Below are 57,144 nucleotides of genomic sequence, written 5' to 3'. Positions count from 1 at the left end.
GACGACGGCGTCGGTGAAGGCCAGTGAATGCGGATCGGTGTAGAACGTGTTCGAGTCCCACAGGTGCAAGGGATCGTGCAGCAGCGCGTGCCCGCCCCAGGCGACCTGCCAGGCGAACATTGTCGGATCGCCGATGTCCCCCGGCACAGTGTGCCGCGGGTCGCGCAGCGTCGGCCAGGTCAGGACCACGGCGAGCGCCAGCCCGCCGAGGATCAGCAGGATCCACTCGCGACGAGACCACAGCCGTTTCAGCGCGCCAGGTGCCGCCGCCGACCCTTGAGCGCCCCCGCCCGCAGCCTGCTCGCCGCGGCCGGACACGGTGGCGACGCCCTGGGACGCACCTTCGATCTCGATCACCTAAGCCCCCGGATTCCCTGGTTGGATCGCAGCTGCCCGCGACGCGGCGCACAGCGCAACACATTGTCACATGTCGATGCCCCTCTGTCGCCGTCGTCGCCCGGTGTCGTCTGCCGCTCCGCGGACGGCCATCAGGCAGCCTCGGCCCTTCCGCCGCTTCGGCCTCGAGCTGGCGCACACGATTCAAGAAGCCTGGAGGCGGCCCAGCCTTCAGGAGGACGAGATTTCGGCGGCGCCTCGGGGAGCCGGCCCGGACAGCGCGTCGAGAATCAGGGTGAGGCCGTAGTCGAACTCGGCGCCGAAGTCGTACCCGGGCTTGAGGATGTGCTCGGTGGTGAACTCGATCAGGTGCGGGTATAGGTCGGGAAAGCCTGCCGGGATCATCGACGTGGCGACCTCGGTGACCGTTTCCGGGCCGTTGATAGGCAGCGCCGACTCGGACAGCGCGAACCCGAACACATAGCTGTCGATCAGGGCGAATGCGTGCGCGGTCATCGCCACTGAGAAACCGGCCGACCGCAGCGAGCCGATGACCGCGTCGTGATGGCGCAGCGTCGCCGGGCCGGGGTTCCTGCGCGACTGCAGCAGCGGGATCGCCCACGGATGCCGGCGCAGTACATTGCGGGCCGAGGCCGCCCGGTGACGCATCCCGGTACGCCAGTCGCCGTCGGGTGCGGGCAACTCGATCTCGCTGAAGACCAGGTCGACGATGCCGTCGATGATCTCGCTCTTGTTGGCGACGTGGTAGTACACCGACATCGGCTTGACGCCGAGCTCGTGGGCGAGCGAGCGGATCGTCAACGACTCGAGCCCGCCCGCGTCGGCGACCGTGAGGGCGCCGTGCAGCACCCGGTCGCGGCTGAGCGGCGTCCGTGCCGGGCGACCGCCGCTGTCTGTTTTCACGATTGACCCCAACCCATAGCCCGTTCGTACTTAGTACCGTAGCGTTCGTACTTAGTACGGTGGGAGTGCCCCGCCGGACCGGAGGGAAGTCATCATGAGATCCGCTCACCAATCCGCCGCCCGTACCGGCCCGGCCACCACCGACCACACGATGCGGGCGATCGTGCAGGACCGGTACGGCTCGGCCGACATGCTGCGCCTCACCCGCATCGACCGGCCCGAACCGGCCGCCGGCCAGGTGCTGCTACGCGTCCACGCCGCCGGCCTCGACCGAGGAACCTGGCACCTGATGACCGGCCGTCCGTATCTGATGCGCCTCGTCTGCGGCCTGCGCGGCCCGAAGCGCCGGGTCCCCGGCCGCGACGTCGCCGGAACCGTCATCGCGCTCGGCCCCGACACGACCGGGTTCGCGCTCGGCGACCAGGTGTACGGGATCAGCCAAGGCTCGTTCGCGGAGTACGCCGTGGCCCGGGCCGACAAGCTGGCCCGCAAGCCGGTCAACGTCACCTTCGCGCAGGCCGCCGCCGTACCGGTGTCGGCACTCATCGCCCTGCGGGCGTTGCGTGACGTCGGCCGGGTCCAGGCGGGGCAGCGGGTTCTGATCACCGGCGCGTCCGGCGGCGTCGGCAGCTACGCGGTGCAACTCGCGGCGGCGTTCGGCGCAGAGGTCACCGCCGTAGCCAGCACCACGAAGTTGGAGCTGGTGCGCTCCCTCGGCGCCGTGCACGCCCTGGACTACACCCGGCAGGACTTCGCCGACGGTGCACCCGGCTACGACCTGATCATCGACATCGCAGGAAATCCCACGCTGTCGCGGCTACGGCGTGCGCTCGCATCCACCGGCACCGCGGTGATCGTCGGCGGCGAGCAGGGCGGCGACTTCAGCGGCGGCATGAACCGCCAGTTCCGGGCGCTGGCCCTGTCGCCGTTCATCAAGCAGCGACTGGCCATGGCCATCGCCGACGAACGTGGCAGCGATCTCATCACACTGGCGGAACTCATCGAGGCCGGCTCCGTGACCCCGAGCATCGATCGGACCTATCCGCTGGAAGACGCACCGACCGCCATGCGCCACCTGGAAGCCGGCGCCGTCCGCGGCAAGGTCGTCATCACCCTGTGAACCGCCGCACTCCACTTCAAGGAGAGTCATGTCAAGAAGGATGATCGCGGCCACCGTCGGCGTTCTCTTTTTCGTCCAGATGGCCACCGCCATGGTCGGCACCTCATTGATCCAAGCATTCACCGACGGTGACACCGGACGAAGTCCGCTGACTGCCGGCGTTCTGCTCATGATGTCGTCCGGCGTCGCCGTCGTCGGGATCGGCCTGCTCATGTATCGGGTCCTGAAGGACGTCGACAAAAGACTGGCGTTCTGGTACCCCGTGCTCAGAATCGTCGAGTTCACCGTATCCGCCGCATGCGGCCTCTACCTGCTCAAACAACTGCAGGAATTTCCGAACCAACTGCTGTGGGTCTACGTACCGACAGGGGTTGGCGGCCTGATCCTCACGTACCTGCTTTTCATCTCACGGCTGGTCCCTCGGCCTATCGCGATCCTCGGCATCGTGGGATACGCCTGCCTCTCGCTGGGCGTGCCCCTGGACCTATTGGGCGTTCTCGGCATGAACGACGGGCCCGGGCTGATGCTGCTCGTCCCCGGTGGACTGTTCGAGGCCGTGTTCCTGCCGATGTGGTTGATCGCGAAGGGCTTCACCTCACCGTCGTCCACCCGCGCATTCAAGTCACCAGCCTTCGCGACCAGCTGAGCAACCGCGCCGACGAGCGCGCTGACTCACCCACGGTCAGCGGCGGCGGCCGAATTCCTTGGCGAGGACCTCACGCGTGACCGTTTCGCCGAGACGGTCACCGTTCACGGTCGCGCCGCGGTAATGCACCCCGGCCCAGATCCGTGCCTCGATCAGTTCGGCCCGGGCCGCGGAGAGGCTGTCGAAGTGCCGGGTGGTGCCGGAGTCAGCGCTGTAGGCGCTGAACGACAAGTCGTCGCGGCCGAAGAACTTCCGCAGAGCGGTCATTATCGCGGAGGTGTAGCAGGCATGTCCTGATGGCCACTCCGGCGACGGCGCGGTGACGCGCAGCGGCGTCCAGGCCGGGTCGGCGACGGTGGCGGGGTTGCCGTCGGTGTCTGCCAGCGGGATCGCAGTCACCGGCCGCCAGAAACTCCAGTATCGCTTCTGCCCGTAGCAGGAGATCAACGCGTCGGCGGTGGACACGTCAACCATCGCCAGCATGCGCGCCGTCTCCAGCGGGCTCAACCGGTGGTCGGTGGCGACGCCGCGCTTGATGTACCACTCCACCTGCCGGTAGTCGTCCCACCAGGTCGCCGCTTCGGTCTGGTCCCTTGTGCGGGTGGTGCTGGTGGCCGAGCCGAGCGACTTGACCTCGTTCAGCTGGCGTGCGTAGGCGGCGCCGGCCAGGGCCGGCGGTCCGGGGACGCGGTAGGCGGCGGGGTTGTCGACGGCGAACGGCTTCAGGAAGGGGTACCAGGCGCCGGCCTGGACGAATCCGGGCGGAGTCAGTCGGTACGCGCCGGGGGCGGTGCCGACCGGCCAGGTTGCGTCGGAGAACGCGCCGTCGTTGCGGCGGTCCGCGATCATGGCTGCGGCCGCGGCCTCGCCGACCCTGATCCCGCTGCGCTTCGGGAGGCCTTCGGAGGTCACGGCGAGCGCTTCGTCGTACTGCGCGCGCAGCGCGGCCGCCTGAGCCGGGAAGAGCGAGAGGAGTACGCGGTAGGCCGCGGTGGCCACGGCCGCGGGAGTCGAGTCGCCGCGGTGGGCGCGGGGAGCGACCAGATACGGCTCGTACGGGGCCCCGGCGATCGCGTTGACCGCGTCGTAAACGGCGCCCTGCACCATGGCGAAGCTGCGGCTCCCCGCGGTGGGCGACTGCCGGGCGACCTCGTAGATGGCGGTCTGGGCGTGGATATTCCAGGCGAGGACAGCGTTGGGTGGGGCTGCCGACTGCGCCGACGCCGCGGTTGGCGTCAGGACGGTCAGGCCGAGCACGGCAACGACCGCTGCACCGAGCAGTTTGCTGAAACGAACACGATGTGCCATGGGATCCCCCCGTGGGCTGATCGGGTGTCGGTTCACAACAGGGCCCAGCATTGAACTTCACCGATTGCCGAACAACCTTCTGACGGAAATGCGGCTGTTTCCGAGGGGAAGATGGCAGTTTCAGAGGGAAGTGGCCGGCGCCGCGCTCGCCGTGGCGGCGGCGGTGCACGGGAGGCAGCACACGTACACGCTGCTGGGGGCGCGCGTGCCGCCCACGCCCGAACGCGACCCGGACGAGGCGCTCGTCGGGGACAAGTCGCCGCTGTGAAGCCATCGGCAGTCGACCCCACGCTGGTCTCGTTCGCATCGCTGAGATCAGCTCGATGAAGGCGAAATGAAAGGGGCGTTTTGTAGCATTCACGCGCATGGCCTGTCGAATATCCGTTTGAGGTGACGAGCCCAGATGACTTTGTACGTCGAGACCGACGGTTTGACCGCCGCGGAAAGGATGGTCCGGAGCGCCGCGGACGATGTCATCGCGGCCAGGAACCATTTCGAGGACAACGGGAAGATCGTCTGGATACTGGACGGGATCATCAACATCGTCCAAGATGAGAGCAACCGGATCAGGTGGAGTGTTCTCGCTTTCCTCAACAACGCCGGGCAAAACGCATTGCCGGCAGCGGCGGACGCGATAACGGATGCCCGCAACTATTACGCGCGCACCGATCAGGCCGGCGCCGAGAAGATTGACGCCACGATGCCCGGCGTGAACGTGGCGGCGGAGAGCAAGGACGCGCCTGCGCCTCAGCCCGGCCCCAACAACCGGGACCTGATCCCGCTGCACGATGTTCGGGAACCCCGGGGCCGGCTCGGCCACGTTTCGTTCGACGACTCGGCATACGGCCTGGACTACCAGCCGAAATGGCATGACATGATCTCTCCCGCGGCCTCGCTCCGCACCGCGATCTACGAAGTGACCGAGCTCGCCTCGAAAATCGGAATGTGCGACCGGGCATACGATCCGTACGAGGTCGTTCTCAAGCCGATCTGCGGCGACTGGGCGGGGATGGCCCGCCTCGGGCACGTGCTGAATCAGCTGGAGTGGTGCCTTCGAGACGTGGCAACCAATCTGGCGTGGACGGCCCAGGGCATCCGATCGGTCTGGATGGGCAACGCCGGCGACGCCGCCTCCGCGTACTTCTTCAAGATGGCGAAGACCCTCGACACCTCGGCATCCACCCTGGACGGCCTCGGCAAGATGTACAGCGAGGCCGCGCGGGGGGCATTCGACCTGGCTGAAACGATCGGATCGCTGCTCAGCGGCATCGCCGACGCGGCCATCTTCGCGGCGGCAGCCGGCGCAACGGCAGGAGGATCCGCAGCCACGGGTATCGGGCTCCCGCTGGCCGCGCTCGCCGCCATCGGAGGCGCCGCCGAGGTGGCCCGTGTGGTCCACGACGTCATCCAGATCATCGATTACGTCGCCAAGTTCGACACGCTGACATCGACCCTGAAAAGTTCGCTGCAACATTTCGGCGAGGTGGACGGTGAGTTTCCCGTTCCCGAGCTTCCCCCGGTCCCGCCGGTGCCGCGTTGATCGCCGCCTTGAATACACCCGAGGAGGGCCCGATGGATCACAGAGAGCACGACCCGGTCACGATCGAGGCGCTCCTCGCGAAGGTCGAGAATTCGCGCTATCGCGCGCTGCTCCACGACGACCAAATGCGCCGGCGCCTCGTGGTCAAGATGTTGGCGGAAAGCGATGATCCGATGCTCCGCGAAATGGGCGAGCAACTCCGCGACGGTCTCGCCACCCCGTCCCAGCTGATGTCGATTCCGGAATACTGGGAGGCGCTGAGGCCCGGGTACGAGGCTTTGGGCAGCATCGACCTCGACCAGGTGGCCGAACAGGTCGACGCGGCGGACGACGCACCGTCGGACGACCCGAACGCCACGCCCGGGCCGCTCCGCGACGAGCACCTCCGCAATGAACCGCCCGCTTTCGGTGAGGCACCGGACCGCGGCCGGTAGGCAGAGGCATCGGCCGGGTGCCTTGGTCTGGTCGGTTCGCGCGAACTTGGACCTGGAAGCCAGTCCATTCGAACCGTAGCGTCGCTCAGGTGTGCTTCAAGAGCCGCGATGATGAGCGTGACGGGGGGTGTACGTGGGGCAATGACGGGCAGCATTACCGACGGAGTAGTCGCCGAACGTACGGCGTTCAGAATCAGCCTGCTCGGTCCCATGCACGTGAGTGTCCGCGGAGCAGCGGCCGAGCCGAAAGCCGGTCGCTTGCGCGTGCTGCTCGCCGCGTTGGCGTTGCAGGCGGGCCGGCCGGTGTCGAACAGCCGGCTCGCGATGGCGATGTGGGGCGATGATCTGCCTGACCACCCCCGGCGGAGCCTGCACACCTACGTCACTCGTCTGCGTGGAGTGCTGGGTGAGCACCTGATCGGCACCCGCCCCGACGGCTATGCGCTCGAAACTCCGCCGGAGAGGGTGGACGTGCTGCAGTTCGGGCATCTGCTCGACGGGCTCGATGCCGTCGATGACGTGCACGAACGTCGCCGCCGCTTGGAGGCGGCGCTGGCCTTGTGGCAAGGAGATCCGTTTCAGGATCTGCGCTCCATGTGGCTGGAGTCGGTGGTGGCTCCCCGCTTGACGGAGCGTCGGCTGGCCGCCATCGAGGCGCGAGTCGACCTCGACCTGGTCCAGGGCCGTGGCGAGGGATTGGCCGAGCTGTGGGAACTCACGGCTCTGCACCCGCTGAGGGAATCGCTGTGGTCGCGGCTGCTCGTTCTGCTTTCTCGCGCCGGCCGGCCGGGCGAGGCGCTTGCCCAGTACGAGATCATCCGCGCGCGTCTGGCGGAGGAGTTGGGGACGGATCCCACGTCCGACCTGCGGGCCGTGCACGCCGGCCTCCTCGCGGGAACGGTGCGGTGGCCAGTCGAGCCGGATGGTCCGTGATCTACCACAAGAGGTTGTGATGGAAAGATTCGACTATGTCGTCGTCGGTGCGGGGCCGGCCGGCTGTGTGCTGGCTCGGCGCCTGTCCGCCGAGCCGGCGACCACCGTGCTGCTGATCGAAGCCGGCGACCACGACACCAATCCGCTGATCGCGATGCCCAGAGGCTATGCCGAGCTGCTCGGCGACCCGGAAATTGCCTGGCACTATCCGATCCGTCCGTTCGATCCGGCGGGGCAGCGCGAGGTCTGGGTCCGGGGTCGCACGCTCGGCGGGTCCAGCTCGGTGAACGGTTTGGTGTACAACCGTGGCGGCCGCGCCGATTACGACGAGCTCGAAGCGCTCGGGAACGCCGGTTGGGGTTGGGATGACCTGTTGCCGGCCTTCATCGCGATCGAGGACCACGACCTCGGCGCCACCGCCACCCGCGGTGCCGGCGGGCCGTTGCACGTGTCCGCCGCGGTCGGCGATCCGCTGCTCGAGGACGTGATCGCGGCGGGGGAATCGCTGGGTTGGCGCCGGAGCGAGGACTACAACGAGACGGACGACGAGCGCATCGGGTACGCGATGGCGACGATCCGCGACGGCCGGCGGCACAGCGCGGCGGATGCTTTCCTGCACCCGGTCGAGGACCGGTCGAACCTCACGGTCTCGGTACGGACGACGGTCGACCGGGTCGTCCTCGACGGCGGCGCGGCCGTCGGCGTCCAGGGCCGGCGTGACGGGCGCCCGTTCGAGGCAGCGGGCCGCGAGGTGATCCTGGCCGCAGGTGCGATCTCGACTCCGGCGATCCTCCAGCGGTCCGGGATCGGGCCGGTCGAAACGCTGCGCTCGGCCGGCGTCGAGGTCGTGGTGGACAGCCCCAACGTCGGCGGCCGCCTGCGTGAGCACCGCGTCGCCATGCTCCAGTTCCGGCTGGTCGAGGATGTTGGATACAACAGACTGCTGGAGCCCGAGGAGGGCCGGGCGGCAGCGATGCGGGAATGGCTGACGAGCGGCGGCGGCCCGCTCGGCGCGCCGTCCTTCAATGTCGTCGGCTTCTTCCGTACGCGTCATGGTCTTGATCGTCCCGATGCGCAGATTCAGATTGCGCCGTTCTCGCTGCGTCCGTACCGGCCAGGCGAGGCGTTGCAGGTGGAACGCGAACCGGGAATGGCCTGTGTGGCTTTCGCGCTGCGCCCGGAAAGCGAGGGCTCGGTCTCGATCACCTCCGCCGACCCGGACGCGGTGCTGGACATCGACCCCGGCTATCTGACCACCGAGCACGACCGCCGGACGACCGTGGACCTGGTCCGTGGTGTGCGCCGGCTGTTCGCCCAGGCGCCACTCGCGGCGCGCATCAAGGGCGAGACGATGCCCGGCCCGGAGTCCCGGTCGGACCGCGAAATTCTCGACGCGGCTCTGACGTACGGTTCCGCCGGTTATCACGCGATCGCGACCTGCGCGATGGGCCCGGCCGACGACGACGTGGTCGATTCCCGGCTGCGCGTCCGAGGCGTGCGCGGCCTACGCGTGGTCGACGCTTCGGTCCTGCCGGTCATGGTGTCCGGCAACCTCAACGGCCCGGTCTCGGCGCTCGCCTGGCGGGCCGCCGACCTCATCCTGGAAGGGAACTGACAGTGGCAGCTGCCCGTAGCAAAGTCGTCGTGGACATCTCCATGTCGCTCGACGGATTCATGACCGCTGCCGGCCGGACGCCCGAGGAGCCGATGGGACCCGGCGGGCTTCGTCTGATGGACTGGGCGTTCGCCGACGCCGAGGGCGCGAAGGTGCTGCGAGACGCGGTGGCCGGACTCGGCGCGTCGATCGCCGGCCGGGAGACGTACGAAACCTCCCTGCCCTGGTGGGGTGCGGACGGGCCGTCGGGCGACGCACGCCGTCCGCTGTTCGTGCTCACCCACGAGGCACCGAAATCGAGCCCCGAGAACGGTGTCTACACCTTCGTCACCGACGGCCTGGGGAGCGCACTCGATCAGGCGGTGGCCGCGGCCGACGGACGGGACGTCTGCATCATGGGCGGCGCCCGGACCAGCCAGCAGTATCTCGCCGCCGGCCTGGTCGACGAGTTGTCCATCCATCTGGTGCCGGTGCTGTTCCACGACGGCACCCGGATGTTCGACCACCTCGGCGTCGACCAGACCCAACTCGAGGTGCTCGGCGTCATCTCCACACCGCAGGCAACCCATCTGCGGTACGCCGTACGGAAGTGAGGTTTTCATGACCACGGACATCGATCGAGCCTTGTCGCCCGTCCCGTTGATGCAATTGGCGACCGGCTTCTGGGCCTTCAAGACGCTCGCCGCAGCCCATGAGCTCGACCTGTTCTCCCGCCTGTCCGGCACGGCCGGCACGACGGCCGAAGGGCTTGCCGAGAAGCTGACGATCGAAGAGCGACCGGCGGGGATGCTGCTCACCGGGTGCGCCGCTCTCGGGCTGCTCGAGAAGAACGACGGCCGCTATGTCAACAGTCCGCTGGCCGAGGAGTTCCTGGTCCGCGGCAAGCCCTACTATTTCGGCGGCTTTGTGCAGATGCTCGACCAGCGGCTGTATCCCGGGTGGGGCAGGCTGGCCGAGGCGATCCGCACGAACCGCCCGACCACGTGGGATCCGGACCGGCAGAGCTCGATGTTCGACGATGAGGATCCCCGGCTGCTGGCGGTGTTCTGGGAGGCGATGCACTCGCTCTCGACGTTCACCGCCCGCGCGCTGGGCCAGGCCGTCGATCTGAGCGGTGAGCGCAGGTTGCTCGACGTCGGAGGTGGCTCGGCAGCGTTCGACATCGAACTGTGCCGGCTCTACCCCGACCTGACCGCGACGGTCTACGAGCTGCCGAAGGTCGCCGACATCGCGGACGGAAAGGTCAAGGAAGCGGGCCTGGCGGAGCGGATCGAGACGGTGGCCGGTGACTTCTTCGCCGACCCCTCGCTGCCCGGCGGGTATGACACGATCCTGCTGTCCATGATCCTGCACGACTGGGCGGAGGACCGTTGCCGCGCGATCCTGCAGAAGTGCTGGGCGGCTCTGCCGAGCGGAGGTCGGGTGATCATCGCCGAGCTGCTGGTCAACGACGCGCGGACCGGTCCCCCGGCGGCGGCGCTGATGAGCCTCAACATGCTGGTCGAGACCGAGGGCCGCAACTACACACCCGCCGAGTACGGCGCGTGGCTGAGCGACCTGGGCTTCCACGACGTGCGCACGGTCTGGTTCGAGGCGGCGGGGGCGAACGGCGCCGTGATCGGCCGCAAACCATAGTCTCAGCCCCCGCGCCCCACCAACTCCGCCGGCCTGGGTTCAGCGCACCTGCTTGGCGTTGAACTGCATGCGGGGCTTGGCGTAGAACTCCTGGGCCTGCACCAACTGGAGCTCGCGCTCGCCGGACCGGTAGGTGATCTCGACCAGATCGAAGACGCTGGAGGCCGTACGCTCCAGCGAAACCGCCGCATCCCTGGTCGCAACGTAGTGGGCGGTGAACAGCGCGGCCGTGACGTCACCGGACCCGTTCGCCTTGAACGGCAGGTGCGGGGTGCTCACGAGCCAGGCGCCGGCATTGTCCACGACAAGCATCTCGATCGTGCCTTCCTCCCGGTCGGGGCGTTCCACGCTCGTGACCAGCACGGTCGAGGGGCCCATGGCACGGGCAAGGTCGGCCGAGGCGAGGGTCGAATCGATGCTCGCCGGCTCGGTGTCTGTCAAGAACCCCAACTCGAACTGGTTCGGAGTGATGATGTCGGCCACCGGCACGACCCGATCCCGCAGCAGAACGGGAATCTCGGGCGCGACGAAGCATCCGGACTTGGCGTTGCCCATGACCGGATCGCACGCATAGACCGCCGAAGGGTTCGCGGCCTTCACCCGCCGCACGGCGTCAACAATGACATCGCCGATGCCCACCCCACCCTGGTAGCCGGACAGCACGGCGTCGATCTGCGGAAATACTCCGCGCTCCTGCACACCGAGCAGAATCTCGGCCACATCCGGCGGCGGTATGAGCGGCCCCCGCCACGCGCCGTAGCCGGTGTGGTTGGAGAAGTTCACCGTAGGAACCGGAACAACCTCGGCACCGATTCGCTGCAGCGGGAACACAGCCGCGGAATTCCCGACATGACCGTAGGCGACCGCCGATTGGATGGACAGAACCTTCATTCTCCCAGCGTAGAGACCACTCTGTGGCCAGCGCGATGGGGAGTGTCAAAGACTTGCAGCCGCCTGACCGCAGAGCCCCCCGGCGGGCCCAGTCGGCCTGCACCCGGTGACGACGTCAGCGTTGTGGCGTACCCGATCCGGCCTCGATGCCGGTACGCCGGGACTTCGCCCGGTACATGGCCGTGTCCGCCTCGCGGACCAGGGCATCCGCATCGGCGAAGGGCGTGCGGTGCGCCCGGGCGACGCCGATGCTCGCCGAGACCACCAGCTGCCGTCCGTCCGGCCGGTGTGGGCGGTTGAGCGCGGACAGCAGCCGCCGGGCCGTCGTCTCCGGGGTGTGGTCGTCGTCGAGCGCGTCCAGCAGGACCAGGAACTCGTCGCCCCCGAAGCGGCCCGCGGTGCCGTGGCCGCCGAGCTCGGCACGCAACCGGCCGGCGACCTCCACCAGGATCTGGTCGCCGACGGCGTGCCCGTACGAGTCATTGATCTGCTTGAAGCCGTTCAGGTCCACGAAGAGCACGGCCACGTCCGGGCCGCGCTCGATCGCTGCGGCCAGCAGTTGCAGGAAGTGGGTCCGGTTCGGCAGGCCGGTGAGGTGGTCGTGGAGCGCGCTCGCCCGCAACTGCTCCTCCTGCTCGCGGAGGGTTTGCAGCACCGCCTGATAGTCCAGCGCCACCGTCAGCAGCGCCGCCCACTGGTTGATCGGCTCGCGCCCGGTGGCCGCTTGCAGGTCGACCCGGTCGACCGTGGCGAGCAGTCCCCAGTCGCGGTTGCCGACCCGGACGGGCACGACGAAGGTCAGCGAGCCGGGCTCGGCGCGGGCCGCGTCCAGGATCCCCGCCGGCGGGAACCCACTGGCCGTGACCGGCGGAAGCGATGCAGCGGGCGGGAAATGGCCCGCTATCTCGAGACTCGCGTCGCCGCCGGCAGTCCACAGCCCGAGACAGCCGGCCCGAGCCGAGGTACGGCGCAGCCAGCCCAGCTGCCGGGGATCCTCCTCGTGACTGCGCAACAGGTCGAGGCTGATGTCGTACTGGCTGCTGAGAGAGCGCTGCAACCGGGTGCGCTCCCGGTACTGCGACTGCCCCTCGGCCCGCAATGACGCCTCACCGACCGAGCCGGGGCAGCCGCAGGACTCACGCACCACCAGCTCCGTCGCGACCTCGTGGCGCGCCGGTGGCCCGCCGGTGCCGTCGATCGCCGCCAGCAGCACCTCCGCCGCGGTGGCGCCGACCTGGAACAACGGCTGCCGCACGGTGGTCAGGCGTGGCTCGGTGAACGACGCGTCCGAGAGGTCGTCGAAGCCGACGACGGCCTGGTCCTCGGGAAGCCGGCAGCCGGCGCCGGCCAGCACCCGGAGGATGCCCATCGCGTTCAGGTCGGTGCCGGCCACCACCGCTGTGGACGGCAGCCCGGCTGCGAGCATCCCGCGGGCCGCCCCGGCTCCCCCGGCCTCCTGGTTGTCGGCGGCCTCGTAGACCAGCTCCGGATCGGGTTCGATGCCGTGTTCCCGCAGCGTCCGGCGGTAGGTCTCGTACCGCTCCAGCTGGTCGAGCGCGCCCATGAAGCCGGCGAAGGCGATCCGCCGGTGCCCGTGCCGGATCAGATGCTCGACCGCGGCCCGCACGCCGACCCGGTTGTCGGGAAAGACGGTCGGGCAGTCCAGCTCGGGGAACTCATGGCTGACCACGACGACCGGCCGGCCGGTGGCCTGGATCTCGTGCAGGTACTTGGCGCTCGCCGCGTTCACGATCACGACGAAGCCGGCGACGTGATCCCAGGCCAGGGGGTACGGCGGGTGCGGCGGCTCGGTCAGCTCCAGTTGGTCGGTGCCCGCGTCCAGCGTCTGCACGGCGACCACCGCGGCGCCGGCGTCGGCCGCGGCCCGCGCGATCCCTTCGAGCACGGCGCCGAAGTACCACCCGCCCAGGAACGGGGAAAGAACACCCAGGACGGCCATCGTGCCCCCTCCGCGCGCCACTGCGCCGATAGGGGACGATACCCGCCCGTGGTGACTCGATTACCGCACCGGGTCGGTCTGTGCCGCGGCGTGCCTAGGTCGACGGCCGGTCCGTACCGCCATCCCGACGAGCCGGGAGGCGTCCGACCGTCTCGTCGAAGCGACCTCCGGCGCCGCGTCGTCGGTCGGGACGGCCAACGACGCAGGGAGGGTCATCACCGCGCGGATGCCGCCCCCGCCGACGGGACCGAGCGTCACTCCGATCCCGTGCTGGGCGGCCAGGGTCGCCACCACGAGCAGGCCGAGCCGGGCGCTTTCGGCAGGGTCGAACTCCCGCGGCTGCGCCAGTCTCCGGTTCGTCTCCTCGACCGCGGCGGGCGACATCCCGATCCCGCGGTCCTCGATCTCCACCACGATCCCGTCCGGTCCCCGCCGGGCCGACAAGCGCACCGACGTATCCGGCGCAGAGAAAGTGGTGGCGTTCTCCAGCAGCTCGCCGGTCAGATGGCCGAGGTCGGTAACGGCGTGCTCGGGCACCTCCGCGTCCGCGATCGGTCCGATGGCGATCCGTTCGGCGTGCTCCATCTCGCCGGCCACCCGAGCGAGGATCTTGGCAAGCGACTCGGCGCCGAGCCCGCGCCGGCTCCGCGCGGAGCCCGCCAGGATCACCAGATGCTCTGCGTGCCGGCGCATCCGGACGGCCAATTGGTACGCGCGGGTGTCAACACCGTCCACCGGACCGAGTGCCTCGATCTGGCGGTCCAGCAGCGCCTGGTTGCGCCGAGCGACGTTGACCAGGACCTTGTTCATGTCGTACCGCACAGCCGCTTCCGCGGCCGCCGACTCGACCGCACTGAGGTGCACGTCGGTCAGTGCGGCGCCGACCTCCGCGATCTCGTCGTCACCCAGGCGCAGGCGCAGCGCTCCGCCGTCCACGTCGATGCGCTCACCGGCCCGCAGCCGCCGGACCAGCTCCGGCAGCCGCTGGCGGGCAAGCTCGGTGGCCGCCGTCCGGAGCAGGAACAGCCGCCGTACGACCGAGCCGCCGATGTGCACGGCGATCATCAGCGACACCACGATGGCGAGCAGGCCGAGCAGCCCGGAGACGCCGAAACGGGTCAGGATCCGGTCACGAGCGTCTTTCGCGAACTCGACGGCGTGGTCGTAGCCGTCCGCCATGAAGGCGAACAACTGACCTATGGCCGGGGTCGAAGTCGCCCTCCAGACCTCCCTGGTGATCTCCACCGACCCACCGGAACGTCCCTTCCCGATGATCTGGTCCTCGGCCGATCGCAGCGCCGCGAAGGCGGGACCGCTGAGCATGCTCTTGAACAGCGCCTGATCGGGCGCCGGCAGAGTCGAGCCGGCGGTAGGAATCTGGAAACGCAACGCCCCGACGATCTGGATCAGCTGCAAATACTCCCCGGTGCCGAAGCGACCCGCTACGGTGGCGCCGGTCAGCAGGGCGTCCTCCTGGTAGAGCAGTTCCCCGGCCCGGCGCATGGCGACCATGGTGCGCATGACCCGTTCCACCAGTGGGTCGCTGGAGGCCGCGGCCGCGTTCGAAACACTGAACGCGTACCCGATGATGCTGGTGTAACCGCTGAGGGCGGAGGTCAGGGTGGCATCCCTGGCGTCGACCCGGGCCCGCATCAGGGTCAAGGAGTCGAGACTGGTGGCCATGTCCGCGAACCGCGCCCGGGTGATCTCGGCGGAGACTCCGCTCCCGCGATAACGGCGGGACAGGTTCTGGAATTGCGCTATTGCCGCGTCGGTCGCCGCCCTTTGGGTACGCAGCGCGCCGACGTCGCCGTCGGACGTGGCCAGGAACTCCGCCGACTGGGTGCGCTCGCGCTGCAGGGCGGCCACCATCCGATCGCACGGCAGGGTCACGTTGTCCCGCGTGTTGTACGTGTCTCGCAACGCCGTCGCGTCGGCGAACGAAGCCTTCACGTCGATCACCCACAGCCCGGTCAGCGCGACCACCGGCACCAGCAGAGCAAGCACGATCTTCGAACGAATGGACCTCGGTTTTCTTCGCATGTGACCTCAATCGGGCAGATGACGGGCGGGCCCTCTGGGTGAGAGGTAGGACCTGTCGACATCCAATGTGGAGTACGGGTCCCGACCCGTTCCGGTTCAGCCAAGCGGCCTGTTCCCAGTCCTCGAGAACTGAGACACGCCGGCCGCGACACCTTCCAGGGCTTGCTGCTGGGCTCGGTCAGGCAGTAGAAGTGCTGCACGGCCCCGCTCAGCGGGCCGTGACCTGTCACGTACTGCCCCTGGTCCCGGTCTTAGTTACCGAAGCGACGAGAGGATGAACGGCGATGAGGATGGCGGTGGCCGGAGGGACCGGCTGGGTCGGCAAGCTGGTGGTCGAGCGGGCGCGCGAGCGGGGCCACGAGGTCGTGGTGATCTCCCGGTCGGACGGCGTGGACCTGATGACGGGAGTCGGCCTCGACAACGCGCTGCGCGGTGTGGACGTCGTGATCGACGTGGCGAACGTGACGACGCTCAGCCGCAAGGCGTCGGTGGCGTTCTTCGAGACCGAGACGCGCAACCTGCTGGCGGCGGAGGAGCGGGCGGGCGTACGCCATCACGTGCTCCTGTCGATCGTGGGGGTCGACCGGGTCGACTCGGGCTACTACATCGGCAAGCGCCGCCAGGAGGAGCTGGCACTGGCCGGCCCGATCCCGGTGACGCTCCTGCGGGCGACGCAGTTCCACGAGTTCGCGGCGCAGATGCTCGACAAGGTGCCCGGCCCGGTGAAGGTGGCACCGCTGATGTTGAGCCGGCCGGTCGCGGCCGTCGAGGTCGCCGCCGAGCTCGTACGCCTGGCCGAAGGCCCGCCCCAGGGCCGGGCGACCGAGCTGGCCGGCCCCGAGGTGCTGAAGATGGGTTCGATGATGCGCCGCCTGGCCAAGGGCAAACTGGTGCTGACGGTGCCCGTCGGCAAGGCGATGGCGAACGGCGGCGTGCTGCCGACCGGCGACTTCCGCAGCGGGAAGGTCACCTTCGAGCAGTGGGCGGCGTCGCGATGACCGTGGCGCCCGGGCTCCACTGGGTGGCAGCGGATCGAATGAGCCACGAGGAGCCGGCTCGATGCCGCAGGGTGGCCGGCCTGCGGCATCGTCCGGTTGCTGTCAGCTGACGGTGAGCGCGGTGTCGTCGATGACGAAGGACGTCTTCAGCGAGGAGTCTTCAGCCCCGGTGAATTTGAGGGTGACGGTCTGCCCGGCGAAGGCGGCCAGATTGTAGGAGCGCAGGGTGTACCCACTGGCGTTGAGGTTGGAGAACACCTGCAACGTGGTGGTGCCGACCTGCACGGTCAGTTTGTCGTACTGGCTGGTGGTGGTCGTCTCCGCGGTGCTGATCTTCAGGTAGAACGACAGCGTGTAGGCGCTGCAACCGGTGGGAAGGGTCACCGACTGGGACAGGGTGTCGGTGTGGGTCGAGCCGTAGCCGGCGAGCCACGCGTCGCGGGTGCCGGTTCGCGGCGAGCCGTCGCCGGTGTTCGCGCCGATGACTCCGGCCGAAGCGGTCCACGGTGTCGTTGCGGTTTCGAAGCCCGGATTTCCGAGCTTCTGGCCGGCACCCGTACACCCGCCGGTCCCGTTGAGCGTCAGCGTGTACGAAGCACTGTGGCTCGCGGAACCCGTTCCCGTGACCGTGATGGTGTACGAACCGGGCGCGGCGGCCGTGGTGGTCGCGACGGTCATGGTCGACGATCCACCGGACGTGACCGACGCCGGGCTGAAGCTCACCGAGACACCGGCGGGAGCACCGGAACTCGTCAGCGTGACGGTCTGCGCGCTGCCGGAGGTGGTGGCGGTGTTCACGGTGGTCGTGGCCGAGGAGCCCGGGTTCACCGCGCCCGCGTTCGAGCTGAGCGACACCGAGAAGTCGTTGGCCGTCGAAGTGCCCGTGGTGAGGGTCCAGAGGGCGTACTCCTCGGCATTGGCCCAGCGGCCCAGGGAGGTGCTGTTGATGTTCGACGGGTAGGAGTCGCAGGCCTTGTGGTAGCAGGAGTCGTACGCCTGCCCGGCGGTGCCGCCCCACTTGGTCACCTGGGCGCTGGTCTTCGTGAAGCTGGCCCCGGTGGAGTTGATCGACGACGGGATGCCCGCGTTGCGGAACGAGCCGTCGTCGCTGCAGCACTCGGTCGACGTCTCGGTGGGTACGTTGATCGAGGTGAAGTACTCGCGCAGCTTCACGGCGATCGCGTCGGTGCCGGTGACGAAGTAGCCGCCATTGGTGGAAGCGACCATGTCGAAGGTGCCGTACGCCTTGATCGCGGTCTTCTGGGCCGTGGTCAGCGAGTTGACGTAGAACTTGGAGCCGATCAGCCCCTGCTCCTCACCGCCCCACCAGCCGAAGCGGAGGTGGTTGGTCATGGTCGGGTTGTTCGCGGCCATCTGGAGCGCGGCTTCGAGGAGCGTGGCGGAGCCCGAGCCGTCGTCGTTGATGCCCGGCCCGGCCGACACGCTGTCGGAGTGGGCGCCGAACATGTAGGTGTTGCTGGTGTTGCCGCCCGGCCAGTCGGCGATGATGTTCTTCGCGGAGCCGTTGCAGGTGGTGCAGGTCTGCACGGTGACGGTGAAGCCGGCCGCCTGCAGCTTCTGCTGCAGATACGTCGTCGTTGCGGTGTGACCGGCCGTGCCGGTGGCTCGGTTGCCGCCGTTGTTGCTGGCGAAGGTCTGCAGTTGTTGCAGGTGGGCGTTGACATTGTTGACATTGACAGGTGGCGGGGCGGCCAACAGGGAAGCGCTGAAAGCCGGCATGGATGAGCCGGACGGTCGCACGCCGGTCGAGGCCGCCGCCGGCTGGGCGCTGAGCGCCAGGGTCGCCGCGGCTAAAACAGCTAGGGCAGGTCCTGCCGTCACCGTTCTGAGTCTCATGGGGGCTCCTAGGGTCGAGGCCGATTCACGGCTGGCCGTAGGAGAACAGGAACGTGCCACCAGGCACAAGATATCGAAACACCTATATCTCTTAGCCGCCCATGCACGTCGAGAGAGGTGTACTGACAGCCCACCGCCCGCCGCCGCGATCCGGCCTAGCCTGGAAAGCGTGGACAACCGTGACGAGGTGAAAGCGTTCCTCAGCTCCCGCCGCGCCCGGCTCACCCCCGAGCAGGCCGGCCTGACGAGCTACAACCGCAACCGGCGGGTGCCCGGGCTGCGCCGCAGCGAGGTCGCCGACCTGGCCGGGGTCAGCGTCGAGTACTACGCCCAGCTCGAACGCGGCAACCTCGCCGGCGCCTCGGACAGCGTCCTGGACGCCCTCGCCCGCGCCCTGCACCTCGACGAGGCCGAGCAGGCGCACCTCGCCGACCTGGCCCGCGCCGCCGGACCGGCCGGCCGCACCCGCCGTAAACCGCCGGCGCAGCAGATCCGCCCCAGCGTGGCCCGCGTCCTGGAACTGATGACGGAAGTGCCCGCCTTCGTCGGCAACGGCCGAGGCGATGTCCTCGCGGCCAACCCTCTCGTCCAGGCGCTCTACGCGCCCATGTTCGACGACCCCAGCCGTCCCGCGAACCACGCCCGTTTCGCGTTCCTCAACCCCCGAGCCCGGGACTTCTGGCGCGACTGGGACCGCATCGCCACCGACACTGTCGCGATGATGCGCACCGAGGCCGGCCGCGATCCGTACGACCGGGCCCTGACCGACCTCGTCGGCGAGTTGTGCACCCGCAGTGCGGACTTCCGCACCCGGTGGGCCGCCCACGATGTACGCCTGCACCGCACCGGCATCAAACAGTTCCGCCACCCGGTCGTCGGCGACCTCGACCTGAACTTCGACACCATGCAGCTGACCGCCGACCCCGGCCTGACGATGACCCTGCTCAGCGCCCCCGCCGGATCGGCCGCCGACGACGCCCTGCGACTTCTCGCCAGCTGGGCAGCGACCCGTGGCCAGACCCACGCGACACCCGAACACCAGTAAGTGGTGGGCTGTCAGTACACCCTCCAGCAGCATCTTCTTCGTCGCCGTGGGTGGCGGTTCTCTGGAGTCCGGCACGGATGCGATACCGCCGTCCGGCCTGACACTCAAGGAGTCACCCGATGAAGAAGGCACATCTCGGCAACCTGACGGTCTCCCGCATCGGCCTGGGCGCGATGACCATGGCCGGCACCTACACGAGCGAAGGCGCCCTCGACAACGCCGAGTCGATCCGTACGATTCATCGTGCTCTCGAACTCGGTGTGACCCACATCGACACTGCGGAGATCTACGGCCCGTTCCTCAGCGAGGAGATCGTGGGAGAGGCGATCAAGGGTCGCCGCGACCAGGTGCAGATCGCCACGAAGTTCGGGTTGGTCTCGCACTCCGGTGGTGGCCCGGGCGTCGTCGACAGCAGCGCGGCGAACGTGAAGGCCGCCGTCGAGGGTTCCCTCAAGCGCCTCGGCACCGACCACATCGACCTCTACTACCAGCACCGCGTCGACCGGAACACCCCGATCGAGGAGACCGCGGGCGCGGTCGCCGACCTGATCGCCGAGGGCAAGGTGCTGCACTTCGGCCTGTCCGAGGCGTCCCCGGAGACCATCCGCCGCGCCCATGAGGTGCAGCCGGTGTCGGCGCTGCAGACCGAATACTCGCTGTGGACCCGCGACGTGGAGGCGCAGATCCTGCCGCTGCTGCGCGAGCTCGGCATCGGCTTCGTGCCCTACTCGCCGCTGGGCCACGGGCTGCTGACCGGACAGATCCGTTCTGTCGACGACTTCGCCGACGACGACTGGCGCAAGACCAACCCCCGGTTCACCGGCGAGAACTTCCGACGGAACCTCACCATCGTGGACGAGGTGAAGGCCATCGGCGCCGAAATCGGCGCCACCCCCGCGCAGACCGCTCTCGCGTGGATCCTGACCCGCGGCGATGACATCGCCCCGATCCCCGGCACCCGCCGCGTCGCTCGCGTCGAGGAGAACACCGCCGCCGACAGCATCGAGCTCACCATCGATCAGCTGAAACGCCTGGACTCGCTCGAGCCCGCCGCCGGAGAGCGCCACGACGAGGCCAACATGGCGGCGATCGACCGCTGACCGGTCCACCCGCCTGTACGGGCGACGCCGCGAGCACAGTGGACAGTATGATCCTCCTGGTCACGGTGGTCGGACCCCGGACGGAAGGCGGATCGATGAGCAGCTCCGATTCTGACCTGCAATCGCGGCTCAATGCCGAGCAGCCGCACAGCGCCCGCATCTGGAACTACTGGCTCGGCGGCAAGGACAACTTCGCCGCCGACCGCGCCGTCGGTGATCAGGTCAAGCAGGTCTATCCCGAGGTGGTGCAGGTCGCGCGCGCCTCGCGGGACTTCCTCGGCCGGGTCGTGCGGTTCCTGGCCGGCGAGGCCGGGATCCGGCAGTTCCTCGATCTCGGCACCGGCCTGCCCAGCGCCGGTAACACCCACGAGATCGCCCAAGCCGTCGCACCGGACGCCAAGGTGGTCTACGTCGACAACGACCCTCTGGTTCTGGTCCACGCCCGTGCCCTGCTGACCGGCCCCGGCGTCACCGACTACATCGACGCCGACGTGCACAACCCGGCCGGGATCCTCGATGCCGCGGCGAAGACCCTGGACTTCACCCGCCCGGTGGCCCTGATGATGCTCGGCATCCTCGGCAACGTCGCCGACACCGACGTCCCCGGCCCCGCCGAGATCGTCGCGCAGTTCCTCGCCGCCGTCCCGTCCGGCAGCTACCTGATCGTCAACGACAGCGTCGTGACCGCCGAGACGGCCGAGGCCGTCCGCACCGCCCGCAGCGGCGGGGCCGACTACCACCTGCGCACCGTCGAGCAGATGAACGGCTTCTTCGCCGGCCTCGACCTGCTCGAGCCGGGCGTCGTGCCGACCCCGCTCTGGCGGCCCGACCCGAACACCACCCCTGAGGCGCTCAACGTCTACTGCGGCGTCGCCCGCAAACCATGAGGCTGGCCGGGTCCCGAAAGTGAAACCCGTGGCGCGCGACTATCTCTGGGCGGCGCCCGTGTTGCTTGATGTGCTGAGAAAGTCGGCCAGGATCGCCGCGAGGCTGTCCGGGGCTTGCTCGGCCATGTGGTGGCCGGAATTGATCGGTACGCCGCGCAGGTCGCTCGCCCAGGGGCGCCAGACGCTCAGCGGATCGCCGTACAGGTCTTCCATGTCGTCGTCGGTGGACCAGACGAACAGGGTGGGGCAGGTGACCGTGCGGCCGGCGCGGCGGTCCGCCTCTTCGTGCTCGCGGTCCAGGCCGAGCCCGGCGCGGTAGTCCTCGAGCATCGCCCGTACCGTTGCCGGATCGTGGATCGCGTGGCGGTACTCGTCGTAGTTGTCGGCTCCCATGGCCTCGCGGTTGCCGCCGTACCAGGCGTCGGGGTCGGCGAGGATCGCGCGTTCGGGCTTGTCGGGCTGGGCGAAGAAGAACCAGTGGTACCAGTCGTGGGCGAAGGTGGCGTCGCAGCGGGCCAGGGCCTCGCTGATCGGCACGCCGTCCATGACGACGAGCCGGTCGACCAGGCCGGGGTGGTCCAGGGCCAGGCGCAGGGCCACGTAGCAGCCACGGTCGTGCCCGACGACGGTAAACGTCGCGTGGCCGAGCTTGCGCATGAGTCGCACCAGGTCCAGTGCCACGGTCCGCTTGGACTGCTGTGCATGGTCGGGTCGCACTTCGGCCTTTCCGGATTGGCCGTACCCGCGCATGTCCGGGCACACGACGGTGAAACCCCGCTCGACCAGCCGGGGAGCGACCCGATGCCAAGTCGATCCGGTACGTGGATGGCCGTGGATCAACAGCACGGCCGGCCCGTGACCGGCGTGCCGGACGCGCAGCTCCACCTCGCCCACGTCGACCCGTTCATCCGTGAATTCCTCGAACATGCGGGCGGGGTACCCGCCGGAAACGCGATCCACACAGATGGCATCGCGCATCGATGATTTTGAATGTCAGGCCGCTGCCGGGTCGCCGAGCGCGCGCAGGTAGTCGCCGAGCTTCTCGGGGGCGACCGCGGAGTCCTCCCAGCCCGGCCACGCGTCGGCAAGGGAATGACCGCCATCGCGTCAGCCCTTCAACTGCTGGATCTTGTCCTTGAACAGGGTGGTGGCAATCGATGCCTTGTGCGGCTGGCCCTTGAGCCAGGACGCCGCGAACTTCTTCGCCTGGTCGTAGGAGACCTTGCCGGGCAGCGGCGGCTCGTCCGGGTTCACGGCGACGTCGATCAGGGCCGGGCCGGGATGGGCGAACGCGTCCCGCAACGTGCCGGCCAGGTCGCCCGGCTTGTCGACATGCACGCCGAAGCCGCCGCAGCCGCGCGCCCACGCCGCATAGTCCGGCAGCGGCGTGCCGAAGCGCACCCCGTGCTCGGGATAGCCGAGCACCATCTGCTCCCAGAGGATCTGCCCGAGCGAGTTGTTGTTGTTGATCACGACCTTGACCGACAGCTGGTAGCGCATCGCCGTGTGGAACTCGGCCATCAACATCGCAAAACCACCATCGCCGACGTACGCGATGACCTGCCGGCCCGGGAACGCGTGCTGAATACCGAGCGCGTACGGCAGGCCGGGTGCCATCGTGGCGAGCGTGCCGGACAGGTAGAACTCGCGGCCGCCGCGGATGTGCCAATGCCGGGCCGCCCAGGTCGCGATCGTGCCCGAGTCGCAGGTCAGCACCGCGTCGTCGGCCGCTTCCACGTCGAGCAGGTGGGCCAGGTACTGCGGGGCGATCGGGTCGCGGTCCGCGTTCTCAAGGGCGGACATCGCCTCGTACCAATCTCGGGTCTTTGCCTGGTATTTGTGGAGATGCTCCGGGTCCTTGCGCTCGAGCAGCGGCAGCAGAGCCTCGAGGGTGGCGCCGACGTCGCCGACCAGCGGCACATCGGTCGGGATCCGGGTGCCCGCGCGGGCCGGTTCGATCTCGACCTGGACGACCTTGACCTTGCCGGGCTCGGGCAGGAACTTCGTGTACGGGTAGTTCGTGCCCAGCATCAGCAGCGTGTCGACGTCCTCCATCAGCTCCTCGCTGGGCTTGGTCCCCAGCAGACCCAGACCACCGGTTGTGTACGGCGAGTCGTCCGGCACCACCATCTTGCCCAGCAACGACTTGACGATCGGCGCGCCCAGCACCTCGGCGGCCTGCTCGACCAGCGCACCGGCCTTGCGGGCCCCGACACCGGCCAGGATGGCGACCTTGCGGCCGGCGTTGAGCACGTCGGCGGCCGTCCGCAGGTCGGCGTCGCGCGGGCGTACCGCCGGGTCCAGATAGATCGGCGCGGTCGAGGGCGGCCGCACCGGCGCCACCGTCTGGTACGGATCCTTGCCGGCCGGAGCCACCTGAATGTCGTTGGGGATCGTCAGATGGGCGACCCCACGGCGCGCGTATGCGGTCCGGATCGCCACGTCGACCAGCGTCGGCAACTGGGCCGGGTTCATCACGACCTGGTTGTACTCGGTGACGTCCTCGAACAGCCGGTCCAGCGCCACCTCCTGCTGGTAGCCGGTGCCCAGCACGCTCGACTCCTGCAACCCGGTGATCGCCAGGACGGGCACGTGATCGAGCTTCGCGTCGTACAGCCCGTTGGCCAGGTGGATGCCACCGGGACCCGAGGTCGCCAGGCACACCCCGATCTTCCCGGTGGCCTTCGCATGGGCGCAGGCCATGAAGGCCGCCGCCTCCTCGTGATGCACGAGGACGAACTTCACCTTGTCGGAGCTGCGGCGCAGCCCCTCCATGATCCCGTTGATGCCGTCGCCGGGCAGTCCGAAAATGGTGTCGACTCCCCACTGGGCGAGGCGCTCGATCAAGACCTCAGAAGTAATCTCAGCCACGGTCAGCGGCTACCCAGTTCCCGGCGGTCCAATCGGCATCGTCCCTGTTTCGGCGAAACCCAATCAAGGGCCGGTCAAGGCTGGCACACCTCGACCATCCCGTTGCGCACCCGGGACCCTCCTTCGACGGCCTGACCCGCTACCTCGAGGGCGCCGAACCGTTCGACCGGATCCATCTCGCGCTGTTCTGCCACGGCGTCGACGGTATCCGCGAGTCCGCCTCACGCCGGCCTGACCCGGGCCGGCTCCGGGCCGCCCGTTGAGAACCTACGCACGACGGTGCAGCAAGCAGAACTCGTTGCCCTCGGGGTCGGCGAGAACGGTGAAGCCCTCGTCGCCGTTCTGTCCGACGTCGGCGCGCTTCGCGCCGAGCGCCAGGAGCCGCGCTACCTCTGCGTCGACGTCGCCGTCGGCGACGACCAGATCGGGATGATCACGGTTCTTGCCGGTCTTGGGGGCGTCGGTGCGTTGCAGCCAGACGCTGAGCCCGCCTTCTGGCGGCCAGAGATGGACCGTCCCGTCCTCGCCTCGATCGATGCGGTAGCCGAGGGCCGCCGACCAGAACTCGGCCATCTGCTCCACGTCGTGTACGTCCAGGGTCCACTGCGCGAATCGGCTCACCATGTACCGGAGATTGCCGCACGGCCGCTGATTAAACCTTCGCCCTCAGCCAGCGATCCCGGCGCGTACGAGATGCGGCCGTAGCAACCCTCTCGCACCCGAAAGGCATCTCGGCTGCAACCGGGGCAGCGAATTCTTGCCTCCAGGTCCCCCAACCAAGCTACGGAGGAACAGAATGCGCTCCCGAATTTTCTCCACCCTCGCCGCGCTCGCGGCCGGCGTCGCTCTGACGGCTGGAACGGTCGGCGTCGTCGGCGCGGCACTCGGCGGCGGGTCGGACAACTCCGCCACGACCACGCATGAGGCTGCCAAGATCATGTCCGTGGTCGCGGCCCGCTCCAACCCGAGCAACGGGAACTGATTCCGCTGGCCGTGTGAACGTCGGCAGGTGGTCGGGCCCGGTCACCGGTGCCCGACCGCCGCTCGTGAGGGGTGGATGCAGTGACGACGATCGACGCGCCCGCGGACCGGACGGCCCTGGCCGAGGTTATCGCGGAGCTGGAGAGCCGGTCCGTGTCGCAGTTCCGCACTGTTCACGAACCGGCGATCCTGGCCGAGCTCAGGGCGGTCGAGCTGGGCGACGCGGAGCTGGCGCACCGGGCGATGCTGCTGCAGTGCAGCGTCCTGTTGCGCGAGGGCCGTTCCGCCGAGGGCGGTTACCGGGCACGTCAGGTACTTGACTGGGCGGTGCTGCACGACAGCCCGAACCTCGTCGCCCGCGCCCACCGTGAGATGGCCATCTTCCATCGCCAGATCGGCGACCTGGCGGACGCGCTCCGGCACGCGGTGCAATGCGTGGCGAACCTCGCCGACGACGCTGCCCCCGTGCTCCGGGCCCGGCACCTCGTCTCCCTGGCGGTGGCCCTGGACGACAACGGATCCGGCGACGAGGCACACCGCCGGTTCGGCGAGGCGCTCGACCTGGCCACGGCGATCGACGAGTTCGAGCTCGCGCTCTCCATCCTCAACAATCTCGCCTACATCGCCTACGAGAACGGCGATGATGCGGGCGCCCGCGCGCTGGTGGCCCGCATGCGCGAGACCCTGTCGCACTGCGGCCGCGCCTTCACCGCGAACGAACTGGACACCGTGGCCCGGGTCGAGATGATGTCGCGACGGTACGCCGTGGCCGAGGAGCTCCTGGGCCCTATCCTGCACGAGCAGTCGGCGGTGCGGGGCGACGAGGGCGACGCGCTGGCCGAATGCCTGCTGACCCTGGCCGAGGCCCGCCGGCTGGACGGCCGCCACGCCGCGTCCCGGGTCGCTCTGGACGAGGCTTTCCGGATGAGCGAGGAACGCGGGCTGGAAGCGCTGCGCATGCGGGCACACGAGGAGAGGGCAGCATTGTTCGCGGACACCGGAAGGTTCCGCGAGGCGTACGAGGAATATCGCACCTTCCATGCCGCCTTCGCCTCGCTGCGCTCGATTCAGCGCGAAGCTCGCGCCCATGCGCTGAACACGGTGTTCGAGGCGACCGAGGCCCGCAAGGACAACGAGCGCTTCCGCGAGATGGCCTACCGGGACGCGCTGACAGGTCTCCACAACCGCCGGTATCTCAACGAGAAACTGCCGGCGATACTCGGCTCGGCCCGCATGGACCGGCGGCCCGTGTCGCTCGCGATCGTCGACCTCGACCATTTCAAGCGCATCAACGACACCCTGTCGCACAGCACCGGCGACGCGGTGCTCAAGCAGGTGAGCGAGCTGATCGCCGAGGCCGCCACCGAGGACGGGTCGATAGCTGCCCGCCTGGGCGGCGAGGAGTTCGTGCTGATCCTGCCGGGCGTCGACGCGGACGAGGCACACCGGCGCTGCGAGCGCCTGCGGCGACGGCTCCAGTCGTACGCCTGGAGGCCGCTCACCGGCGATCTGAGCGTGACCGCCAGCGTCGGCGTGACCACGTCGCCGCGAGGCGACGACACCATGCCCGGCCTGCTGGCCCGCGCCGACGAGAATCTGTACGCCGCCAAGCGCGGCGGCCGTAACCGGGTCGTGGCGAGCGACTAGCACGAGGCTACCGGGACTTGTGCGGCCGCCGACTCTGGGCTAGCGGTGCGCGGGGCGAGCCAGCGCTGGTGCAGCCGGCGCAGCGGCGCCGGCGCCCACCAGTTCCATTCGCCGAGCAGGTTCATCACCGCCGGCAGAAGCAGGCCGCGGACGACCGTGACGTCGAGCAGCAACGCGACCGCCATCGCGAAACCGATCTCTTTGACCGCGATCAGATCGCCGAGCAGGAAGCCGAGGAACACCACGCCGATGCACAACGCGGCGGCGGTGACCACCGGCCCGGACTTCTCGATGCCGGCGCGGACGGCGTGGTCGCCGGCCGGCGTGCGGCTTTGCGTGCGGCGGCGGGTGGTGTCGCGCCCGTCCCACTCCTCCTTGATCCGGGCGAGCAGGAACACCTCGTAGTCCATCGAGAGCCCGAACACGAATACGAACAGCAGGACGGGCGTGGTGACGTCGATCGCGCCCCACGAGTCGAAGCCCAGCCAGGCGTCGCCGATGCCCCACTGGAACACGACAACCAGCACACCGAGCGTGGCGAGCAGGGTGAGCGCGTTCATCAGCAGCGCCTTGACCGGCACTACGAGCGAGCCGGTCAGCACGAACAGCAGCACCGCCGTGGACAGCAGGACAACCAGCAGCGCGATGGGGAACCGGCCGGCCACCGATGTGCGGTAGTCGGCCAGTTCCGCGGCGGCGCCGCCGACGAGAACCGGGAACGGTGGATCCATCGCCCGGATCGCGCGCACGACGTCGCGGGAGGCCGGGCCGGCGGTCTCGCCTTCCGGCGTGACATCGAGGATGGCCGCCGGTGCGACGATGTCGGGGCGCGGTTCTACTCGCAGCACGCCGTTCAGCGTGTTGAGCGCGTTCATGAAGTCGCGGACCGGGGTGCCGGCCGGGTCGGCGTCGACCACCACGACGATCGGGTCGGCCTGGCCGCCGCTGAAGTCGCGCTGCACCGCCTCCTGCAGCCGGCGGGCCTCGGCCGAGGCGGGCAGCGCCCGGGCGTCGGAGTTCTCGAGATTGACCGCGAACAGGAACGGCAGCGACAGCGCGAGCAGGCCGGCCGTGACGGCGAGCGCGACCGGCGCCGGCCGGCTCTGCGCGAATGCGGCGAGCCGCGCGAGCAGGCCCGGACCGGGCTCGGCGCGGCGACGCAGCACGGCCGCAACCGCGCGGCGGAAGGGGAGCACCCGGGTGGAATCCCGGGCACCGGGGATGCGGCGGTGGGCCGTGGCGATGAGCGCGGGTACCGCTGTCAGGCCGGCCAGGGTGGCCAGCAGCACCGCGACCGCGCCGCCCAGCGCCATCGCGCCGAGCAGCGGTTCGGCGAACGCGAACAGGCCGGCCATCGCGGTGCCGACGGCGAGCCCGGAGATCAGCACGGTGCGGCCGGCGGTCGCGGTGGTACGGGCGATCAGGTCCGCGACCGGTGCGCCGGGGTCGGCTTCGCGCTCCTGGCGGAAACGGGCGATCACCAGCAGCGCGTAGTCGACAGCGAGCCCGATGCCGAGCAGCGTGACCACGTTGACGGTGAACTCGCTGACCCCGGTGAGCGCGGTCAGTCCCAACAGGCCGAGCAGTGTCACCGACACGGTGGCCAGCGCGGCGGCGAGCGGGATCGTGCCGACGGTGAAGCCGCCGAGAACCAGCACCAGGACGACCAGCAGGACGAGGATCGCGACCGACTCGCCGAGTGCCGCGTCGCCGAGGGCCTGGTCGGCGAACGCGCGCTCGGCGAGTTTCTCGCCGCCGACCAGCACCTGGGGCGCGTCGATGCGGTGCAGGGCGCCGGCGACCGCGTCCTCCACCTGCTCCCGCCGGTCGTCCGGCAGACCTCGCTCCAGCTCGACCCGGATCAGCGAGCTCCGGTTGTCGGCGCCGATCCGCCCGCCCGGAGCGCTGTACAGATCGTCGACCCCCGTCACCCCGTCCATGGCACGGATCTCGCCGGTGACCGCAATGATGTCGTCGACCAGCGCCCGGTCGTACACCTCGCGCCCACCGACGACGGCGACGACCACCGGGCCTTCGGGCCGCAACTGGTCGACCCGCCGGTCCGCGAGCTGCGACTCGGCGTCCGGCCGCACGCTGCCGGTGGTGGCGAGCCGGTCGAACACCTGGCCTCCCAGGACCAGCCCGGCGGCGGTCAGGACGAGCCAGGCACCGAGCACCGGCCATCGCCAGCGGGCACACGAACGGCCGAGCGCATCGAACATCACCGAGGCATGCAAACACCTTCGCGTACGGGGCACCAGCCGCCGATCGACGTGCATCCCCCGCACGGACGGCCAGTTCTGACCGGTCAGCGGACGGTCGAGTCCTACGGCCGACACCCGGGAGCGCAACGTCCTCTTAAGATTCGCCAAACCGCAGGGCTCTGGGGTTCCGCGAACGGGGAGGGGAATGCCCGTGCTTCGGCGTGCGCTGAGTGGGTTTGTCGCGTTGGCGGCCGTGGTCGCGATGTCGTCGTTCGTCGGCTCACAGCCCGCGGCCGCGGTTGCGCTGCCGAGCGGTTTCCAGGAGCAGATCGTCTTCAGCGGTCTCAGCTCGCCGACCGATCTGGAGTTCGCACCGGACGGGCGCGTCTTCGTCGCCGAGAAGGGCGGCCGGATCAAGGTCTTCGACGACCTCGCCGACATGACCCCGACGGTGTTCGCCGACCTCTCGGCCAACGTGCACAACCAGTGGGACCGGGGTCTGCTCGGGATGGCGCTTGCGCCCAACTTCCCGGCCAACCCGTACGTCTACGTGCTGTACACCTACGACGCGCCGCCCGGCCAGACCGCTCCGGTCTGGAACGACGTGTGCGCCAACGCGAACGACGGGACCTGCGTGGTCACCGGCCGGCTCTCCCGGCTGCAGGCCGCCGGCAACACGATGACCGGCAGCGAGCAGGTGCTGTTGACCGACTGGTGCCAGCAGTTCCCGAGTCACTCCATCGGTGACATCGCCTTCGGCGCCGACGGGATGCTGTACGTCACCGGCGGTGACGGGGCGAGCTTCAGCGCGGTCGACTACGGCCAGTTCCCCGCCGGGGCGCCGACCAACCCGTGTGCCGACCCGGCCGGCGAGGGCGGGGCGCTGCGAGCGCAGGACATCCGCACCGCCGGCGACGAGACCCAGCTCGACGGCGCGCTGCTGCGGCTCGACCCGGCCACCGGCGCGGCCGCGGCCGGCAACCCGAACATCGGCTCGGCCGACCCGGACACCCGCCGGATCGTCGCCAACGGCCTGCGCAACCCCTACCGGCTCACCATGCGCCCGGGCACCAACGAGGCCTGGATCTCCGACACCGGGTGGAACACCTGGGAAGAGGTCAACCGGGTGGTCAACCCGACCGCGGGCGTCACCAACTTCGGCTGGCCGTGCTGGGAGGGCAACGCCCGGCAGGCCGGATACGACAGCGCCAATCTGCCCATCTGCGAGACCCTCTACACCGCGCCGGCGAACACGCCCACCGCGCCGTTCGTCGCCTGGAACCACTCAAGCAAGCTGGTCGCGGGCGAGGCCTGCCCGACCGGCAGCTCGTCGTCGACCGGCGTGGCGTTCTACCCGACGGCCGGCGGTCCCTACCCGGCCGCGTACCACGGCGCGGTCTTCTTCGCCGACTACTCGCGCCGGTGCATCTGGGCGTCGCTGCCGTCCACGCCGGGCGGCCTGCCCGACCCGGCCAACCTGCAGACGTTCGTCTCCGACGCCGCCAGCCCGGTCGACCTCGAGGTCGGCCCCGGCGGCGAGCTCTATTACGCCGACCTGGGCGGCACCATCCGCCGGGTGCGCTACTTCCCGGGCAACCAGCCGCCGAGCGCGGTCATCGACGCGTCGCCGACGCAGGGACCGGCGCCGCTGACCGTGACGTTCAACGGCGCTGGTTCCCTTGACCCCGATCCGGCCGACGAGGGTCGCCTGCGGTACGCCTGGGACTTCACCAACGACGGGGTGACCGACTCGACCTCGCCGACGGCGACGTTCACCTACACCACGGCGGGCTCGTACACCGCGCGGCTGACGGTGACCGACACGCTGAACGCGACCGGCACCAGCACGATCGCCGTTTCGCCCGGCAACGAGGCGCCGACGGCGGTGATCGACACGCCGGCCGCGGGCACGACCTGGAAGGTCGGCGACACGATCGCCTTCTCCGGCCACGCCACCGATCCGCAGGAAGGCGCCCTCCCCGCCGCCCGCCTCGGCTGGGACCTGGTCATGCACCACTGCTCCGCGCCGGACAACTGCCACGAACATGACATCCGCACCTGGACCGGCGTGGCGTCCGGGTCGTTCGAGGCGCCCGACCACGAGTATCCGTCCTATCTGGAGCTCAAGCTCGTGGCCACCGACCAGCAGGGCCTGACGCACACCGTGTCGCGCCGGCTCGACCCGAAGACGGTCGACCTGACATTCAACACCTCGCCGGCCGGCCTGCAGCTCACCGTCGGCTCCTCCTCGGGCACCACGCCATTCACCCGTACGGTCATCCAGGGCTCGACAAATTCGGTGTCCGCGCCGTCGCCGCAGGGTTCCTCGACGTTCACGTCGTGGTCCGACGGCGGGGCGCAGACCCACGTCATCGCCGCGCCCACGGCGGCGACGACGTACACCGCCACGTACGCGACCGCCCCGGCGTCGCAGCGGATCGGCTACACCCAGGCCGGTGCCTCGGTGGACACGGGCGAGATGAACTACATGAACGGCTCGCGGTTCGTCACCGGGCCCGACCCGGCGACGGTCACGTCCATGTCGGTTTACCTGACGGCCGTGCAGGCGGCGCCGAACAACCAGTACCAGCTCGCCGTCTACGCCGACTCGAACGGCTCGCCCGGCGCCCGGGTGGCCAGCAGCACGTCGGGCACGCTGACCGCCAACTCGTGGAACACCCGGCCGATCACCGCGGCGCTGGCTGCCAACACCCCGTACTGGCTCATGTACAACACCAACGGCAACAACAACATGAGCTACGACGCCGGTACGGCCAACCAGGGCGCCTGGAGCGCGGCCACGCCGTTCGGCACCTGGCCGGCGACGTTCGGCACGTCCAGCCGGTGGAACGCGAAGTTCTCCATCTACGCAACCACCGGCGCGGACACTGCCGCACCGACGGTGACCTCCACGACCCCGGCCGGCGGCGCTACCGGGGTGGCATTGAACGCGCCGATCACCGTGCGGTTCAGCGAGGGTATGGCGGCGGGCACCATCACGCCGGCGAACCTGGAACTACGCGGTCCGGGCGGCACGCTGGTCAACCGCACCGTCGCCTATGACGCGGCCAACCAGGCGGCGACGATCACGCCGTCCGCGGCGCTGGCCGCCTCGACCCCGTACACGGTGACCGTCCGGACGGGCGTGACCGACGCGGCGGGCAACGCGCTCGCGGCCAACCACCAGTTCTCGTTCACCACTACCGACCCGAGCGCCCCGCGGTTCGGGTACGACCAGGTGGGCGGCTCGCTGGACTCCGGCGACATGAACTACATGAACGGCTCGCGGTTCGTCAACGGCCCGACCGCACTCGCGGTGAGCCAGATCTCCGTCTACCTCAAGACGGTGCGGGCCGCGCCGGGCAATCAGTACCAGGTGGCGATCTACGCCGACTCGAACGGCTCGCCCGGCGCCCGGGTGGCCACCAGCACGTCGGGCACGCTGACCGCCAACTCGTGGAACAGCCGGCCGGTCACCGCGACGCTGGCACCGAACACGGCGTACTGGCTGATGTACAACACCAACGGCGACAACAACATGAGCTACGACGCCGGAACGGCCAACCAGGGCGCCTGGAGCGCATCGACCCCGTTCGGCACCTGGCCGGCCTCGTTCGGCACGTCCTCCCGCTGGACGGCGAAGTTCTCGATCTACGCCTCGTAGCGGAGGAAAGGCAGCGCGAAAGCGAACTCGTCTGGCTACCGTGGCCGGATGGATCATCCCGATCAGGTGGCCGGTCACGTCGCCCGGACCGTGCTGGGCGAAGCGACCACTCCGGAGCCGTTGGCCGCCGGGGCCTGGTCCACGGCGTACGCGCTGACCGTCGCCGGGCGGGCCATGGTGCTGCGGGTCAGCCGGTACGGCGGGGATTTCGCGAAGGACGAGGCCGTCAGCGCGGTCGTGGGCGGCGTGCTGCCGGTACCGGCGATCACCGCCCGCGGCGAGGCCAACGGATGGGCGTACGCCGTGTCGGAGCGGTTGACCGGCACGGCGCTCGACGATCTCGATCCGAGCGCCCTCGCCGCCGTCCTGCCCGACCTGTTCGGTGTCATGGACGTCATCAGCCGGATCGAGGTCAGTGGCCACGGCTACGGCGTCTGGGATTCGTCCCGGACGGCTCCCTACCGCTCCTGGCCGGAATACCTGCTCGCGGTCGAACACGAGACTCCGCGGGTACCGGGCTGGCGGGCCCCCCTGGCCGCGTCCGACATCGGTCTGGAGCCCTTCGAACGCGGCCTGGCCACGCTGCGCCGGCTCGCGCCGGACCTGCCGGACGAGCGCCGCATGGTCCACGACGACCTGCTCGCCCGGAACGTGCTGGTCGAGGGCGACCGGATCTCGGGCGTCCTGGACTGGGGCAGCGCCTGCTTCGGCGATCCGCTCTACGACGCCGCCTGGTTGCTGTACTGCTGGGGGTGGTACCCGCAGTGGTCCTCGGTCGACATCGAGGCGGAGATCGGACGCCGCTGGAACCCGGATCCGGCCGCGTTGCGCGCGTACCGGATCCACATCGGCCTGGGCTCGATCGGCTACTGCGCCACCCGCGGCCGCTGGGATGACGTCGCTCTCAACGCCGAGTGGCTGCTCGCGCTCGCCTGATCTGAAAGCAGCCGAGGCCGCCCGTCTCTCGGCCTGAGATGGACGGCCTCTGCGTGGTCAGGCGGCGGTGATCGTGTAGGTGACGCCGCTCCGGGTGGGCAGGCTGATCACGTCGCCGGTGATGGCCGGCGTGACTGTTGAGCCGTCGGCGCGGACCACCCGGATCGGGCGGCCGGACCGCGATCGACCTGCTGGTGGCCCGGCTCGCCGACCCCGACCGCCCGATCCAGACGGTGACCGTCCCGGTGAGCCTGATTCCCCGTGGCTCCGGCGAGACACCCGGGCGGTAGGTTCGCCGGTATGGCGGACGACACCCGGCGCTCGGTGACCCTGCAGCGCACCAGCCTTGGCCAGTACGAGGTACGCAACCCCCGCGGCGGCACGATAACCGTCGGCGTCGGAGACGGCACCGACTTCACCCCGGTCGAGCTGCTGCTCGCCGCGCTCGGTGGCTGCACGGGCGCCGACGTCGACTACATCACCAGCAAACGCGCCGAGCCGGACAGCTTCGTCGTCCACGTCACCGGCGACAAAGTCCGGGACGAGACCGGCGGCAACCGGCTGGTGAACCTGGCCATCGAGCTGCGCGTCACGTTTCCGGAGGGCGCCGCCGGCGACGCGGCCCGCGAGGCGCTGCCGCGCGCGGCGCGGATGTCGCACGACCGGCTCTGCACCGTCTCGCGCACGGTCGAGCTCGGCACTCCGATCGACACCCGCACCACGCCGCCGCCAGCCGGTTAGCAGGTTGGGACTCCGCCGGTTTCGCACCGCGATGAGAACTCGGTTTTCGGTCAGCGGTGACGGACCGAGCCGGTGAGCTTCTTGTCGTCGGTGTCGACGGCTACGCAGAGGACGCTGCGGTCCTCGGGCCAACTCTCCTGGTCCGGGTACATGTAGTAGAAGTCCAGTTTGTCGGGGTGGTCGGCCCATTTTCCGAGCCTGGTGCCGCAGCCGGCCTCCGCCTTCTTCTCGACCGTGCTCTTGCCCGGCCACGCGCCGTTGGCGAGGTTGAAGACGGCGTAGATCTCGCCGTCGTGCTTGGCCGAGCACGACGCGTGCGTCGGGTATCCGGCGATGCCGTTGAGGCACTCGCCCACGACGAAGGACGGCTCGTCGCTGGGCGTGGTGGCCTCGCTCGCCGGCGCCTTGGTGGGCGTCGTCGCCACGACGGAGGGCACGACGGCGCCGACCGGCGTCTCGGTGGCCGATGTGGACTCCTGGACGAATGAGAAGAAGAGCACCCCGAAGAACACCAGCAGCCCTGCGCCGGAGACCGCGAGGCCGGCGACCGCGAGGCCGCGGCCGCGCTGCCCGCGATTTCTGATCTGGTTCAGCGCGACGATGCCGAAGATCACCGACAACGGGACGATGCAGAACAGGACGACACTGATGATGCCGCAGATCAGCGACGCGATGGCGAAGCCGTTGACGCCGGGGTCAGCCGGCGGATAACCCGGGTAGCCCGGTTGCGGGTGGCCGGGCAGTGGCGGATAGGCCTGCTGCGGGTACGCCTGCGGCGGGTAGGCCGACGGCAGCGGGCTGTACGCCGGGGGCGGCTGGTAGCTCGGCACGCGCGGCGCCGGATTGCCGGTCGGGTCGGGCGGTGGAACCGAGCCGGGGGGCGGGTACTGATCGGTCACGCCGAGACGCTACACAACAGTTGATCATGTGACCGTCCCGGATTGTTTCGACTCTGCAACTTCGGGCGACACGTGACCTTTGATGAAGCCCGGATCGCGGGTCACGAACGCGAGGCGGGCGGACCGCACAAGAGGGCGGAGATCGACTCGAGGCCGAGTGCCGCGTCGCCGGCACGCTGGTGCCGTAGCTCCCAGTAGAGCGCGAGCAGGGCCTGCACGGTGGCGAGCCGCACCGCGTCGGCCGCGTCCGGCGTCTCGCCGCGTACCTCGGTCAGGAGTCTTTCGGCCGCCTCGGCGAGCTCCTGGCCCAGCAGGCGTGCGGGGGTGACGGGATCGGACATGGTCACGCGCCCGGTTCGTTGGCCGGCACCGCCGGGCGGTCCCACCGGGACTGGTCCACCCGGTCGGCCGGGAGGGCGGAAGTGCCCTGGTGCCGCACCTCCCAGTACAGGGCGAGGACGGCGCTGGCCGCCGCCAGCTGTACGGCGTGCGCCACGTCGATGGTGTCCAGCCGGGCCTCGGCCAGCAGCGCCTCGGCCGCGTTTGCCAGTTCGGTGCCCCGGGCCCGGTCCGGCACCCCATCGGTCCTGGTCAGCATGGCCGGCCACCTCCCATCTCAGTGTCACTCACTCTCGCCCTGGGGCGCCGGGCGGACCACCGTGAAACTACCGAGATGCGTACCGAGATGCGGCCGGCTTCCGGGCCGTAGCCCCACGATGGCCGTGCCGAGGGCGACCAGCGCCATGGCGACGAGGTACCCGGCCGGCGCGAGCGGCGTCCGCGCGTGGGCGACCAGCCAGGTCGATACGTACGGCGCGGTGCCGCCCAGCAACACCACGGTGACGTTGTACGCCAGCGCGGTCGCGGTGTACCGGATCGGGGCCGGGAACTGGGTCACGCTCAGCAGCGCGCTCACGGTCGCCCCCACACCGATGCACCACGCCCAGGCCAACTGCCCGGCCAGGGCGGCGGCCACCGTGCCGTGCTGCATGAGCATGAAGCTGGGCCCGATGGTGACGACCACGCCGAAGGCGGACCCGATCGCGACGGCGCGCGGCGGGTACCGGTCGACCAGGTAGCCGCCGGCGATCGCCCCGGCCGCCAGCGCGGCGAGCCCGCCGAGGGTGACGCCGAACGCCGCGACCGGACCGAGGCCGACGACCCGGTTGAGGTACGTGGGCATGTAGCCGAACAGGAGAAACCCGCCGAGCGTGACCATGGTGAGCCAGCCGGCGAACACCAGCATGCCGCGCTTGGCGGTCCGGGCCGCGACGGCCAGCGGCAGGGCCGGCGACACCTGCCGGCCGACCGCCGGGCTCTCCGGCATGCGCAGGCGCAGGTAGAGCACGACTACGCCAAGCGGCACGGCGGCCAGGAACGGCAGCCGCCACCCCCAGGTGGTCATCTGCTCTGAGGTGAGCGCGGCGGTCAGGAGCAGGCTGGTCGCCGCCGCGGCGGCAGCGCCCAGGTAGCTGGCGACCTGGTTGGCCGACACCGCGCGGCCGTGGCGGTCCGGGCCGGCGTGCTCGAGGATCAGGATGTTGGCGCCCACGTACTCGCCACCGATCGAAAGTCCCTGCAGCAGACGGCAGGCGAGCAGCAGAGCCGGGGCCATCCGCCCGATCTGCTCGTACGTCGGGAGCAGCCCGATCGCCAATGTCGCGCCCGCGATCAGCAGAATCGACGACACCAGCGCCGTACGCCGTCCGAAACGGTCGCCGATGTGGCCGAAGAGCAAGCCGCCGACCGGGCGCGCCACGAAGCCGACCGCGAAGATCGCGAAGGTGTTGAGCAGGGCCGCGGCGGGGTCGGCGGCCGGGAAGAACTGCTGGGCCAGGACGCCGGCCAGATAGCCGTACAGGAGAATGTCATAGCCTTCGATGAACGTGCCGATGCCGCTGGTGACCACCGCACGACGGGACCGCGGAACTGCCATCAGCCCAGCTTCGTTGCGCCACCCGTACGCGGGAAGGACGTCACTCGACCGGGTGACCGATCCACGCGGCTATCTGGGAACGGGACGTGAAACCGCGCTTTGTCAGGATGTTCGCGACATGGCTTTCCGCAGTGCGCTGCGAGATCACGAGGCGCCGGGCGATGTCCGCGTTGCTCAGTCCACACGCGACCAGCCCGGCGACCTGGTGCTCACGCGATGTGAGCCGGAGCCGGCCGGCCGGCTCCTCCCCCGCCGCGGGCTGCCGCTCCCCCAACGCGAACGCGAGCGACTCGTCGTACGAGAGGCTTCGCCCGCGACGGTAGGCGTCCTGGAACGCCGGTTCCTCGAGGAGGCGCCGGGTGCGCCGCTCGCAGGCCTTCCGGTGACCTACCAGATGCGGGTACGAGTTGATCGACGTGCCGTGCCGGGACCACTGGGCGTCGACGGCGCCGAGCAGGACGGCGGCGCGCCCCGGTTCACGGCCGGTCTCGATCCAGGCGAGCACCTCCAGGCAGAGCGCGGTGCCGAGCGGATCGTCGAGTCCGCTGGTCCGTTTCAGCCGCAGGCTGGCCTCCTGATTCTCGGTCGCCGTGCGCAGGTCGCCCTGCCGCCAGGCCGCCAGCCCGTACGCCCACATCGCGTTGGATCGGTGGAAGCCCTCCCCGCAGGCCTCGGTGTCGGCCAGCACCTGCCGGTAGAGGGCGTCCGCGCGCTCCTGGTCACCGCTCAGCCCGACCGCCGCCACGAGCGTGAAGAGCAGATGCAGCCGCTGGTCCCGCTGGGCGGGCCCGGTGCCGTCCAGGGTGGTCAGGGCCGTTTCGAGCAGCCGTACGGCGGTGGCGAGGTCGTTGTCGAACAGCGCGACCGTGCCACGGATGAACGTCGCGTAGGACAGCGCCGCCGCATCGCCCAGCCGTCGTCCCAGGTTCTCGCCCTCGCTCAGCAGCCGCTGCCAGCTGTCGAGGTCACTCTGCGCGAACGCCATCCGGCCGGCCAGCAGCAGGGCACGGGCGCGGTACGGGGTCGGCGCGGCGGTCAGGTCGAGGGCCCGCTCGAGCCAGCCGCGGCCCTCGGTGAACATGCCCCGGCCCCACCAGTACAGGGCGGGCAGGCAGCTCAGGATGTGCAGGGCTCGTTCCGCCTCGCCGGCCTCGCGCAGGCAGAAGTCGAGCGCTGTGCGCAGGTTCGCGCGCTCCCGGTTGAGCCGGCGCAGCCAGTACGCCTGCCGCTCGCCGATCCATTCCCGGCCGGCCCGCTCGACGAGGTCCTCGTACCAGTCGCGGTGCCGTACGGCGAGGGCGAGCTCCTCGCCGTGCTCGTGGAGCTTCTCCCGCCCGTACACCCGGAGGCTCTCGAGCAGCCGGTAGCCCACGACGGCGCCGTGGTCGTCCCGGCTGAGGATCGACTTGTCGATGAGGGCCGCGGTCAGGTCCAGCAGGTCCGTGTCGACCAGGTCGACGCCGACGCAGACGCCCTCGATCGCGTCCATCTCGAAGGTGCCCGCGAAGATCGACAGGCGGGCCCACAGGCGTTGCTCCGGCTTCTCGCACAGCTCGAAGCTCCAGTCGATGCAGCCCCACAGCGTCTGCTGCCGCTCGGGCGCCTCCCGGTTGCCGCGGTTGAGCAGGGCGAAACGGCCGGTCAGGCGGGTCGCGATCTGCTCGGGAGTGAGGACCCGCAGGCGGGCGGCGGCAAGCTCGATCGCCAGCGGCAGGCCGTCCAGGCGGTGGCAGATGTCGACCACCGCCTGGTAGTTCTCCATGGTGAGCCGGAAACCGGGAAGCACGGCCTCGGCGCGGGCGGTGAACAGCGCCACCGAGTCGGACCCGATCGCGTCGGCCAGCGCCGGCCGTCCGGCCGGATCGGGGGCCGGCAGCGGCGGCACGGTGAACGCCGCCTCGCCGATGAGCCCGAAGAGCTCCCGGCTGGTCGCGACGATCCGCAGGCCGGGACAGGCGCTCAGCAGCGCGTGGGCCAGCGTCGCGCAGGCCGCCAGCACGTGCTCGCAGTTGTCCAGCACCACCAGCAGCGAACGCGACGCGAGGTGTTCGCGGAGGGCCTCGGCCGGCGCGCGGGCGGAGAGCTCGCGCAGGCCGAGCGCGGCGGCCACCACGTGGGCCAGAACGTCGCGGTTCGACGTCTCGGACACCGGGGTCTGCTCGCGCCGGCCCAGCTCGGCCAGGTCGACGAACCACACGCCGTCCGGGAACGCCCGGGCCACCTCGGCCGCCACCCGCCGGGCCAGCCGGGTCTTGCCCACCCCGCCGATGCCGCAGAGCGTGACCAGCCGGAACTCGGACGTCAGCCGTTTGACCTCGGCCAGTTCCCGGCGACGCCCGACGAAGCTGTTCAGCTCGGTGGGAAGGTTGCCGCGCGCCGAGGGAAAGCCGCGTCTGACCACAGGTCAGTAGTTTGGTCCACGCCGGGCCGCACGCCCATCCCCCGGCGGTGGTACGCCGCCTGGTCGCCACGTCCGACGAGGCGCCGTTCCGCTGGATCCTCACGGCGACCGACGCCCCGCGCCAGAGCAACCGTCGTGAGTACGTCCGCGGCGGTGGCGGCGCCGCGGTCCGCCTCGCCACCGGCGACCACGAGATCGAGGCCGCCCTCCTCGACATCAGCGAGGGCGGCCTGCGCTGCTGGATCGACGAGCCGGTGGCGCTGGCCCCCGGCGGTCAGCTGCAGGCGGCCGTCCGGCTCGGCGCGTCCGGCGAGTTCGATCTGAGCGGCACTGTCCTGACGGTCCGCGAGGCCCCGCACGGCGACCCCGGCCGGCACGTCGTACTCACTTTCAACACGGAGGAGAGCCTGACGCAGATGATCCGCCTCTACGTGATGACCTGGGAGATCAACCAGCGCAACCGCACCTGAACGCCTTCGGCGCGACGCGAGGCTCTCCGGTCCGTGCAGCAGGGCGGCTTTCAGCCGGAGCGGGATGCTCACTCGTGGCTCAAATTCGTGTTCACGGCGCATCACCGCCAGGCTCAACGCGTGAAGCGACGCTACGACTGGACCGTGCGTCTGTGGAACGACCTGGCCCACTTGGCCGACGAGCGCGGCTTGCCCGAGCGCACGGTGTCCGCGCTGTACGCCGCCGCAGTCGGCGAGGTCAGGCGAACGACGTATCAGCAGGACGAGGGCCTGAGCCGCGATCAGGCCATCCGCGACATCCAGGCGTTGACCCGCTCGGGGCTGCTGACGCCGCGCGGCAATGCGACCACGCGGGTCTACGTGCTCGCCGGCGCGGCCACCGAGATCGCGCAGGCTGCTGCCGCAGCCGTGCGCGGCCCGGGACGCGACCCCTACGCGAACTGAACCCCACGCCCGGTCCCGCCCTCACAGCTGCCGATTCTCTGGCCTCGGCGGCCCGTTCCGATGGATCTCGGCCGGCGGGTGGGGCACGATGCCGAGACGGGCCGCGGCGGCCGCGACCTTGCGCCGGTCGTGGGCGCCGAGCTTGGTCATGGCGGCGGCGACGTGGCTGTCCACGGTGCGGGGTGAGACGGTGAGCTCGGCGGCGATCTCGGCGTTGGTCATCCCGCGGGCGAGCAGGCGTACGACCTCGGCCTGGCGCGCGGTGAGCCCGGCGTGATTGGCCCGGCTGACGGCTTGCGGGCCGCGCGGGATGCGGCGGACATCGCGACTCTTCAGGCCGGTCCGGATCAGCCGGGCCAGCGGTACGGCGCCGAGCGCGTCGAGCACCGTGAGGGCGCGGAACTGGTCGCCGGTGTCGGGGCTGTGCGAAAGGGCCAGCGCGTACTCGTAACGACTGCCGGCCCGGCGCCACAGCCGCGCGGCTTCCCGCCATCGGCCGGCGGCCAGCAACGCGTACGGATGCTGAAGGTTCGGCCGGTCCTGGCGGAGCCAGTACGCCAGCTCGGCCCGGACGATCTCGGACCCGCAGCGCTCCGCCAGATCGGCGGCGTAGGTGAGCTCGGGCCGGGCGCCGCCGGAGTCGCCGGGAGGGCTGGAATCACCGAGAAGCATGGCCGCCTCAGCGAGAGCCGCCGCGGCGGGACCGATCCGCTGACACTCGCGCCCGCGGACGGCGAGAGTCCAGGCCTCGCGCAGGGCCTCGACGGCGCCGGGTTCGCCCCGCCGCAACCGGGTGCGGCCGATCAGGGTCAGCGCGGTGCACCGCACCGGCGGCGAACCGGCCAGGGCGGGCGTGGCCGCCGGCTCGACCTCGCCGAAATCAGATGTGGCGAATCGGACGGCGCCGAGGGCCAGGTGCAGGACCCGGGAGAAGGTCACGAACTCCGACCGCTCGGCGAGATCGATGCCCCGCGCCAGCAGCTTCGCGGCGTCGTCGTGGCGCAGGCACTTCAGATAGGACATGGTGAGGTTGTTGTAGGCGCGGCAGGCATGCTCGGTCTCGCCCGCGGCGACCGCGACGTGCAGGCTCTCCTCCAGCGTGGCGACGGCGCCCGCCATGTCCTGGAGCTCCAGGGCCACGCCGAGGTTGTTCAGCGCATGCGACCGGATGGCCGGTGACTGCCGGCCGAACGCGATGGCGCGCCGGGCCAGCGGGATGGCCTCCCCGTCCTGACCGGCCAGCGAGTGCAGCTGCGCCCGGTTGCTGAGCGCCATGGCCAGCATCTCCCCGGCGCCGGCGGCCTCGAGGACGGCGATCGCCTCGTCGGCCGCGGTGCACGCGGCCTCCGGCTGACCCGCCCACCAGCACATCCTCGAGAGCCAGCGCAAGGAGTTCCCGTACGCGGCGGGGTCGCCGCCGCGCCGCAGCTCGACCGCCCGGCGTTGAGCGTCGAGCGCCTCGGCGGCCGGAGCGTCGATGGTGTAGCACTCGATGGCGAGACGCTCGCACAGTTCCGCCTCGGCCGCCGGTTCCAGCGGCGCGTGCTGGCCGAGGACGAGCCGCAGGTGCCCGGCCGCTTCCCGGTGCGCGCCGGCCGACGACGCCTCGCGGGCCGCCACCGGGCCGTACCGGACGATCGCGGCGCTGTCGCCGGCCTCGATCGCATGGTGCATCACCCGCGACACGTCGGCTCCGGGCCGGGCGAGCAACGCCGTGAGCACGCGGTGGTTCGCCGCGATCCGGTCGGCCGCCGGCATCCGGCCGACCACCGCGCGGCGGGCGAGCTCGTGCCGGAATGACACCTGGCTCGCGGTGATCACCAAGAGGCCGCACAGCTCGGCCGGGGCCAGCGTCGCGAGGCCGCCGGGGACCAGGGCCGCCACCAGCCATCCCGGCACCGCCGACGGCACCACGGCCAGCCGTCCCACCCGCTCCCGGTCGGCCGGACCCAGCCGGGCGAACCGGGCGTGCACCGCATCCGCGACCGTCAGCGGCACCACGCGCGGATTTCCGGAGGCGAGCAACTCGGTGACGAAGTACGGGTTGCCCGACGTCACGGCGAAGATCTCGTCCGCGTCGGCGGCCGAGCCGAGCCGCCGCACCGCGTCCGCGGTCAGCCGGGCCGGCCGTACCCGGCGAGCCCGTTCCGCCCGGGCGGCCAGGCCGAGCACCGTACGCACCGGATGGTCGGCGGCGAGCTCGTCGTCCCGGTAGGTCAGCACCAGCGCGACCGGCAGCCGCGCCACCCGCCGCACCAGATACCGCAGCACGTCGAGCGTGGCCTCGTCGGCCCAGTGGACATCCTCGACGACCAGCACGGTCGGTCGTCCGGCGCCGGCCAGCTCGGCGTGCAAGGTCTCCAGCACCCGGCCGCGGTCGCCGCCCTCCAGCGCCCGCGCCAGCGCCGGTCCGACGCTGCCGGCGAGATCGCGCAACGGCCCGAGCACCCTCGGGGTGGACAGGTCGTCGCAGTTGCCGATCAGCAGCCGACCGCCGGCGGGGACGGCGCGGTCGATGGCCGCGACCAGGCTCGACTTGCCGATCCCGGCCTCGCCCGAGATCAGCACCACCGTCCCGAGGCCGTCGGCGGCGTCCCGGGCCGCGGCGGCCAGGACGGTCATTTCGGACTCACGCTCGAGAAGCGCGCCCACTCCGGGGAGTCTGGCACACGCTGTCACGTGCCCGACCTCGGTAGGTGCGGACGCCGAAATCGGTAGCCGGTACCGATGTGAGCGCGACCGGCCCGGCCCTACAACGAACTGATGAGAATACGAAGAAAGATCTTGGCGGCAGCGATGAGCGGCGTGGCCACGCTCGCGTTGATCGTGTCGACCGGCGGCGCGGCGCACGCCGCGCCCATTCAGATCTGGAACCACTGGACCGGGCTGTGCCTGCAGCCCGCCTCCTACGAGGAGTTCGCCGCGGTGGTGCAGAAGCCCTGCGACGACGCTGTGGACCTGCAGGCCTGGACGTTCCAGCGGGTGACCGGGACGCGGTACAAGTTCTGGAACCCGGCCACCGATCTGTGCCTCAACGAGTTCGACCCGCTGGACTTCTCCGCGCGGGTGCTCATGGTCGGGTGTGCCCGGGTCAGCAACGAGGAATGGCAGACCCACGTGACCTTGCCGCATGGGGCTTTCCCGCTGGAATCGCGCTCGGGCAACACCGACACCCAGTACTGCATCGATGCGAACCTCGGTGATGCCGTTCTGATGTGGGGATGTCTCGGTTCGCCGTCGCAGAATTGGGCCGTTCTGTGACGACGGTCGCGGACCCGCCGGATCCGTCGACCGGCGGGCCGCGACCTCGCGCCGGAAGTCGTTGATCGGGGCCGGCGAAGGTCAGCCCGCCCGGGGTATAGCTAGGCCTACCCCGAAGAGTATTGCTGGCGCCCTGGTTGGGCCCGTCCGGGTTCGCCTAGCTTGTGGGCATGACGCTTCTCCGGGCCGTGCGGCACCCTCGCTACCTGGCGACGGCGTGGCCCTGGCGGGCGCTGGCCTATGCGTCGACCAGCGCCTTTGCTGCCGCGCTGATCTGGGTCGCGCTGGCCGCCCCGGTGGCCGCGCTGGCCGCCGCCGGCCGGGCGGCCCAAGAAGGTGGCACTGTGCCGCTGCTGGCCGCGGCGGGGCTGGGTCTTCTCGGTCTGGGCCTGCTCGCGGTGGGCGGCCCGCGGCTGGCGCTCGCGATGGCCGGCCCGGAGCGCCGGCGGCTGCGGCTGGCCGACTCTGTCCCGGTGCCGGTGCCGGCGCCGGCGCCGGCGCCTCGCCGTGCGGGCCTTTACTCCGACGTGGTCACCTGGCGTGCGGTCGCCTATGCGCTGTTGCTGGCGCTGATCGCCCCGGTGTGGCTGAGCGTGCTCGGGGTGGCCGGCCTGCTCGTGGTTTCCACCCCGATCGCGATGCACAACCGGCTGGCGGCGGCCGACTCCACGGGCAACGTGCTCGGGCGGCTCGCGCTCGGCCTGGTGCTGCTCCCGGTGCTGCTGTACCTGAGCGCTGTCCTCGGCGGCGCATGCCGCGCTGGCCCGGTTGCTGCTGGGCGGCGATCCCGACCAGGCCGTTGCCGAGCTGGCCGAGGTGACCCGGTCGCGGGCGCGGCTGGCCGACGCGTTCGAGGCCGAGCGCCGCCGCATCGAGCGCGACCTGCACGACGTCGCCCAGCAACGGCTGGTCAGCCTGACCATGCAGCTTGGCGTGGCCCGGCACGAACTGCCTGGCGACTCGCCCGCGGCCGAGGCGGTGGCCGCCGCCCACCAGCAGGCCAAGACCTTGATGGTCGAGCTGCGCGAGCTGGTCCGGGGCATCAGCCCGCGTACGCTGCGGGAGCTGGGCCTGCGCGCCGCGATCGAGGAACTTGCGGCGGCCAGCCCGATGCGGATACGCGTGGCGGCCGATGCGGGCCGGTTCCCGCCCGGCGTCGAGACGGTCGCCTTCGCCGCGGTGTCCGAGGCCCTCGCCAACGCGTCCAAGCACGCCGACGCCACCGAGTGCCGGGTTGTCGTCCGGCGAGACGGCCCGCTGCTCACTGCCGAGGTGCGCGACGACGGGGTGGGCGGGGCCGATCCAGCAGGCGGGTCGGGGCTGACCGGCCTCGCCGACCGGGCTGCGGCGGCCGGCGGCCGGTTGCTGCTGTCCAGCCGGGCCGGCGGGCCGACGATCGTCCGGGTGGAGCTGCCATGCGGGTCGTGATCGCCGAAGATTCCGTACTGCTGCGCGAGGGTCTGGCCGGCTTGCTGCCCCGGTTCGGCTTCGAGATCGTGGCTGCGGTCGGCGACGCGCCGGCGTTGCTGGCCGCGGTCGACCAAACCGAGCCTGACCTGGTCGTCACCGACGTGCGCATGCCACCGGGCTTCACCGACGAAGGGCTGCGCGCGGCCGTGACCATGCGCACCGCCCGCCCCGGCCTGCCGGTGGTGGCGCTCAGCCAATACGTCCAGCAGAGCTATGCCGGTGAACTGCTCGCCTCGGGCGCCGGCCGGGCGATCGGCTATCTGCTCAAGGACCGCATCGCTGACGTCGCCGAGTTCGCCGATCTGCTCCGCCGAGTGGCCGCCGGCGCCACGGTCGTCGACCCCGAGGTGGTCCGCCAACTGATGCTGCGCGGCCGCGACCCGCTCGGGCAGTTGTCGCCACGGGAGCAGGAGGTCCTCGCGCTGGTCGCCGAGGGCCACTCCAACGCGGCGATCGCGCGGGCGCTCACGCTGACCGAGGCCGGCGTGGGCAAGCACATCGGCAACGTGCTGACCAAGCTCGACCTGCCGGTCAGCGACGACACCAACCGACGAGTCCTGGCCGTCCTGACCTACCTACGCGGTCAGGAGTAAACCCCCCTTCAAGGAGTGCGCTGTGCCCCTCGTACGAAATTTTGCGGCTTTTGTGGCTTTTATTGGCGTTTTGATTGTTGCTTTTGTTCTTCTGCCGGGTCCGCTGGCCGGCAACAGCTTCGCCGACCACGAGCAGCTGGTGGCCGCCGTGCACCAGAACTTCGTGGGCTACTGGCAGGCGGGCGGCCCGAGTCTGCCGCCGCCGATGCAGGACGTCGTGGACTACTGGTTCCGCTATCACGTGTTCAAGGGCCTGATCGCCGCGCTGATACTGGCCACGCTGATCGTGATCGGCGTCCGGCTGCGACGCTCGCTCACCGGCGCCGCCCTGGTCACGGCGGGAACGGCGGTCTTCGCGCTCGGCCTGCTCGCGACGGTGACCGTGATGGCCAACATCCAGGGCATGGTCGCCCCGTTCGGCTCGCTGTTCCCGATGCTGTTGGAACGCCCGGCCACCCCGCAGCTCACCGACGCGCTCACCCAGGCCGGCCGGCAACTGGCCGCCGGCGGCCACCTCTCGCCCGCGGTGCAGGCCATGGTCGACGAGTTCGTCCGCTACCACGCGGCCATGGCCGTGATAGCCGCTGTCCTGACCATCGTTGTGGCCGGCCTGGCCGCGGCGGCCTGGCGCCGCTTCGCGAAACGACAGCAGCGAGCCGTGATCCCCATTCTCTGGTCCCTGCTGACGTTGGCCCCCGTCGTCCTCCTGATCGCCAACGTCAGCTCCGTGGCCGACCCTGCCCCCGGCCTGCTCGGCCTCGTCCAAGGCGGCTGGTGACTCCCCGAGATGCACGCCTTCTATGCCGTGGGCCGGGGCTGGTAACTGAGGATGACCATGCCGGAGTCGAAGGCTCGGTGGTCGACGAGACGGAACCGGGCGTCGCTGCTGGTCTCGGCGAGGAGGGCGGCGCGGGCCGGCCCACCGACCGTGACCGGGTGCAGCCAGATCCGGAGCTCGTCGAGCAGGCCCTCGCGCAGCAACACCGCAGTGACCGGCCCGTATCCGTATTGGACGATGTCCTGGCCGGGCTTCTGCTTGAGCTCGCGCGCCACCGCCGGGAACTCGGCCCGTCTGACGACCGTGGTGTTGTTCCAGGGCGGAGAGCCGGCCCGTCTCCGCGGGGGTGAGGCCCGGCAGGCTGCGGGCCAGATGCGGCGCCCACCTACGGTGCGGGCAGATCGGAACGCGTGTGGATCAGCTCGGCGCCGACGTCGGGCGCCGTGTCGGCATCCGGCCGGACGACCTCGGCGCGCACCTCGTGCATCCTCAGCTCACCACTGAGGATCTCCTCGGCGAAGTGGCAGGCCACCCGCTGGCCCGAGTCGTCGAAGACCCGCAGCTTCGGCCGCTCCTCCGCGCAACGGCTCTGCGACCAGGGACAACGCGTGCGGAACCGGCATCCGCTCGGCGGGTTGGCCGGCGAGGGCAGATCGCCGGCCAGCAGGATCCGCTCGCGCTGGTCCTCCACGTACGGGTCGGGGATGGGCACGGCCGAGAGCAGAGCCCGGGTGTAGGGGTGCAGCGGGCGGTCGTACAGCTGGTCGCCGTCCGCCTCCTCGACCAGCGAGCCCAGGTACATCACGCCGATGGTGTCGGAGATGTGCCGGACGACCGCCAGGTCGTGCGCGATGATCAGATAGGTCAGACCGAGGGAGTCCTGCAGGTCGCCGAGGAGGTTGACCACCTGCGCCTGGATCGACACGTCCAGCGCGGACACCGGCTCGTCGGCCACGATCAGCTCGGGGCCGAGCACCAGGGCCCGGGCGATGCCGATGCGCTGCCGCTGCCCGCCGGAGAACTCGTGCGGGTACTTGTTCAGCGCCGACGCCGGCAGGCCCACCGAGTCCAGGGTGGACCGCAACCTCGTACGCATGCCGGTCTTGTCCTTGTGCAAACCGTGCGCCTTGAGGCCCTCGACGAGCAGGGACTCCACCGACTGCCGCGGGTCCAGGCTCGACATCGGGTCCTGGAACACCATCTGCATGCGCCGGCGGAAGAGCCGCATCTGCTCACCCTCGAGGGAGCGGACGTCCGTGCCGTCGAAGGTGATCCCGCCGCTGGTCGGCTCGACCAGCCTCAGCAGGCCGCGGCCCAGCGTCGACTTTCCGCACCCGGACTCGCCGACCAGACCATAGGTCTCGCCACGCTTGATCTTCAGCGACACGCCGTCGACGGCATAGACCCATCCGATCGTACGGTTGAGGAGCAGCCCGCTCTTGATCGGAAAGTGCACCTTGAGATCGTCGATCTCGACCAAGGCGTCGCTCACGCCGGCACCTCCTGCGGTACGGGGTTCGTGCACCGCAGCGCGCCGCCGCGGAAGGTGGGCTCGAGCGGCACCGTCTCGCCGATGCAGGCGTCGATCACGCGGTCGCAGCGCGGCGCGAAGGCGCAGCCCTCCGACCAGGGGATGTTGTCGTTGACCGAGCCGCGGATCTGGTGCAGCCGCGCGCCGCGGTCGGCATCCAGGCGGGGCACGGACCGCAACAACCCCTGGGTGTACGGGTGCCGCGGAGCCGCGAACAGATCGTGGCGTTCGGCCCGCTCGACCACCTTGCCGGCGTACAGCACGTTGACGCTGTCGCAGAGCCCGGCCACCACCCCCAGGTCGTGGGTGATCATGATCAGCGCCGTGCCGGAATCGTCGACCAGTTCCTTGAGCAGCGCGAGGATCTGCGCCTGGATGGTCACGTCCAGCGCCGTCGTCGGCTCGTCGGCGATCAGCAGGCGCGGCTTGCAGGCCAGGGCGATGGCGATCAGCGCCCGCTGCCGCATGCCGCCGGAGAGCTGGTGCGGGAACTCCTTGAGCCGTCGCTGCGGGTCCGGGATGCCGACCGCGTCGAGCAGCTTGCGGGCCTCCCGCAGCGCCGCCTGCCGGGTACGGCCCTGATGGCGTTCCAGCACCTCGGCCACCTGCAGGCCGAGCGGGATCACCGGGTTCAGCGAGGACAGCGGGTCCTGGAAGATCATGCCGATGTCCCGGCCGCGCCGGTCCCGCATCTCCGGTGGGCGCAGCCTCAGCAGGTCCGTCTCCTCGAACCGGACCTCGCCGGTGACCTTGTTGCCGCGGCGGGGAAGCAGTCCCATGATCGCCAGGCTGGTGACCGACTTGCCGCAGCCGGACTCGCCGACCAGCCCGACGGTCTGGCCGGGTTCCACCGTGAAGCTGACGCCGTCCACCGCGGTGAAGGGCTTCGCGCCGTGCTCGAAGACCACCGAGAGATCACGTACGTCGAGCAGGGGCATGACAGATCACCGCCGGTTCTTCGGGTCGAGCGCCTCGCGCATGCCCTCGCCGAGCAAGGTGAAGCCGAGAGCCACGAGAATGATCGCCAGGGCCGGGAGGTAGGCCAGCTCCGGGCGGACCTCGAAATACCGCACGCCGTCCACACCCAGCATCAAACCCCACTCGGCCCGGTTGATGTCCGGGTCGCCGAGTCCCAGGAACGACAGCGCGGCCGCGTCCAGGATCGCCACCGCGAAGGTCAGGGTGGCCTGCACGATGACCGCGGTGAGCGAGTTCGGCAGCATGTGCCGCAGCACGATGTGCCGCCGCTTGACGCCCAGCGCGCGGGCGGCGAGCACATGATCGCTCTCCCGTTGCGCCAGCATCGACCCGCGGAGCAGCCGGGCGAAGATGGGCACGTTCACGATCGCGACCGCCATGATCACCGTCCACTGGGTGGACTCGCTGGCCAGGGCGACCAGGGTGATCGCCAGCAGCAGGCTGGGCAGCGCCAGCATGACGTCGGTGAACCGCATGATCAGCACATCCACCCAGCCACCGAGGGCGCCGGCCAGCGCGCCCAGCACCACGCCGAGCAGCAGGCCGATCGTCGTGGCCAGGACGCCGACGACCAGCGTCTGCCGGGCGCCGTAGACCATCCGGGAGGCGAAGTCCCGGCCGAGCGGGTCGCTGCCCAGCGGGTGCCCGGCGGTGGCGCCCGGAATGGTGTCGACGGTCAGGTCCTTGGTCAGCTCCGGGAACCGCTGCACCGGGTCGTGCGGCGCGACCAGCGGCGCGAAGATCGCCATGATCAGAAACAGCAGGATGATCGCCGCGCCGACCATCGCGGTGGGATTGTGCAGCAACCGGCGGCCGGCGTCGCGGAACAGCCCGACCCCGCCGCCCTGGGACGTGCGCTCGGTCAGCTCCTCGATCCGGCGGCGCTTGTGCTCGGCGAGGGTCGAGATTCCTCCGGTCCCGCTCACCGCACACGCACCCTCGGGTCGATGATCGCGTACGAGAGGTCGACCAGCAGGTTGACCACGATGAAGACGACCGCGGCGAGCAGGATCAGCGCCTGCAGCACGGGGTAGTCGCGACCGCCGCTGATCGAGTCGGTGATCAGCGTGCCCAGCCCGCCCCAGTTGTAGACCTTCTCGGTCAGCACCGCGCCGGCCAGCAGCGCACCGGTCTGCAGCCCGATGATGGTGACCACCGGCAACAGCGCGTTGCGCAGCACGTGTCGCTTGCGGATGGTGGGATTGCGCAGGCCCTTGGCGTCCGCCGTGCGGATGTAGTCCTCGTCGAGGACGTCCAGCACGCTCGCCCGGGTGATCCGGATGATGATCGCCAGCGGGATCGTCGCCAGAGTGAGGGCGGGCAGCACCAGATGCCACAGGGCGTCGGCGGAGGCGTCCAACTCCCGGGTCAGCAGCCCGTCCAGGACGAAGAAGCCGGTCACGTCGGTGTTGTCCAGGCCGGTGGTGATCCGGCCGGACGGCGGGAAGACGTGGATTCCCTGGGTCAGCCAGTCCTTGAGCAGGTAACCCAGGAAGAAGATCGGGACCGAGATGCCGATCAGGGTGAAGATGATGGTGGTGTTGTCGAGCAGCCGCCCGCGGTGCCTGGCCGCGACGTATCCCAGCGGAATACCCAGCCCGACCGCGATGATGATCGCCGCGATGGCCAGTTCGACGGTCGCCGGGAAGGACCGGCTGATCACGTCCATCACCGGCTCGCCGGTACGGATGGAGTTCCCGAAGTTGCCGGTCACCACGTTCTTAAGGAAGCGGCCGTACTGGATCCAGATCGGCTGGTCGTAGCCGAGGGCCCGGGTCAGCCGCTCACGGGTCTCCGGGGTCGCGCGTTCGCCCAGCAACGCATCGACCGGTCCACCGGGGAGGCTGCGCAGCCAGAAGAAGACCAGTGTCATCAGGGCGATCAGGGTGATGGCCAGTTGGATCAGGCGACGCAGGACGATTCTCACCATAGGTACGACGCATCCTTCTCTTCAATTGCGTCGGACGGCCCGGACCTGGGAGATCGTCCCCGGTCCGGGCCGCGCGGCGATGCCCTACTTGGTGAGCGAGACGGTGTTGAACTGCTCGGCGGTGAGGGGGCTGGGCACCAGGCCCTCGACGTTCTTCGTGGTGACCACGGCGGGCGGGGCGTGCCAGAGGGGGACGGCCGGCAGCCACTTGGCGGCGAGGTCGCGGTTGACCTGCTCCCACGCGGCCTTCTTGGCCGTCTGGTCAACGGTCGCGTCGGCCTTGCCGATGGCGGCGAACATCTCGGTCATCGCCGCGTCGCCGAATTCGTCCTTCGCCCGGCCGAAGAACGTTCCGGCGAAGTTGCCCGGGTCGTTGTAGTCGCCGGTCCAGCCGAGTATGTGCAGGTCCTGTTTGCCGAACTGCTGCACGTCGTCCTTGAACCCGCCGTTCCACGGCCGCGGGACACCGTTGACCTTGATGCCGGCGGCCTGCAGGTCGTTCGCGAGAACGGTGAAGATCTCCTGCGGGTTCGGCATGTACGGGCGGGACACCTCGGTGGGGTAGTAGAAGTTGAGCGTCAGACCGGTCGCGCCGGCCTCGGACAGCAACTGCTTCGCCTTGTCCAGGTTGTACTCGTACTTCTGCACGTCCGGGGCGTAACCGAGCACCGTGTTCGGCATGAACTGGTCGGCCACCGTCGAGCCGCCCGGGCCCTTGGTCTGCACCAGCTGAGCGCGGTTCAGCGCGTACGCGATCGCCTGGCGGACCCGCAGGTCCTTCAGCTTCGGGTTCTTCTGGTTGATGCCCAGATAGAGGATGTTGAAGGCGGGCCGGTCGAGCACGTTGTAGCCCTCGGCCGCCAGCGCCTTGCGGTCGGCCGGGGCCGGGAAGTCGATCGCCTGGACCGTGCCGGCGCGCAACTCCTGCTTGCGGGTGTTCTCGTCCTTGATGACCTTGATGATCATCTTGTCGACCTTGGCCTTGTCGCCCCAGTAGTCGGGGTTCTTGTTCAGCGTGATCTCGCCGGTCGCCTTGTTCCAGCCGCCGTACGTGAACGCGCCGGTGCCGGTCGGGTGCTCGTTGGCGAACGCGCTGTACGCGAAGGAGTCGCCGTTCTGGGTCACCTTGTCGCCGTCGTACTGCTTGATCGCGGCCGGGCTGGCGATGGAGAACGCGGTGAGCGCGAACGCGCCCGGGAAGGCGCCCTTGTACTTCGTCATCGTCACGACCGCGGTGGAGGCGTCCTGCGCCTTGCAGTTGTCGTAGACGGCGTCCGGGCTGCCGGCGAAGCCGCCGAACACGTCGGCGTAGTAGATCATCTGGGACTGGGCGGCCTCGCCCTTCATGTTGTACCAACGGTCGAAGTTGGCGCAGACCGCCGCGGCATCCAGCGCGGTGCCGTCGTGGAACTTGACACCCTGGCGCAGCTTGAACGTCCAGATCTTGCCGGTCGGGTCGTTGGACCAGCTCTCCGCCAGGCCACCGGTCAGCTCAGCGGTGCCGGGCTTATGGGTGACGAGGGTGTCGTAGATCTGGCGGATCGGCCGGAACGACTCGCCGTCGTCGTTGAAGATCGGGTCGAAGTTCTTCGGATCACCGGCACCCGCGAAGATGAAGGTGCCGCCGGTAGCGGCTTTGCCCTCGTCGCCACCGCTGTCGCGGTCGCTTTTCGCGCAGCCGGCTGCGCCGATCGTCAGCGTCGCAATGACACCGGCGGCGATGACCGTCCGGAGCCTCTTCGCCTGCATTCCTGATGCACGCATCGCATTCACCTCGTCCTATGGGTACGGGCAAACACGGTGACGGCTGGTCACCGTTGGCGAGACACTAACCACTGTGGGCAAGCACGTCGTGGGTTGGTACCGGATCGTGTCCTTTTCGGTCTGTGAGACCTGGGCCCGACGACCGAACGGCACCGGGGACGGGCAGGCTCCTACCCCCGGTGCCACTGACCATGCGTCGTTGTCGGCCTACTGGTGGGGTTCTTGCGGCGCCTTGCGGGGCATCAGGGCGACGACCGGAAGGCTGAGGGCGGTGACGGTCAGCACGACGATGAGACTGACCTTCATCGCGTGGTCCAGTCCGGAGGCTGCGGCTCCGAAGAAGATCGAGGTGACCGCGGCCGAGCCGATCGCTGACGCGAGTTGCTGGATCGAGCTGAGCGAGCCGCTGGCGCTGCCGGCTTCCTCGGGGCTCGCGTCGCCGAGAGCAACGGTGGGGATCGTGGCGAAGGCGAGACCGATGCCGATGCCGATGACGAACAGCGCCGGGGCCAGCGTCCCGAGGCTGACGTTCGTCCCGGAGTGATCGACGAGGGCCAGGACCCAGCCGCACCCGGCGAGGACGACGGTGAGTCCGATGAAGATGAGGGTGCGGCCGAGCTTGGCGACCAGGCCACCCATGGCGGCGAACCCGGCGGCGACGAGCCCCAGGGTGAGTGGCAGCAGGCCGAGCGAGGCGTCCCGCGGACTGGCGTGCAGCCCCTCCTGCATGAACAGCGACAGCACGAAGATCAGGCCGGTGCCGGCGGGGAAGGCGACCAGGCCCACGAGCATTCCGGAGGTGAAACCACGGTTCCGCAGGAGCGTGGGCGTGATGAGCGGGTGGGTTGCGGTGCGCTGACGGTTGGCGAAGGCAGCGAAGAACAGAACGCCTACGGTGATCGAGGCGACAGGGACGGCGCTCCAGCCGTTGGTCGAGCCCTCGATCAGGCCGTACAGCAGCCCGATCATGGTTACCGCGAGCAGCCCGGAGCCCCAGCCGTCGACGACGGTCGACCGGTCGCCGTCGCCGTCGCGCGGAAGGATCTTGGTGGCGATGACCAGCCCGGCGACGCCGAGGACGACATTGACGAGGAAGATCGGGCGCCAGGACAGACCGAACAGGTCGGCGCTGATGACGAATCCGGCCAGCACCGGGCCGCCGACACTGGAGAGGGCGAGAACTGGGCCGAACAGCCCGAACGCCTTGGCGAGCATGTCGCGGCTGAACGCCTTCATCATGATCGACATGCCTTGCGGGATGAGGAGAGCCCCGAACGCTCCCTGAGCAACCCGGGCGACGATCAGCAGGGCCGGGTCGGGTGAGAACCCGGCGACCGCCGAGGCCAGGGTGAACCCGCCCATGCCGATCAGGAAAAGCCTGCGCTGGCCGAACTTGTCACCCAGCCGGCCGCCGACCACGAGCAGGACACCCATGGCGAGCATGTACGCCGTCCCCAACCACTTGATCAGACTCTCGCCGCCGTCGAGCTCGCGGGCGATGGTGGGGGCGGCGATGTTCGTGACTGTCGCATCGATCACGTCGAGGGCGTCGGCCAGCAGCACCAGCCCCAGGATCGCCCACATCAGGCGGCTGGAGCTGCGTGTGGTGACCGTGCCCGGCTCCGTCAAGATGGTCATGAGGAAGGTTCTTCCGTTCTGCGCTCGGGCGCCCCTCGTGGGCGGCCTCATCCGTGCTACGAACACCCCGGACCTCACCCGACACCGACTCCGGAAATTCTTGGGAAATCAGTCCGGTTGCTCAGCAAGCACAGTGCGTTGCCGCAGCTCGGTCCCGGTAGTGCCGCACGCACCAGGCCCGGGTGCGGTCCGTATTCGAGTTGCCCTGGGGCTGTTCGCCCTTTCCCGCCTGTCGCAGTTGGTGCGCGACCTGCGGGCCGCGCAGGAGGAACTGGCGACGGCCGCGGTCGATCGGGAACGCCTGGCCACGCAGGAGCAGTTGCGACGCTTGATCGGGGACCGGGTTCAGCAGGTGGCCCAGCACGCCCGGGCCGCGCTCCGGTGGCTGTCGACGACGCCGGACGATGCCCGGGGCGAGATCGCGGCGGCCGGCGTCATCGCCCGGCAGGCCGCGGCCAAGAGCCGGCGCCTGCACGCCGCAGACCCGGTCCACCGCGGTACCCCGTACGAGCCGTCGCGCACGATGACGGCCCCACGTACCGCACGTGCCGTGCTCGTCACCGTCGTGGCGCTGTTCGCCGCGCAGAACCTGCTCAACGTCACCATGCCATCGGGCGAGCCGCCGGCTCCGCGCCAGCACCTCGCCGCCGCGGTGCTCGTGGCAATCGTCGTCTCGCTGGGCATTCTGGCCTTGCAGTGGTACCACTCCGGCGCCGGGAGTGGTGGCGGCAGACCCCGGCATTGGCGGTACACCTTGGCGGTGCAGGCCGTTCTGACCTACATCCAGGTCCTGTTCGTGGGCTCCTTGGGAACGATTTTCGTCGCCTTCCTCGCCGCGTCCGGGCTGCTGTTGCTGCCGCGAGCCTGGCGGTGGGCATGGTTCGGCACGGCCGTTGCGAGCGTGTCGGCCATCTACCTCGTCCTGGCATCCGGCGAAAGCCCGTCGACCCCCACGGTGGTCATCCGGGCCGTCTACACCGCCGCCATCAGCGCCGGCTTCGGCCTGATGGCCTACGGCCTGTCCCGTCTGGCGGGACTGGCGGTCCGGCTCGCCCACCGCCGCGAAGAACTGGCCGCCGTCGCCGCCGTGCGGGAGCGGCTGCGCCTCGCGCGCGACACCCACGACCTGCTCGGGCTCGGGCTGTCCACCCTGGCGCTGAAGTCCGACCTGATCGCGGCGTTGATCGGACCCGACGACGCCCGGGCGGCGCGCGAGCTCGGCGAACTGCTCCACGTCTGCGCCACCGTACGCTCCGACACCGCCCGGATCGCCGGTGAGCGCCCACAGCTGTCCCTCGATGCGGAACTGGCGCTCGCGACCGACGTGCTCACGTCGTCGGCGATCCACGTACACATCACCGGCGCCGGCCGTGCCGTGCCGCAGGCCGTGGACAACGTCCTCGCCATCGTCCTGCGGGAAGCAATCACCAACATCCTCCGGCACAGCCAGGCGCGGCAGTGCGCGATCACCGTCGAATCCGAGGACGGCCTGGTTCGCCTCCGGGTCAGCAACGACGGGGCTACCTCCGCAACACCCCTGCCGGCGACCGGGACGGGCCATGGCCTGGACAACCTGCGGACTCGCGTCGCCGGATGCGGCGGCATCCTCACCACCCGGCGCACCGGTGGCACCTTCGTCATGATGGTCGAACTGCCCGCCGCGCAAGGGTAAGGTCGCCTCGCCGCGGCCGGCGGATATATCCAGGGGGAACAACGGTGGTGCGAGTGCTGATCGCCGAAGACACCGGCATCCTGCGCGAAACCCTGTCCGCACTGCTGCGGCTGCAGGACGATCTCGACGTGGTGGCGGAAGTGTCGTCGGGCGACCGTATCGTCCCGGCCGCGCTGCAACACCACCCCGACGTGGCCGTGGTCGACATCGACCTCCCCCGGGTGGACGGCATCACCGCCACCGCCGAACTCGGCCACCGGGTCCCCGCCTGCGCGGTCCTGATCCTCACCGGTCTCGCCCGCCCCAGCAACCTGCGCGCCGCGCTCGACGCGGGAGCCAAGGGATTCCTCCTGAAGGACACTCCGGCCGCCGACCTGATCGCGGCGATCCGGCGGGTCGCCGCCGGCGAGCCGGTCATCGATCCCGCGTCCGCCGCGGCCGCGCTTCGACAACGGCCGACCCCGCTGACGCCCCGGGAGACCGCGGTCCTGCAGCGGTACGCGGCCGGGGCGGAGCCCAGGGAGATCGCGGCGGAACTGTTCCTGTCATACGGCACGGTCCGCAACTACCTCGCCTCCGCCATGGCCAAACTCGCCGCCCGCAACCGCGTCGACGCCATCCGGATCGCCACCGAAGCGGGATGGCTCTAGAGACCTGGGCCTTTGGTGCGGCCGGTTACGGCGTGATGGTGGTCGGGCCGGGGATGCCATCGCGCAGTGCCGGCCTGGTCGCGGCAGCAGCGGCCGTCGCGGTGGGCTGTCCCAGCATTTCGGGAGCAGGGCCGGATATCACCATTGTTGGCGGCGGCTATTCCGGGGTGAGAATGGCATGATCGAAGACGGTTCTGGGCTTACCGCCGGATTCGTTGGGGTGGGATAATTCTGGGGTGCGGCAGATGGAGTTCTTCACCAGGTCCCAGCTAGCGGAAATGCGTGATCCGACCCGGGCGCGTCGTTATTCGCCGGCGCGTGAAGAGTTCCGTCGCGTGCATGCCCGGCAGCGCGCGTGGGGGCTTGTCCAATGCCGCGTAGCCTAGTTTGATCTTGGTGGATGTCGGCGTGGT

General features: G+C 70.0%; 51 protein-coding genes and 1 pseudogene (1 of these 52 only partly in view). 28 read left to right on the top strand and 24 right to left on the bottom strand.

Annotation, left to right across the window (positions count from 1 at the left end; genetic code table 11):
* Both ACIA5D_RS45255 and ACIA5D_RS45250 read right to left on the bottom strand, forming a co-directional pair.
* Positions 1-252 carry the beginning of a hypothetical protein gene (locus tag ACIA5D_RS45255; protein WP_396036921.1) on the bottom strand. The gene continues 1,482 nt to the left of window position 1, outside the view, so 252 of the gene's 1,734 nt are visible here — the first part of the coding sequence; the start codon lies at positions 250-252; its stop codon lies off the left edge, out of view.
* Positions 253-567: 315 nt separating this feature from the next.
* Positions 568-1,260, bottom strand: a complete 693-nt coding sequence (locus ACIA5D_RS45250) for a TetR/AcrR family transcriptional regulator C-terminal domain-containing protein (protein WP_396036862.1) — start codon at positions 1,258-1,260, stop codon at positions 568-570.
* 94 nt (positions 1,261-1,354) lie between these two features.
* Here ACIA5D_RS45250 and ACIA5D_RS45245 point away from each other — a divergent pair, with 94 nt between their 5' ends.
* Both ACIA5D_RS45245 and ACIA5D_RS45240 read left to right on the top strand, forming a co-directional pair.
* A complete protein-coding gene (locus ACIA5D_RS45245; RefSeq protein ID WP_396036861.1) occupies positions 1,355-2,380 on the top strand; it encodes an NAD(P)-dependent alcohol dehydrogenase in 1,026 nt (341 codons plus the stop codon).
* Between the two features lie 28 nt (positions 2,381-2,408).
* Positions 2,409-3,026 (top strand): DUF4386 domain-containing protein, encoded by a 618-nt coding sequence (locus tag ACIA5D_RS45240; RefSeq protein WP_396036860.1) that lies wholly within the window; start codon positions 2,409-2,411, stop codon positions 3,024-3,026.
* A gap of 36 nt (positions 3,027-3,062) precedes the next feature.
* Here ACIA5D_RS45240 and ACIA5D_RS45235 read toward each other — a convergent pair whose 3' ends face one another.
* Complete coding sequence (locus tag ACIA5D_RS45235) at positions 3,063-4,334, bottom strand: vanadium-dependent haloperoxidase (RefSeq protein WP_396036859.1); 1,272 nt, start codon at positions 4,332-4,334, stop codon at positions 3,063-3,065.
* 88 nt (positions 4,335-4,422) lie between these two features.
* Between ACIA5D_RS45235 and ACIA5D_RS45230 the strand changes: the two genes are divergently transcribed.
* The 7 genes from ACIA5D_RS45230 to ACIA5D_RS45200 all read left to right on the top strand — a co-directional run bounded on the left by ACIA5D_RS45230 (position 4,423) and on the right by ACIA5D_RS45200 (position 10,491).
* On the top strand, positions 4,423-4,602 hold the full coding sequence (locus ACIA5D_RS45230) for a hypothetical protein (RefSeq protein WP_396036858.1): 180 nt from the start codon (positions 4,423-4,425) through the stop codon (positions 4,600-4,602).
* A 135-nt stretch (positions 4,603-4,737) separates the two neighbouring features.
* Positions 4,738-5,874 carry a hypothetical protein gene (locus ACIA5D_RS45225; protein WP_396036857.1) on the top strand — a complete coding sequence of 379 codons (1,137 nt, stop codon included), beginning with the start codon at positions 4,738-4,740 and terminating at the stop codon, positions 5,872-5,874.
* Positions 5,871-6,308 carry a hypothetical protein gene (locus tag ACIA5D_RS45220; protein ID WP_396036856.1) on the top strand — a complete coding sequence of 146 codons (438 nt, stop codon included), beginning with the start codon at positions 5,871-5,873 and terminating at the stop codon, positions 6,306-6,308. Before ACIA5D_RS45225 ends, ACIA5D_RS45220 begins: the two co-directional genes overlap by 4 nt.
* 141 nt (positions 6,309-6,449) lie before the next feature.
* Positions 6,450-7,241 carry a BTAD domain-containing putative transcriptional regulator gene (locus tag ACIA5D_RS45215; RefSeq protein WP_396036855.1) on the top strand — a complete coding sequence of 264 codons (792 nt, stop codon included), beginning with the start codon at positions 6,450-6,452 and terminating at the stop codon, positions 7,239-7,241.
* A 19-nt stretch (positions 7,242-7,260) separates the two neighbouring features.
* Positions 7,261-8,856 carry a GMC family oxidoreductase gene (locus tag ACIA5D_RS45210; protein ID WP_396036854.1) on the top strand — a complete coding sequence of 532 codons (1,596 nt, stop codon included), beginning with the start codon at positions 7,261-7,263 and terminating at the stop codon, positions 8,854-8,856.
* Between the two features lie 29 nt (positions 8,857-8,885).
* Positions 8,886-9,449 (top strand): dihydrofolate reductase family protein, encoded by a 564-nt coding sequence (locus tag ACIA5D_RS45205; RefSeq protein WP_396036853.1) that lies wholly within the window; start codon positions 8,886-8,888, stop codon positions 9,447-9,449.
* Between the two features lie 7 nt (positions 9,450-9,456).
* Positions 9,457-10,491 carry a methyltransferase gene (locus ACIA5D_RS45200; RefSeq protein WP_396036852.1) on the top strand — a complete coding sequence of 345 codons (1,035 nt, stop codon included), beginning with the start codon at positions 9,457-9,459 and terminating at the stop codon, positions 10,489-10,491.
* Positions 10,492-10,530: 39 nt separating this feature from the next.
* Here the strand turns inward: ACIA5D_RS45200 and pdxY are convergent, their stop codons facing one another.
* The 3 genes from pdxY to ACIA5D_RS45185 form a co-directional block, all read right to left on the bottom strand.
* Positions 10,531-11,382 (bottom strand): pyridoxal kinase PdxY, encoded by an 852-nt coding sequence (gene pdxY / locus ACIA5D_RS45195; RefSeq protein ID WP_396036851.1) that lies wholly within the window; start codon positions 11,380-11,382, stop codon positions 10,531-10,533.
* Between the two features lie 115 nt (positions 11,383-11,497).
* On the bottom strand, positions 11,498-13,342 hold the full coding sequence (locus ACIA5D_RS45190; RefSeq protein WP_396036850.1) for a diguanylate cyclase domain-containing protein: 1,845 nt from the start codon (positions 13,340-13,342) through the stop codon (positions 11,498-11,500).
* A gap of 60 nt (positions 13,343-13,402) precedes the next feature.
* A complete protein-coding gene (locus ACIA5D_RS45185; RefSeq protein WP_396036849.1) occupies positions 13,403-15,349 on the bottom strand; it encodes a nitrate- and nitrite sensing domain-containing protein in 1,947 nt (648 codons plus the stop codon).
* 320 nt (positions 15,350-15,669) lie between these two features.
* On the opposite strand from ACIA5D_RS45185, the gene ACIA5D_RS45180 reads away from it, so the two are divergent.
* Positions 15,670-16,383: an SDR family oxidoreductase gene (locus ACIA5D_RS45180; RefSeq protein ID WP_396036848.1), complete on the top strand. Its 714-nt coding sequence runs from the start codon at positions 15,670-15,672 to the stop codon at positions 16,381-16,383.
* A 102-nt stretch (positions 16,384-16,485) separates the two neighbouring features.
* Here ACIA5D_RS45180 and ACIA5D_RS45175 read toward each other — a convergent pair whose 3' ends face one another.
* Positions 16,486-18,240 carry a M28 family peptidase gene (locus ACIA5D_RS45175; protein WP_396036847.1) on the bottom strand — a complete coding sequence of 585 codons (1,755 nt, stop codon included), beginning with the start codon at positions 18,238-18,240 and terminating at the stop codon, positions 16,486-16,488.
* 169 nt (positions 18,241-18,409) lie between these two features.
* On the opposite strand from ACIA5D_RS45175, the gene ACIA5D_RS45170 reads away from it, so the two are divergent.
* The 3 genes from ACIA5D_RS45170 (at position 18,410) to ACIA5D_RS45160 (ending at position 21,272) form a co-directional block, all read left to right on the top strand.
* Entirely contained in the window at positions 18,410-19,285 is an 876-nt protein-coding gene (locus ACIA5D_RS45170; protein ID WP_396036846.1) for a helix-turn-helix domain-containing protein, read from the top strand.
* A 119-nt stretch (positions 19,286-19,404) separates the two neighbouring features.
* Positions 19,405-20,385 carry an aldo/keto reductase gene (locus tag ACIA5D_RS45165; protein WP_396036845.1) on the top strand — a complete coding sequence of 327 codons (981 nt, stop codon included), beginning with the start codon at positions 19,405-19,407 and terminating at the stop codon, positions 20,383-20,385.
* A 95-nt stretch (positions 20,386-20,480) separates the two neighbouring features.
* Complete coding sequence (locus ACIA5D_RS45160) at positions 20,481-21,272, top strand: SAM-dependent methyltransferase (protein ID WP_396036844.1); 792 nt, start codon at positions 20,481-20,483, stop codon at positions 21,270-21,272.
* A gap of 39 nt (positions 21,273-21,311) precedes the next feature.
* Here the strand turns inward: ACIA5D_RS45160 and ACIA5D_RS45155 are convergent, their stop codons facing one another.
* The 3 genes from ACIA5D_RS45155 to ACIA5D_RS45145 all read right to left on the bottom strand — a co-directional run bounded on the left by ACIA5D_RS45155 (position 21,312) and on the right by ACIA5D_RS45145 (position 24,767).
* Complete coding sequence (locus ACIA5D_RS45155; RefSeq protein ID WP_396036843.1) at positions 21,312-22,199, bottom strand: alpha/beta fold hydrolase; 888 nt, start codon at positions 22,197-22,199, stop codon at positions 21,312-21,314.
* 180 nt (positions 22,200-22,379) lie between these two features.
* Positions 22,380-24,143, bottom strand: coding sequence for a thiamine pyrophosphate-dependent enzyme (locus ACIA5D_RS45150; RefSeq protein ID WP_396036842.1), 1,764 nt, complete (start codon positions 24,141-24,143; stop codon positions 22,380-22,382).
* 267 nt (positions 24,144-24,410) lie between these two features.
* Positions 24,411-24,767: a VOC family protein gene (locus ACIA5D_RS45145; protein ID WP_396036841.1), complete on the bottom strand. Its 357-nt coding sequence runs from the start codon at positions 24,765-24,767 to the stop codon at positions 24,411-24,413.
* A 172-nt stretch (positions 24,768-24,939) separates the two neighbouring features.
* Between ACIA5D_RS45145 and ACIA5D_RS45140 the strand changes: the two genes are divergently transcribed.
* Together ACIA5D_RS45140 and ACIA5D_RS45135 are read left to right on the top strand one after the other, a co-directional pair.
* Positions 24,940-25,125 carry a hypothetical protein gene (locus ACIA5D_RS45140; RefSeq protein WP_396036840.1) on the top strand — a complete coding sequence of 62 codons (186 nt, stop codon included), beginning with the start codon at positions 24,940-24,942 and terminating at the stop codon, positions 25,123-25,125.
* Between the two features lie 80 nt (positions 25,126-25,205).
* A complete protein-coding gene (locus tag ACIA5D_RS45135; protein WP_396036839.1) occupies positions 25,206-26,771 on the top strand; it encodes a diguanylate cyclase in 1,566 nt (521 codons plus the stop codon).
* Here the strand turns inward: ACIA5D_RS45135 and ACIA5D_RS45130 are convergent.
* On the bottom strand, positions 26,768-28,993 hold the full coding sequence (locus ACIA5D_RS45130; RefSeq protein WP_396036920.1) for an MMPL family transporter: 2,226 nt from the start codon (positions 28,991-28,993) through the stop codon (positions 26,768-26,770). The two genes, ACIA5D_RS45135 and ACIA5D_RS45130, sit on opposite strands and share 4 nt — an antisense overlap.
* 187 nt (positions 28,994-29,180) lie before the next feature.
* Between ACIA5D_RS45130 and ACIA5D_RS45125 the strand changes: the two genes are divergently transcribed.
* The 4 genes from ACIA5D_RS45125 (at position 29,181) to ACIA5D_RS45110 (ending at position 34,316) form a co-directional block, all read left to right on the top strand.
* Positions 29,181-32,639, top strand: a complete 3,459-nt coding sequence (locus tag ACIA5D_RS45125) for a PQQ-dependent sugar dehydrogenase (RefSeq protein ID WP_396036838.1) — start codon at positions 29,181-29,183, stop codon at positions 32,637-32,639.
* 48 nt (positions 32,640-32,687) lie between these two features.
* Positions 32,688-33,575, top strand: a complete 888-nt coding sequence (locus ACIA5D_RS45120) for a phosphotransferase family protein (protein WP_396036837.1) — start codon at positions 32,688-32,690, stop codon at positions 33,573-33,575.
* Between the two features lie 137 nt (positions 33,576-33,712).
* Positions 33,713-33,865, top strand: a complete 153-nt coding sequence (locus ACIA5D_RS45115) for a hypothetical protein (RefSeq protein ID WP_396036836.1) — start codon at positions 33,713-33,715, stop codon at positions 33,863-33,865.
* A gap of 10 nt (positions 33,866-33,875) precedes the next feature.
* A complete protein-coding gene (locus ACIA5D_RS45110; protein ID WP_396036835.1) occupies positions 33,876-34,316 on the top strand; it encodes an OsmC family protein in 441 nt (146 codons plus the stop codon).
* A 50-nt stretch (positions 34,317-34,366) separates the two neighbouring features.
* Here ACIA5D_RS45110 and ACIA5D_RS45105 read toward each other — a convergent pair whose 3' ends face one another.
* The 5 genes from ACIA5D_RS45105 to ACIA5D_RS45085 form a co-directional block, all read right to left on the bottom strand.
* Complete coding sequence (locus ACIA5D_RS45105) at positions 34,367-35,215, bottom strand: DUF4190 domain-containing protein (RefSeq protein WP_396036834.1); 849 nt, start codon at positions 35,213-35,215, stop codon at positions 34,367-34,369.
* 101 nt (positions 35,216-35,316) lie between these two features.
* Positions 35,317-35,556, bottom strand: coding sequence for a hypothetical protein (locus ACIA5D_RS45100; RefSeq protein ID WP_396036833.1), 240 nt, complete (start codon positions 35,554-35,556; stop codon positions 35,317-35,319).
* A gap of 2 nt (positions 35,557-35,558) precedes the next feature.
* A complete protein-coding gene (locus ACIA5D_RS45095; RefSeq protein ID WP_396036832.1) occupies positions 35,559-35,813 on the bottom strand; it encodes a hypothetical protein in 255 nt (84 codons plus the stop codon).
* Between the two features lie 24 nt (positions 35,814-35,837).
* A complete protein-coding gene (locus ACIA5D_RS45090) occupies positions 35,838-37,151 on the bottom strand; it encodes an MFS transporter (RefSeq protein WP_396036831.1) in 1,314 nt (437 codons plus the stop codon).
* 40 nt (positions 37,152-37,191) lie between these two features.
* Positions 37,192-39,552, bottom strand: coding sequence for an ATP-binding protein (locus ACIA5D_RS45085; protein WP_396036830.1), 2,361 nt, complete (start codon positions 39,550-39,552; stop codon positions 37,192-37,194).
* A 47-nt stretch (positions 39,553-39,599) separates the two neighbouring features.
* On the opposite strand from ACIA5D_RS45085, the gene ACIA5D_RS45080 reads away from it, so the two are divergent.
* Both ACIA5D_RS45080 and ACIA5D_RS45075 read left to right on the top strand, forming a co-directional pair.
* Positions 39,600-40,022, top strand: coding sequence for a PilZ domain-containing protein (locus tag ACIA5D_RS45080; protein WP_396036829.1), 423 nt, complete (start codon positions 39,600-39,602; stop codon positions 40,020-40,022).
* 120 nt (positions 40,023-40,142) lie between these two features.
* Complete coding sequence (locus tag ACIA5D_RS45075) at positions 40,143-40,466, top strand: hypothetical protein (protein WP_396036828.1); 324 nt, start codon at positions 40,143-40,145, stop codon at positions 40,464-40,466.
* A 21-nt stretch (positions 40,467-40,487) separates the two neighbouring features.
* Here ACIA5D_RS45075 and ACIA5D_RS45070 read toward each other — a convergent pair whose 3' ends face one another.
* Complete coding sequence (locus ACIA5D_RS45070; RefSeq protein ID WP_396036827.1) at positions 40,488-43,118, bottom strand: ATP-binding protein; 2,631 nt, start codon at positions 43,116-43,118, stop codon at positions 40,488-40,490.
* A gap of 111 nt (positions 43,119-43,229) precedes the next feature.
* On the opposite strand from ACIA5D_RS45070, the gene ACIA5D_RS45065 reads away from it, so the two are divergent.
* The 5 genes and pseudogenes from ACIA5D_RS45065 (at position 43,230) to ACIA5D_RS45045 (ending at position 46,568) form a co-directional block, all read left to right on the top strand.
* Entirely contained in the window at positions 43,230-43,727 is a 498-nt protein-coding gene (locus tag ACIA5D_RS45065) for an RICIN domain-containing protein (RefSeq protein WP_396036826.1), read from the top strand.
* A 170-nt stretch (positions 43,728-43,897) separates the two neighbouring features.
* Positions 43,898-44,419, top strand: a pseudogene (locus tag ACIA5D_RS45060) (sensor domain-containing protein); the annotation flags it as partial.
* A 76-nt stretch (positions 44,420-44,495) separates the two neighbouring features.
* A complete protein-coding gene (locus ACIA5D_RS45055; protein ID WP_396036825.1) occupies positions 44,496-45,155 on the top strand; it encodes a sensor histidine kinase in 660 nt (219 codons plus the stop codon).
* On the top strand, positions 45,143-45,790 hold the full coding sequence (locus tag ACIA5D_RS45050) for a response regulator (RefSeq protein ID WP_396036919.1): 648 nt from the start codon (positions 45,143-45,145) through the stop codon (positions 45,788-45,790). The genes ACIA5D_RS45055 and ACIA5D_RS45050 overlap by 13 nt, the downstream gene beginning before the upstream one ends.
* Before the next feature lie 70 nt (positions 45,791-45,860).
* Positions 45,861-46,568, top strand: coding sequence for a hypothetical protein (locus ACIA5D_RS45045; protein WP_396036824.1), 708 nt, complete (start codon positions 45,861-45,863; stop codon positions 46,566-46,568).
* A 20-nt stretch (positions 46,569-46,588) separates the two neighbouring features.
* Here the strand turns inward: ACIA5D_RS45045 and ACIA5D_RS45040 are convergent, their stop codons facing one another.
* The 7 genes from ACIA5D_RS45040 to ACIA5D_RS45010 all read right to left on the bottom strand — a co-directional run bounded on the left by ACIA5D_RS45040 (position 46,589) and on the right by ACIA5D_RS45010 (position 54,409).
* Positions 46,589-46,942, bottom strand: coding sequence for a dihydrofolate reductase family protein (locus tag ACIA5D_RS45040; RefSeq protein WP_396036918.1), 354 nt, complete (start codon positions 46,940-46,942; stop codon positions 46,589-46,591).
* Between the two features lie 11 nt (positions 46,943-46,953).
* On the bottom strand, positions 46,954-48,060 hold the full coding sequence (locus ACIA5D_RS45035; protein ID WP_396036823.1) for an ABC transporter ATP-binding protein: 1,107 nt from the start codon (positions 48,058-48,060) through the stop codon (positions 46,954-46,956).
* Complete coding sequence (locus tag ACIA5D_RS45030; RefSeq protein WP_396036822.1) at positions 48,057-49,037, bottom strand: ABC transporter ATP-binding protein; 981 nt, start codon at positions 49,035-49,037, stop codon at positions 48,057-48,059. Before ACIA5D_RS45030 ends, ACIA5D_RS45035 begins: the two co-directional genes overlap by 4 nt.
* Positions 49,038-49,043: 6 nt before the next feature.
* Positions 49,044-49,985, bottom strand: coding sequence for an ABC transporter permease (locus ACIA5D_RS45025; protein WP_396036917.1), 942 nt, complete (start codon positions 49,983-49,985; stop codon positions 49,044-49,046).
* A 14-nt stretch (positions 49,986-49,999) separates the two neighbouring features.
* The gene (locus ACIA5D_RS45020; protein WP_396036820.1) at positions 50,000-51,007 is read right to left on the bottom strand and encodes an ABC transporter permease; all 1,008 of its coding nucleotides are present in this window, start codon (positions 51,005-51,007) and stop codon (positions 50,000-50,002) included.
* 84 nt (positions 51,008-51,091) lie between these two features.
* The gene (locus ACIA5D_RS45015) at positions 51,092-52,771 is read right to left on the bottom strand and encodes an ABC transporter substrate-binding protein (RefSeq protein WP_396036819.1); all 1,680 of its coding nucleotides are present in this window, start codon (positions 52,769-52,771) and stop codon (positions 51,092-51,094) included.
* 207 nt (positions 52,772-52,978) lie between these two features.
* Positions 52,979-54,409, bottom strand: a complete 1,431-nt coding sequence (locus ACIA5D_RS45010; RefSeq protein ID WP_396036818.1) for an MFS transporter — start codon at positions 54,407-54,409, stop codon at positions 52,979-52,981.
* 160 nt (positions 54,410-54,569) lie between these two features.
* Between ACIA5D_RS45010 and ACIA5D_RS45005 the strand changes: the two genes are divergently transcribed.
* Both ACIA5D_RS45005 and ACIA5D_RS45000 read left to right on the top strand, forming a co-directional pair.
* Entirely contained in the window at positions 54,570-56,081 is a 1,512-nt protein-coding gene (locus tag ACIA5D_RS45005; protein WP_396036817.1) for a sensor histidine kinase, read from the top strand.
* 53 nt (positions 56,082-56,134) lie between these two features.
* Positions 56,135-56,731 carry a DNA-binding response regulator gene (locus tag ACIA5D_RS45000; protein WP_396036816.1) on the top strand — a complete coding sequence of 199 codons (597 nt, stop codon included), beginning with the start codon at positions 56,135-56,137 and terminating at the stop codon, positions 56,729-56,731.
* Positions 56,732-57,144 lie beyond the last annotated feature (413 nt).

The organism is Actinoplanes sp. NPDC051513, from assembly GCF_044454685.1.
Taxonomy (GTDB): domain Bacteria; phylum Actinomycetota; class Actinomycetes; order Mycobacteriales; family Micromonosporaceae; genus Actinoplanes.
The sequence above is the reverse complement of the archived record's forward strand: the minus strand, read 5'-3'. Positions and strand labels throughout refer to the sequence as shown.

Excerpts from the sequence above, each read along its gene's own strand:
- ACIA5D_RS45245 (WP_396036861.1), top strand. The coding sequence starts at position 1,355 with ATGAGATCCGCTCACCAATCCGCCGCCCGTACCGGCCCGGCCACCACC.
- ACIA5D_RS45240 (WP_396036860.1), top strand. The coding sequence starts at position 2,409 with ATGTCAAGAAGGATGATCGCGGCCACCGTCGGCGTTCTCTTTTTCGTC.
- ACIA5D_RS45235 (WP_396036859.1), bottom strand. The coding sequence starts at position 4,334 with ATGGCACATCGTGTTCGTTTCAGCAAACTGCTCGGTGCAGCGGTCGTT.
- ACIA5D_RS45230 (WP_396036858.1), top strand. The coding sequence starts at position 4,423 with ATGCGGCTGTTTCCGAGGGGAAGATGGCAGTTTCAGAGGGAAGTGGCC.
- ACIA5D_RS45225 (WP_396036857.1), top strand. The coding sequence starts at position 4,738 with ATGACTTTGTACGTCGAGACCGACGGTTTGACCGCCGCGGAAAGGATG.
- ACIA5D_RS45215 (WP_396036855.1), top strand. The coding sequence starts at position 6,450 with ATGACGGGCAGCATTACCGACGGAGTAGTCGCCGAACGTACGGCGTTC.
- ACIA5D_RS45210 (WP_396036854.1), top strand. The coding sequence starts at position 7,261 with ATGGAAAGATTCGACTATGTCGTCGTCGGTGCGGGGCCGGCCGGCTGT.
- ACIA5D_RS45200 (WP_396036852.1), top strand. The coding sequence starts at position 9,457 with ATGACCACGGACATCGATCGAGCCTTGTCGCCCGTCCCGTTGATGCAA.
- pdxY (WP_396036851.1), bottom strand. The coding sequence starts at position 11,382 with ATGAAGGTTCTGTCCATCCAATCGGCGGTCGCCTACGGTCATGTCGGG.
- ACIA5D_RS45190 (WP_396036850.1), bottom strand. The coding sequence starts at position 13,342 with ATGGCCGTCCTGGGTGTTCTTTCCCCGTTCCTGGGCGGGTGGTACTTC.
- ACIA5D_RS45180 (WP_396036848.1), top strand. The coding sequence starts at position 15,670 with ATGAGGATGGCGGTGGCCGGAGGGACCGGCTGGGTCGGCAAGCTGGTG.
- ACIA5D_RS45175 (WP_396036847.1), bottom strand. The coding sequence starts at position 18,240 with ATGAGACTCAGAACGGTGACGGCAGGACCTGCCCTAGCTGTTTTAGCC.
- ACIA5D_RS45165 (WP_396036845.1), top strand. The coding sequence starts at position 19,405 with ATGAAGAAGGCACATCTCGGCAACCTGACGGTCTCCCGCATCGGCCTG.
- ACIA5D_RS45160 (WP_396036844.1), top strand. The coding sequence starts at position 20,481 with ATGAGCAGCTCCGATTCTGACCTGCAATCGCGGCTCAATGCCGAGCAG.
- ACIA5D_RS45155 (WP_396036843.1), bottom strand. The coding sequence starts at position 22,199 with ATGTTCGAGGAATTCACGGATGAACGGGTCGACGTGGGCGAGGTGGAG.
- ACIA5D_RS45145 (WP_396036841.1), bottom strand. The coding sequence starts at position 24,767 with ATGGTGAGCCGATTCGCGCAGTGGACCCTGGACGTACACGACGTGGAG.
- ACIA5D_RS45140 (WP_396036840.1), top strand. The coding sequence starts at position 24,940 with ATGCGCTCCCGAATTTTCTCCACCCTCGCCGCGCTCGCGGCCGGCGTC.
- ACIA5D_RS45130 (WP_396036920.1), bottom strand. The coding sequence starts at position 28,993 with ATGTTCGATGCGCTCGGCCGTTCGTGTGCCCGCTGGCGATGGCCGGTG.
- ACIA5D_RS45125 (WP_396036838.1), top strand. The coding sequence starts at position 29,181 with ATGCCCGTGCTTCGGCGTGCGCTGAGTGGGTTTGTCGCGTTGGCGGCC.
- ACIA5D_RS45120 (WP_396036837.1), top strand. The coding sequence starts at position 32,688 with ATGGATCATCCCGATCAGGTGGCCGGTCACGTCGCCCGGACCGTGCTG.
- ACIA5D_RS45110 (WP_396036835.1), top strand. The coding sequence starts at position 33,876 with ATGGCGGACGACACCCGGCGCTCGGTGACCCTGCAGCGCACCAGCCTT.
- ACIA5D_RS45100 (WP_396036833.1), bottom strand. The coding sequence starts at position 35,556 with ATGTCCGATCCCGTCACCCCCGCACGCCTGCTGGGCCAGGAGCTCGCC.
- ACIA5D_RS45095 (WP_396036832.1), bottom strand. The coding sequence starts at position 35,813 with ATGCTGACCAGGACCGATGGGGTGCCGGACCGGGCCCGGGGCACCGAA.
- ACIA5D_RS45090 (WP_396036831.1), bottom strand. The coding sequence starts at position 37,151 with ATGGCAGTTCCGCGGTCCCGTCGTGCGGTGGTCACCAGCGGCATCGGC.
- ACIA5D_RS45065 (WP_396036826.1), top strand. The coding sequence starts at position 43,230 with ATGAGAATACGAAGAAAGATCTTGGCGGCAGCGATGAGCGGCGTGGCC.
- ACIA5D_RS45050 (WP_396036919.1), top strand. The coding sequence starts at position 45,143 with ATGCGGGTCGTGATCGCCGAAGATTCCGTACTGCTGCGCGAGGGTCTG.
- ACIA5D_RS45030 (WP_396036822.1), bottom strand. The coding sequence starts at position 49,037 with ATGCCCCTGCTCGACGTACGTGATCTCTCGGTGGTCTTCGAGCACGGC.
- ACIA5D_RS45020 (WP_396036820.1), bottom strand. The coding sequence starts at position 51,007 with ATGGTGAGAATCGTCCTGCGTCGCCTGATCCAACTGGCCATCACCCTG.
- ACIA5D_RS45015 (WP_396036819.1), bottom strand. The coding sequence starts at position 52,771 with ATGCGTGCATCAGGAATGCAGGCGAAGAGGCTCCGGACGGTCATCGCC.
- ACIA5D_RS45010 (WP_396036818.1), bottom strand. The coding sequence starts at position 54,409 with ATGACCATCTTGACGGAGCCGGGCACGGTCACCACACGCAGCTCCAGC.